This is a genomic window from Pseudomonas sp. R3-41, from assembly GCF_054161485.1.
Genome location: NZ_CP096421.1, coordinates 4,998,044 through 5,055,714 on the forward strand (window position 1 = coordinate 4,998,044; position 57,671 = coordinate 5,055,714).

48 protein-coding genes (2 of these 48 running past the window's edge) are annotated in these 57,671 nt (G+C 55.1%); 9 read left to right on the forward strand and 39 right to left on the reverse strand.

The window, feature by feature from the left end; translation table 11 throughout:
• The 5 genes from M1D99_RS21425 to kdpF all read right to left on the reverse strand — a co-directional run.
• Positions 1–377 carry the beginning of a DUF4118 domain-containing protein gene (locus tag M1D99_RS21425; RefSeq protein ID WP_458130743.1) on the reverse strand. The gene continues 2,275 nt to the left of window position 1, outside the view, so 377 of the gene's 2,652 nt are visible here — the first part of the coding sequence; its start codon is at positions 375–377; its stop codon lies beyond the left edge, outside the window.
• 192 nt (positions 378–569) lie between these two features.
• A complete protein-coding gene (gene kdpC, locus M1D99_RS21430; RefSeq protein WP_186704741.1) occupies positions 570–1,115 on the reverse strand; it encodes a potassium-transporting ATPase subunit KdpC in 546 nt (181 codons plus the stop codon).
• 216 nt (positions 1,116–1,331) lie between these two features.
• Positions 1,332–3,386, reverse strand: coding sequence for a potassium-transporting ATPase subunit KdpB (gene kdpB / locus M1D99_RS21435; protein WP_458132156.1), 2,055 nt, complete (start codon positions 3,384–3,386; stop codon positions 1,332–1,334).
• Between the two features lie 10 nt (positions 3,387–3,396).
• Positions 3,397–5,091: a potassium-transporting ATPase subunit KdpA gene (gene kdpA / locus M1D99_RS21440; RefSeq protein WP_458130744.1), complete on the reverse strand. Its 1,695-nt coding sequence runs from the start codon at positions 5,089–5,091 to the stop codon at positions 3,397–3,399.
• Positions 5,092–5,099: 8 nt separating this feature from the next.
• Positions 5,100–5,189 (reverse strand): K(+)-transporting ATPase subunit F, encoded by a 90-nt coding sequence (kdpF, locus tag M1D99_RS21445; RefSeq protein ID WP_003218754.1) that lies wholly within the window; start codon positions 5,187–5,189, stop codon positions 5,100–5,102.
• Between the two features lie 416 nt (positions 5,190–5,605).
• Between kdpF and eat the strand changes: the two genes are divergently transcribed.
• Positions 5,606–6,970 carry an ethanolamine permease gene (gene eat / locus M1D99_RS21450; protein ID WP_186704738.1) on the forward strand — a complete coding sequence of 455 codons (1,365 nt, stop codon included), beginning with the start codon at positions 5,606–5,608 and terminating at the stop codon, positions 6,968–6,970.
• Positions 6,971–7,090: 120 nt separating this feature from the next.
• Complete coding sequence (locus M1D99_RS21455) at positions 7,091–7,258, forward strand: DUF2897 family protein (protein WP_003183831.1); 168 nt, start codon at positions 7,091–7,093, stop codon at positions 7,256–7,258.
• Between the two features lie 183 nt (positions 7,259–7,441).
• Here M1D99_RS21455 and M1D99_RS21460 read toward each other — a convergent pair whose 3' ends face one another.
• A complete protein-coding gene (locus M1D99_RS21460) occupies positions 7,442–8,293 on the reverse strand; it encodes an urea carboxylase-associated family protein (RefSeq protein ID WP_458130745.1) in 852 nt (283 codons plus the stop codon).
• A gap of 564 nt (positions 8,294–8,857) precedes the next feature.
• On the opposite strand from M1D99_RS21460, the gene M1D99_RS21465 reads away from it, so the two are divergent.
• A complete protein-coding gene (locus M1D99_RS21465) occupies positions 8,858–9,193 on the forward strand; it encodes an acyltransferase family protein (protein ID WP_458130746.1) in 336 nt (111 codons plus the stop codon).
• Here M1D99_RS21465 and tnpC read toward each other — a convergent pair.
• Positions 9,145–10,689, reverse strand: coding sequence for an IS66 family transposase (gene tnpC / locus M1D99_RS21470; protein WP_458130747.1), 1,545 nt, complete (start codon positions 10,687–10,689; stop codon positions 9,145–9,147). The genes M1D99_RS21465 and tnpC overlap by 49 nt on opposite strands.
• A gap of 18 nt (positions 10,690–10,707) precedes the next feature.
• The gene (gene tnpB / locus M1D99_RS21475; protein ID WP_244651899.1) at positions 10,708–11,067 is read right to left on the reverse strand and encodes an IS66 family insertion sequence element accessory protein TnpB; all 360 of its coding nucleotides are present in this window, start codon (positions 11,065–11,067) and stop codon (positions 10,708–10,710) included.
• Positions 11,068–11,129: 62 nt separating this feature from the next.
• Between tnpB and M1D99_RS21480 the strand changes: the two genes are divergently transcribed.
• On the forward strand, positions 11,130–12,878 hold the full coding sequence (locus tag M1D99_RS21480; RefSeq protein WP_458130748.1) for an acyltransferase family protein: 1,749 nt from the start codon (positions 11,130–11,132) through the stop codon (positions 12,876–12,878).
• 348 nt (positions 12,879–13,226) lie between these two features.
• On the opposite strand, the gene M1D99_RS21485 is transcribed toward M1D99_RS21480, so the two are convergent.
• The 25 genes from M1D99_RS21485 to mtnA all read right to left on the reverse strand — a co-directional run bounded on the left by M1D99_RS21485 (position 13,227) and on the right by mtnA (position 44,819).
• Positions 13,227–15,134, reverse strand: coding sequence for an acyltransferase family protein (locus M1D99_RS21485; RefSeq protein ID WP_458130749.1), 1,908 nt, complete (start codon positions 15,132–15,134; stop codon positions 13,227–13,229).
• A gap of 566 nt (positions 15,135–15,700) precedes the next feature.
• Complete coding sequence (locus M1D99_RS21490) at positions 15,701–16,036, reverse strand: ComEA family DNA-binding protein (protein WP_458130750.1); 336 nt, start codon at positions 16,034–16,036, stop codon at positions 15,701–15,703.
• 115 nt (positions 16,037–16,151) lie between these two features.
• Positions 16,152–18,146 carry a polysaccharide biosynthesis protein gene (locus M1D99_RS21495; protein WP_458130751.1) on the reverse strand — a complete coding sequence of 665 codons (1,995 nt, stop codon included), beginning with the start codon at positions 18,144–18,146 and terminating at the stop codon, positions 16,152–16,154.
• Positions 18,147–18,256: 110 nt separating this feature from the next.
• The gene (locus tag M1D99_RS21500) at positions 18,257–19,276 is read right to left on the reverse strand and encodes an MraY family glycosyltransferase (protein ID WP_458132157.1); all 1,020 of its coding nucleotides are present in this window, start codon (positions 19,274–19,276) and stop codon (positions 18,257–18,259) included.
• Between the two features lie 437 nt (positions 19,277–19,713).
• The gene (locus tag M1D99_RS21505) at positions 19,714–20,889 is read right to left on the reverse strand and encodes a DegT/DnrJ/EryC1/StrS family aminotransferase (RefSeq protein ID WP_458132158.1); all 1,176 of its coding nucleotides are present in this window, start codon (positions 20,887–20,889) and stop codon (positions 19,714–19,716) included.
• A gap of 63 nt (positions 20,890–20,952) precedes the next feature.
• Complete coding sequence (locus M1D99_RS21510) at positions 20,953–21,576, reverse strand: acetyltransferase (protein ID WP_458130752.1); 624 nt, start codon at positions 21,574–21,576, stop codon at positions 20,953–20,955.
• Positions 21,576–22,166, reverse strand: coding sequence for a sugar transferase (locus tag M1D99_RS21515; RefSeq protein WP_458130753.1), 591 nt, complete (start codon positions 22,164–22,166; stop codon positions 21,576–21,578). Before M1D99_RS21515 ends, M1D99_RS21510 begins: the two co-directional genes overlap by 1 nt.
• A gap of 11 nt (positions 22,167–22,177) precedes the next feature.
• The gene (locus M1D99_RS21520) at positions 22,178–23,380 is read right to left on the reverse strand and encodes a glycosyltransferase family 4 protein (protein WP_458130754.1); all 1,203 of its coding nucleotides are present in this window, start codon (positions 23,378–23,380) and stop codon (positions 22,178–22,180) included.
• A gap of 6 nt (positions 23,381–23,386) precedes the next feature.
• Positions 23,387–24,346, reverse strand: coding sequence for a glycosyltransferase family 4 protein (locus tag M1D99_RS21525; RefSeq protein WP_458130755.1), 960 nt, complete (start codon positions 24,344–24,346; stop codon positions 23,387–23,389).
• Positions 24,343–25,605 (reverse strand): hypothetical protein, encoded by a 1,263-nt coding sequence (locus tag M1D99_RS21530; RefSeq protein ID WP_458130756.1) that lies wholly within the window; start codon positions 25,603–25,605, stop codon positions 24,343–24,345. Before M1D99_RS21530 ends, M1D99_RS21525 begins: the two co-directional genes overlap by 4 nt.
• Positions 25,593–26,741 carry a hypothetical protein gene (locus tag M1D99_RS21535; RefSeq protein ID WP_458130757.1) on the reverse strand — a complete coding sequence of 383 codons (1,149 nt, stop codon included), beginning with the start codon at positions 26,739–26,741 and terminating at the stop codon, positions 25,593–25,595. The genes M1D99_RS21530 and M1D99_RS21535 overlap by 13 nt, the downstream gene beginning before the upstream one ends.
• 10 nt (positions 26,742–26,751) lie before the next feature.
• Positions 26,752–27,783: an NAD-dependent epimerase/dehydratase family protein gene (locus M1D99_RS21540; RefSeq protein ID WP_458130758.1), complete on the reverse strand. Its 1,032-nt coding sequence runs from the start codon at positions 27,781–27,783 to the stop codon at positions 26,752–26,754.
• Positions 27,784–27,881: 98 nt separating this feature from the next.
• A complete protein-coding gene (gene tviB / locus M1D99_RS21545; protein WP_458130759.1) occupies positions 27,882–29,159 on the reverse strand; it encodes a Vi polysaccharide biosynthesis UDP-N-acetylglucosamine C-6 dehydrogenase TviB in 1,278 nt (425 codons plus the stop codon).
• A 652-nt stretch (positions 29,160–29,811) separates the two neighbouring features.
• Positions 29,812–30,882 (reverse strand): LPS O-antigen chain length determinant protein WzzB, encoded by a 1,071-nt coding sequence (locus M1D99_RS21550; protein WP_458130760.1) that lies wholly within the window; start codon positions 30,880–30,882, stop codon positions 29,812–29,814.
• 180 nt (positions 30,883–31,062) lie between these two features.
• Positions 31,063–31,287 (reverse strand): LapA family protein, encoded by a 225-nt coding sequence (locus M1D99_RS21555; protein WP_458130761.1) that lies wholly within the window; start codon positions 31,285–31,287, stop codon positions 31,063–31,065.
• A 26-nt stretch (positions 31,288–31,313) separates the two neighbouring features.
• Positions 31,314–31,610 carry an integration host factor subunit beta gene (gene ihfB, locus M1D99_RS21560; RefSeq protein ID WP_003199243.1) on the reverse strand — a complete coding sequence of 99 codons (297 nt, stop codon included), beginning with the start codon at positions 31,608–31,610 and terminating at the stop codon, positions 31,314–31,316.
• A gap of 143 nt (positions 31,611–31,753) precedes the next feature.
• Positions 31,754–32,032 (reverse strand): hypothetical protein, encoded by a 279-nt coding sequence (locus tag M1D99_RS21565; protein ID WP_207964640.1) that lies wholly within the window; start codon positions 32,030–32,032, stop codon positions 31,754–31,756.
• Between the two features lie 264 nt (positions 32,033–32,296).
• Positions 32,297–33,985, reverse strand: a complete 1,689-nt coding sequence (gene rpsA, locus M1D99_RS21570; protein WP_186704721.1) for a 30S ribosomal protein S1 — start codon at positions 33,983–33,985, stop codon at positions 32,297–32,299.
• 119 nt (positions 33,986–34,104) lie between these two features.
• Entirely contained in the window at positions 34,105–34,794 is a 690-nt protein-coding gene (gene cmk / locus M1D99_RS21575; protein ID WP_003183882.1) for a (d)CMP kinase, read from the reverse strand.
• A complete protein-coding gene (locus M1D99_RS21580; protein WP_186704720.1) occupies positions 34,791–36,998 on the reverse strand; it encodes a bifunctional prephenate dehydrogenase/3-phosphoshikimate 1-carboxyvinyltransferase in 2,208 nt (735 codons plus the stop codon). Before M1D99_RS21580 ends, cmk begins: the two co-directional genes overlap by 4 nt.
• Positions 36,999–37,026: 28 nt before the next feature.
• Positions 37,027–38,139, reverse strand: coding sequence for a histidinol-phosphate transaminase (gene hisC / locus M1D99_RS21585; RefSeq protein ID WP_186704719.1), 1,113 nt, complete (start codon positions 38,137–38,139; stop codon positions 37,027–37,029).
• A 13-nt stretch (positions 38,140–38,152) separates the two neighbouring features.
• On the reverse strand, positions 38,153–39,247 hold the full coding sequence (gene pheA / locus M1D99_RS21590) for a prephenate dehydratase (protein WP_003199233.1): 1,095 nt from the start codon (positions 39,245–39,247) through the stop codon (positions 38,153–38,155).
• Entirely contained in the window at positions 39,247–40,332 is a 1,086-nt protein-coding gene (serC, locus tag M1D99_RS21595; RefSeq protein WP_186704718.1) for a 3-phosphoserine/phosphohydroxythreonine transaminase, read from the reverse strand. Before serC ends, pheA begins: the two co-directional genes overlap by 1 nt.
• Before the next feature lie 302 nt (positions 40,333–40,634).
• Positions 40,635–43,298: a DNA gyrase subunit A gene (gene gyrA, locus M1D99_RS21600; RefSeq protein WP_434571609.1), complete on the reverse strand. Its 2,664-nt coding sequence runs from the start codon at positions 43,296–43,298 to the stop codon at positions 40,635–40,637.
• A gap of 444 nt (positions 43,299–43,742) precedes the next feature.
• Entirely contained in the window at positions 43,743–44,819 is a 1,077-nt protein-coding gene (mtnA, locus tag M1D99_RS21605; protein WP_458130762.1) for an S-methyl-5-thioribose-1-phosphate isomerase, read from the reverse strand.
• A gap of 106 nt (positions 44,820–44,925) precedes the next feature.
• Here mtnA and M1D99_RS21610 point away from each other — a divergent pair, with 106 nt between their 5' ends.
• The 5 genes from M1D99_RS21610 to M1D99_RS21630 all read left to right on the forward strand — a co-directional run bounded on the left by M1D99_RS21610 (position 44,926) and on the right by M1D99_RS21630 (position 49,926).
• A complete protein-coding gene (locus M1D99_RS21610) occupies positions 44,926–46,257 on the forward strand; it encodes a TRZ/ATZ family hydrolase (RefSeq protein ID WP_458130763.1) in 1,332 nt (443 codons plus the stop codon).
• A gap of 61 nt (positions 46,258–46,318) precedes the next feature.
• Entirely contained in the window at positions 46,319–47,017 is a 699-nt protein-coding gene (ubiG, locus tag M1D99_RS21615; RefSeq protein ID WP_063322361.1) for a bifunctional 2-polyprenyl-6-hydroxyphenol methylase/3-demethylubiquinol 3-O-methyltransferase UbiG, read from the forward strand.
• A gap of 4 nt (positions 47,018–47,021) precedes the next feature.
• Complete coding sequence (mupP, locus tag M1D99_RS21620; RefSeq protein WP_186704714.1) at positions 47,022–47,693, forward strand: N-acetylmuramic acid 6-phosphate phosphatase MupP; 672 nt, start codon at positions 47,022–47,024, stop codon at positions 47,691–47,693.
• A 212-nt stretch (positions 47,694–47,905) separates the two neighbouring features.
• Positions 47,906–48,646 carry a YciK family oxidoreductase gene (locus tag M1D99_RS21625; RefSeq protein ID WP_186704713.1) on the forward strand — a complete coding sequence of 247 codons (741 nt, stop codon included), beginning with the start codon at positions 47,906–47,908 and terminating at the stop codon, positions 48,644–48,646.
• A gap of 353 nt (positions 48,647–48,999) precedes the next feature.
• The gene (locus tag M1D99_RS21630; RefSeq protein ID WP_186704712.1) at positions 49,000–49,926 is read left to right on the forward strand and encodes a GGDEF domain-containing protein; all 927 of its coding nucleotides are present in this window, start codon (positions 49,000–49,002) and stop codon (positions 49,924–49,926) included.
• A gap of 408 nt (positions 49,927–50,334) precedes the next feature.
• Here the strand turns inward: M1D99_RS21630 and M1D99_RS21635 are convergent, their stop codons facing one another.
• The 6 genes from M1D99_RS21635 to M1D99_RS21660 all read right to left on the reverse strand — a co-directional run.
• Positions 50,335–51,105 carry a TenA family transcriptional regulator gene (locus M1D99_RS21635; protein ID WP_434571618.1) on the reverse strand — a complete coding sequence of 257 codons (771 nt, stop codon included), beginning with the start codon at positions 51,103–51,105 and terminating at the stop codon, positions 50,335–50,337.
• 78 nt (positions 51,106–51,183) lie between these two features.
• Entirely contained in the window at positions 51,184–53,643 is a 2,460-nt protein-coding gene (locus M1D99_RS21640) for an EAL domain-containing protein (RefSeq protein ID WP_186704710.1), read from the reverse strand.
• A 191-nt stretch (positions 53,644–53,834) separates the two neighbouring features.
• A complete protein-coding gene (locus tag M1D99_RS21645) occupies positions 53,835–55,661 on the reverse strand; it encodes an ATP-binding cassette domain-containing protein (RefSeq protein WP_186704709.1) in 1,827 nt (608 codons plus the stop codon).
• Positions 55,654–56,256, reverse strand: a complete 603-nt coding sequence (locus M1D99_RS21650) for a DsbA family protein (protein WP_186704752.1) — start codon at positions 56,254–56,256, stop codon at positions 55,654–55,656. Before M1D99_RS21650 ends, M1D99_RS21645 begins: the two co-directional genes overlap by 8 nt.
• 36 nt (positions 56,257–56,292) lie before the next feature.
• A complete protein-coding gene (trhO, locus tag M1D99_RS21655) occupies positions 56,293–57,234 on the reverse strand; it encodes an oxygen-dependent tRNA uridine(34) hydroxylase TrhO (protein ID WP_186704708.1) in 942 nt (313 codons plus the stop codon).
• 285 nt (positions 57,235–57,519) lie between these two features.
• Positions 57,520–57,671, reverse strand: the 3' portion of a protein-coding gene (locus M1D99_RS21660; protein ID WP_014337210.1) for a BolA family protein. Its footprint extends 148 nt past the window's final position; only the last 152 of its 300 coding nucleotides appear in the window; its start codon lies beyond the right edge, outside the window; its stop codon occupies positions 57,520–57,522.

Below are 57,671 nucleotides of genomic sequence, written 5' to 3' on the forward strand. Positions count from 1 at the left end.
TGGATGTCCTGCCAGCGTTTGGCATGGCGGCTGCCGGGGGCGTTGCTGTGGGCCAGTTCGTCCACCAGGACCAAGGTTGGCCGGGCGGCGAGCAGACCGTCGAGGTCCATTTCCTCGAGCATCACACCGCGATATTCCGAGCGCAGCAACGGCTGCTGCACCAGGCCGCCGAGCAGCGCTTCGGTTTCACTGCGACCGTGGGTCTCCACCACCCCGGCGATGACTTTCACGCCTTGGCGCAATTGGCTGTGAGCCGCTTGCAGCATGGCGTAGGTCTTGCCCACACCCGGGGCCGCGCCCAGGAAGACCTTGAGTCGACCACGGTCGTTGCGGGGCAGATTGGCTAACAGTGCGTCGGCGCGGCCGGAGTCGCTCATGGCGTGGAAATCTCTTTCAAATATTGATCAAACACCCTGTGGGGAGCCGGACCTGTGGGAGCAAAGCTAATGGGAACTGGACCTGTGGGAGCAAAGCTTGCTCGCGATCAAGGCGACACAGTTCAACGGATGGACCGCGTTATCGTTCATCGCGAGCAAGCTTTGCTCCCACAGGCTTTGCTCCCACAGGTTTTACAGTTTTTCCAGGGCCAGGTTCAGCGCCAGCACATTCACCACAGGCGGGCCCACCAAGGGTTGCTGGATGTTGACGTCGAGCAGTTGCTGCAACGTCGAGATCGGCAGGTTGCGCGCCGCGGCGACACGCGCCAGTTGATAGGCAATCGCCGCCGGAGGCAAGTGCGGATCCAGCCCGCTGGCGGAGGTGGTCAACAGCGCCAGCGGCACCGGGCCCTGACCGGGCACCTGGAGCTTGCCGGCGGCATCGATCACCCGTGTGGCCAGGGCCGGATTGCTCGGGGAAAAGTTGCTGGCGCCGCTAGCGACCGTGGCGAAGGCACCGGCCGATGGCCGTGGATGAAACCAGGCATCACCGGTGAAATCCTGGGCGATCAGCGTAGAGCCTCGGACCTTGCCGGCGGCGTCGACGATCAGGCTGCCGTTGGCCTGGGCGGGGAACGCGACTTGCGCCACGCCGGTGACCACCAGCGGGTAAGCGACACCGGTGATCAGGCTCATCAGTAATAACAGGCTCAAGGCCGGGCGAATCAGAGTGGACATCTCAAAACCCTCGAATAAGAAAATAGCTGATTTGCAGGCATACCTGTTTGTGGCGAGGGAGCTTGCTCCCGCTGGGCTGCGCAGCAGCCCCGAAGACCTGCGACGCGGTGTGGCAGATAGATTGCGTTCAGCTTCTTTGGGGCTGCTTCGCAGCCCAGCGGGAGCAAGCTCCCTCGCCACAAAAGCTTCTCCTGTCACAACAACCAAGCATCAGGCTCAAACCAGCCCCAACGCCGTCAGCAACATATCGATCGCCTTGATCCCCACGAACGGCACCACGATCCCGCCCAGGCCATAGATCAACAGATTGCGCCGCAACAACGCCGCCGCGCTTGCCGCTTGCACGCGCACGCCGCGCAGGGCCAGGGGGATGAGCACGACGATGATCAAGGCGTTGAAGACAATCGCCGACAAAATCGCGCTCTGCGGGCTGCTCAGGTGCATCACGTTCAACACGCCGAGCTGTGGATAAATCGAGGCGAACAGTGCCGGCAAAATGGCAAAGTATTTGGCGATGTCATTGGCGATGGAAAAAGTGGTCAGCGCCCCACGGGTCACCAGCAACTCCTTGCCGATCTGCACCACGTCCAGCAGTTTGGTCGGGTCGCTGTCGAGATCGACCATGTTGGCCGCCTCCCGCGCGGCCTGGGTGCCGTCGTTCATCGCCATGCCGACATCGGCCTGGGCCAGCGCCGGGGCGTCGTTGGCGCCGTCGCCACACATGGCCACCAGCCGACCGTCATTTTGCTCGTGACGGATACGCGCCAATTTCTTCTCCGGCGTGGCCTCCGCCAACACATCATCGACACCCGCCTCGGCGGCAATCGCCGCGGCAGTCAGCGGATTATCGCCGGTGACCATCACCGTGCGGATCCCCAGCTTGCGCAACTCGGCGAAACGCTCGCGGATGCCCGGTTTGACCACGTCTTTGAGGTGGATGGCACCCAGCAACCGGCCGTCCACACACACCAGCAGCGGCGTGCCGCCACTCTGGGCGATCTTGTCGACCTCCCGCGCCAGTGCCGACGGCAACTCATTGCGTGCAAGGCCGATGAAATCCAGCAAGGAATCCACGGCGCCCTTGCGGTAGATGCGGCCTTGATAGTCGACCCCGGACAAACGGGTTTCAGCACTGAACGGCACAGCCGTCAGCGCTTCGATGCCAGGCTCGGGCTGTGGTTGCAAACCGCGCAGGTACTCGACGATGGACTTGCCCTCGGCCGTGTCATCGGCCAACGAGGCGAACAGCGCGCCTTCGGCCAGTTCCTTGGCGCTCACACCGGGGGCGGCATAGACCGCCGTGCAGCGACGATTGCCAAAGGTGATGGTGCCGGTCTTGTCCAGCATCAACACATGCACGTCCCCCGCCGCCTCGACCGCGCGGCCGGATTTGGCGATCACGTTCAGGCGCACCAAGCGGTCCATCCCGGCGATGCCGATGGCCGACAGCAACCCCCCGATGGTGGTGGGAATCAAGGTGACCAGCAGGGCCACCAGAAACACCAGCGGCAGGCTGGCGTTGGCGAAATGGGCGAACGGCTGCAGCGTCACCACCACTAGCAGGAAGATCAGCGTCAGGCCGATCAACAGGATGTCCAGCGCCACCTCGTTCGGCGTTTTCTGGCGCTTGGCACCTTCCACCAAAGCGATCATGCGGTCCAGGGTGGACTCACCAGGATTGCTGGTGATGCGTATTAGCAGCCAGTCGGAGACCAGTCGCGTATTGCCGGTGACGGCCGAGCGATCGCCGCCGGATTCGCGGATGACCGGCGCCGATTCGCCAGTGATCGCCGCCTCATTGACCGCGGCGATGCCTTCGATCACTTCACCGTCGCCGGGGATCATGTCGCCGGCCTCGACGCGCACCACATCGCCTTTGCGCAGACGGGTGGCGGGGATGATTTCAAAACCGCTGGCGGTCTGGCGACGGGCATTGAGGCCTTCGCTGCCGGCCTTCAAGCTGTCGGCCCGGGCCTTGCCCCGCCCTTCGGCCAAGGCTTCGGCGAAGTTGGCGAACAGCACCGTGAACCACAACCACAGCGCAATTTGCGCGGCGACGAAGGTCGGCACGGCGCTGTCAGGAATGAAGCACAACACGGTGGTGAGGATCGCGGTCAGCTCCACCACCAGCATCACCGGTGCACGGTGCAACTGGCGAGGATCGAGCTTGACGAAGGCTTGCAACAACGCCGGGCGCCAGAGGGCCGACAGGTGAGTCTTGGGTTGCTCCGGCGCCTTGGCGGCGATGGTTTTGCTCATTGGCATATTCATCATCAAGTCCTCAGAAGCCCATGCTCAGGTGCTCGGCAATCGGCCCCAGCGCCAGGGTCGGCAGGAAGGTCAAGCCGCCGACCAGCAGGATGGTCACGGTCAACAGGGTCACGAACAGCGGGCCGTGGGTGGGAAAGCTGTTCTGGCCAATCGGCGCGGTCTTCTTCAAGGCCAGGCTGCCGGCCAACGCCAGCACCGGCAGGATGTAGCCGAACCGACCGATCAGCATGCCCAGGCCCAGCATCAGGTTGTGGAAGGGTGTATTGGCACCGAACCCGGCGAATGCCGAACCGTTGTTCGCCCCCGCCGAGGTGTAGGCGTACAACAACTGGCTGAAACCATGGGCGCCAGGGTTGCTTACCGCCGCGGCCGGCCCGGGCAGGCTGGCGGCGACAGCACCCAGCACCAGCACGCTGACGGGCATCACCAGCAGCGTTGCGACCAACAGTTGCACCTCTCGGGCGCCCAGCTTCTTGCCCAGGTATTCCGGGGTGCGACCGATCATCAAGCCGGCCAGGAACACCGCGATCAGCACGTTCAACAGCATCCCGTAGAGCCCGGCCCCGACGCCGCCGAAGATCACCTCGCCGACCATCATGTTCACCAGCGACACCATGCCACTGATCGGGTTGAGGCTGTCGTGCATGCCATTGACCGAGCCGTTGGACGCAGCCGTGGTGGTCACCGACCACAGCACGGTGGCGGTGGTGCCGAAGCGGGTTTCCTTGCCTTCCAGCGGTGCGGTTTGTTCGACGGCCGGGTTGTCCAGGGCCGGGTTGGGCTGGTATTCGGCCCACAGTGACGTGGCGCCGCCGATCAGGAACAGCGCCAACATGCAGGCGATGATCGCGCGGCTCTGGCGCAAGTCCTTGACGTAATGACCGAAGGTGAACACCAGCGCGGCGGGAATCAGGATGATCGAAGCGACTTCGAACAGGTTGCTCCAGGCCGTCGGGTTTTCGAAGGGGTGCGCCGAGTTGACGCCGAAGAAACCGCCGCCGTTGGTACCCAGTTGCTTGATGGCGATCTGGCTGGCGGCCGGCCCTAGCGGGATGACCTGGTCGGCACCCTGCAGCGTGAGCCCATGCACATAGTGGGCGAAGGTCTGCGGCACGCCCTGCCAGACCAGGAATAACGCCAGCAGCAGGCACAGCGGCAACAGCCCGTAGAGGGTGGCGCGGGTCATGTCGACCCAGAAGTTACCCAGCGTCGTGGCGGACTTGCGCCCGATGCCGCGACACAGCGCCACCAGCACAGCCAAGCCGGTGGCCGCGCTGACAAAGTTCTGCACGGTCAGGCCGACCATCTGGCTCAAGTAGCTCAGGGACGCTTCACCGCTGTAGGACTGCCAGTTGGTGTTGGTCATGAAGCTCACGGCCGTGTTGAAGGCCTGGGTCCACTCCATGCCGGGCAGTTGCTCGGTATTGAGGGGCAAATACCCCTGCAGCAGCAGAATCGCAAGCAGCAAGACAAAACCCGCCAGGTTGAACGCGAGCAAGGCCAGGGTGTATTTCTGCCAGCTCTGCTCAACGGTGGCGTCGACACCGGCCAGGCGATAGCAACCGCGCTCCACCGGGCTGAGAATCGGCGAAAGCCACGTGCGCTGGCCTTCCATCACCCGGTAGTAAAAACGCCCCAGAAACGGTGCCGGAACCAGCACCAGGGCGAAAAAGGGGAGGATCAGCCCGAAGTCATAACCGTGCATAACCGCTCCTAGTTCCGATCGGCGCGCAACAGCGCAACCAGCAGATAAATGAACAGCGCCACTGCCAGCAGCAGCGACACCCCGTCCAGAACACTCATGGGATTTCTCCGTGGTACGGCGTCGTGCCGTGTGGGGAGTGATTGTCTGCAGGGAGGCTGTAAAGGAGCGAGATCGAGAGCGGGATTGGGGGATAAAGAATCTGTAAAGAATGTATTTATCGCGTTGTTATGGCGGTGATCGGGAGGGCCTCTTCGCGAGCAAGCCCGCTCCCACAAGGATTTGTGGTGTGCATGAAGTCGACTGTTCACCGCAAGTCCAGTGTGGGAGCGGGCTTGCTCGCGAAGGCGGCATCATCAGCGCCAACGCCCTCAACTGGCGCACAACAGGGGCACATAAAGCAGCGAACATCCCCGATACGACACGATTCCACCCGTTACGACCGCCCCCGCCAGCCTGGCACGCCCGCTGCACAGTCCTCCCTAGCGCTTTTGCTATGGATCGAGGGGAGCCACCGATGAACACACAACTCAAACCCACCCTGGGCACCCTGCATTTATGGGGCATTGCCGTCGGCCTGGTGATTTCCGGCGAGTATTTCGGCTGGAGCTACGGCTGGGGCGTGGCCGGGACACTGGGCTTTTTGGTGACGTCCTTCATGGTGGCGGCCATGTACACCTGCTTCATTTTCAGTTTCACCGAACTGACCACCGCCATTCCCCATGCCGGCGGGCCGTTTGCCTACAGCCGTCGCGCCTTCGGCGAGAAAGGCGGATTGATTGCCGGGCTGGCAACACTGATCGAATTCGTCTTCGCCCCGCCGGCGATTGCCCTGGCCATCGGCGCCTACCTGAACGTGCAATTCCCAGCGCTGGACCCTAAACACGCAGCGGTCGGCGCTTATATCGTGTTCATGGGCCTGAACATCCTCGGGGTCAAACTGGCCGCGACGTTCGAGTTGGTTGTCTGCGTACTGGCGGTGGCCGAACTGCTGGTGTTCATGGGCGTCGTGGCCCCGGCGTTCAGTTTCAGCAGCTTCGCCCTCAACGGCTGGGCCGGCTCCGATGTGTTCGGCGCACCGGCCATCGCTGGCATGTTCGCCGCGATTCCTTTCGCCATCTGGTTCTTCCTGGCCATCGAAGGCGCGGCCATGGCCGCCGAAGAAGCCAAGGACCCGAAACGCACGATTCCCAAGGCTTATATCAGCGGCATCCTGACCCTGGTGTTCCTGGCCATGGGCGTCATGTTCATGGCCGGCGGCGTCGGCGATTGGCGTACCCTGTCGAACATCAACGATCCCCTGCCCCAAGCCATGAAAACCGTGGTCGGCGAAAGCTCCGGCTGGCTGCACATGCTGGTGTGGATCGGCCTGTTCGGGCTGGTGGCGAGTTTCCACGGCATCATCCTCGGCTACTCACGGCAGTTCTTCGCCCTGGCCCGCGCCGGCTACCTGCCCGCCTCCCTGGCCAAACTGTCACGTTTTCAGACCCCGCACCGGGCCATCATCGCCGGCGGACTGATCGGCATTGCCGCAATCTACAGCGACGGCCTGATCAACCTCGGCGGCATGACCCTCACCGCCGCGATGATCACCATGGCCGTGTTCGGTGCCATCGTCATGTACATCATGAGCATGCTCAGCCTGTTCAAGCTGCGCAAAACCGAACCCAACCTGGAACGTACTTTCCGCGCACCGGGTTACCCGATCGTGCCGGGGATCGCCTTGGTGCTGGCGGTGGTGTGCCTGGTGGCGATGGCCTGGTTCAACGCGTTGATCGGGTTGATCTTCCTTGGCTTCATGGCGGTGGGCTTTGTCTACTTCGTCCTCACCGCACAACTGCGTGCGGATGCTCCCGCCGATGCGATGCTGACCGGGCTGTGAGGTGAAGCCGGCCGAACGGGCGTAGTATTGAACCACTGCGAACAACATACGCTCATAAGTGGTAAGTGCGATGGATTGGCGAAACGTTCGTCTGTCCATCGCGCCCTCAAGGAGAGCCCTATGCCCTGGTATGCCTGGTTGATTCTGATTGTCGCAATCGGCTCGATCGTGGGAGGCCTGATGATGCTGCGCGACACGGCCAACAAAGTCGAACTCACGGACGAACAGCGCAAGCGTGTTGCCGAGCGCAATGCGGAAATGGATGCGAAAGAAGCCAAGGACCGTTGAGCTATTACCTGTCCCGGCTACATAGTGCTTTTGTGGCGAGGGAGCTTGCTCCCGCTGGGGCGCGAAGCGGCCCTAAACCTGCTGGCGCGGAGTGTCAGGCTGATCAGGTTTCAGCCGTTGGGGCTGCTGCGCAGCCCAGCGGGAGCAAGCTCCCTCGCCACAAAAAAGCCTGCGCCCGCTACATCACTTTTCCCAATCCGCCTTGGCAATATGCAAGCCATGCAGCCCCTTGTACGCGGCCCGCTCAGGCTGGCTCCAGCCCTCCAGCAATGAATCCTCCAACCGATAGATCTCCACACCCAGCGGGCGGCAGACGCTGAGAGGATCCTGCGCCTCCGGCCCCCACATCGCCAGCGACAGGTCTCCACCCGGGCAGGTGGACAGGGCGCACAACAGATCAATCTCGGCAAAAAACTCCAGGTAATCACCCTTCTGCGCCGGACAGGCCTTCATGAAGTACATGTCGTCATGATTGAGCCCTGTGCACTGGAAAATATTCAGCACATCATGCACGTCGAACTCAGTCAGGCCGTGGGGCAACACCGCACGGGTCAGGTTCGAATGGCAGTGATGATGGAAGTCCTCCCCGGTCAGCATCTTGTTCACATACGGATCACAGCGCGTACCCAGCAGATCATGCAATCGTCCACCATGCTCATCGATGCCGTAGCCGGCCAGGCTGTCGTCGGTGATGGTCACCAACGGCCGCAGGAATGGCAGGTTCGACCACAACCGATCATGGGTGCTGACATGAGCGCCCTGAAGCTGACGGGTGCGCGCCGCCCAGAGGCGCTCCCGCGGGTCATGGGCGTTCCAGACGTTGAAGTCCCCCACTTGCGGCCCTACTGGGGTGGTGACGCGGAACACGTGACCGGCGGGTACGTGCCAGGCGCGGCCAGTGCGGATGGGCACTTCGAACTGCTCGATCAGGCTGCGTTTGTCCTGCTGGGTGCGGATACGGTCGTAGAAGGGTTTGTCCACCTGCAGGGCTGAACCTTTGCTGACCTGGTAGGCGGCTGGGTAGTCTTTGTGCATGGCGCGGATCCTTGATCAGTGGTGATGGGTGGGAGTCAGCAGTTGCAGAAGCAGTTGCTCGGAATCATCGAGGTAAAGGCTCATGGCTTCGTGAGCTGTGCGCTTGTCGTCATAGCCCAGCCAGTGATGAATTTGCGGATCGCGAGGAGACTAGGCGCTGGAAACGCGGCTCATCGGGCATAAGCCATAGGCTTCTCCTCGTTCGGCCCTTCCGTCACAAAAATACCACCACCACCGCTAACGTCTAACTACGACTTGCAACGTCGCCCTCTCAGGCAGATTACGAGATACACCAGGAAGAACGTAATCCTTCTCCGTACGACCGCCTGATCAAAGCTGGCTGACTTTTGACCACCAATGCTTCGCGATTTATGGCCCGCTCACCCTAACGGCCTCGTCTTGTATCCGGATCTTGATCATGGACGCACGATTGCGATTCACGCTCCTAACCAAATCGCGTCACCATCATACGCTGCCCATATGTCAGGCCTGACACGTACAGCATTCACTTGTAGAATCTTACCCTAATCAAATTGCCCCGGCGAAGCCACAGAAAGGGAATTAATGCACAGCAAAAACACAAATTACCGACCTGACATAGACGGCCTTCGCGCGGTAGCTATCATCCTAGTGTTGTTGTTTCATTTAGATCTTGGCGTACCCGGGGGATTTAGCGGGGTGGATGTTTTTTTTGTGATATCCGGCTTCTTGATAACCGCCGTAATCAGAACATCGGTAGCTTCTAATCGATTTTCACTTACAGATTTCTACGCACGTCGCCTACTTCGATTGCACCCAGCACTAATGTATGCGATCCATAAACCCCACCTACCCAACAGTGGGTTAACGGTTTACCGTGGCATTTCTGGCGAGCAGTTCCACGGCAGTAAAGCTTCATAATCTTCAAGCGACGAAGCCTGAGGCAGCCGCTCCAGTACGTGGCGCAGCCACGTATAGGGCTCTTGGCCGTTGACCTTGGCGGTCTCGACCAGGCTGTAGATCTTTGCGCTGGCAGTGGCGCCGTTGACGGTATCGCTGAACAGCCAGGCCTTGCGTCCAATGACAAACGGCTTGATCGCTCTTTCGGCCGGGTTGTTGTCGATGGGCAGATAACCCGCTTCGACATAGCGCTCCAGTCGGCTCCAGTTATTCGCCAGATAATGCACCGCCTTGCCTAATGCACTTTGCGGCGTCACCTGGGATTGGGTTTTATCAAGCCAGACTTTCAGCTGCCCCAAGATCGGCAGGCTCTTTTCCTGGCGGGCGATAAACCTCTGTTCATCACTGGCTACCTTGAGTTCACGCTCGATTCCATACAGTTTGTTAATCATCGTCAGCGCGATATCCGCACGTCCCGTCTTGCCCTTGGGTTGCACTTTTTGCGCGTCCACGAACTTACGTCGTGCATGGGCCATGCACGCCAAGCGTTCCACGCCCAGCTGCAACGCCAAAGCGTTATAGCCAGCGTAATCATCGGTCATGACGTAGCCACGATAACTTTCCAGCAAACGCAACGGCACCTCCTGCGCACGGCTGGACGTGTAATCGAATAGCACGACTTTTCGATCCGGCGGACCACTGGTTTGCACCCACATCCAGGATTGACTGGTCGGGTCTCGATCCGGCTCTTTCAACACCTGGACGCGGGTTTCATCGCAATGGATCACCGGACTTTCCAGTAATCGGTCGCGCATCAAATTCAACAGTGGCTGAAAGTGCTCGCTGCACTGGATGATCCAGCGCGCGAGAGTCTGGCGCGGAATATCAATGCCATGTCGGCTTAGCACCGTTTCAAACCGGTGCAACGGCAAGCCATCAACATATTTGGTGGTCAGCAGCATCGCCAACACGCTGGGGCTGGCCATGCTTTTTTCGATCAACTGGGCCGGTTTGTCGACGGTGACCGGTGCAGTTTCGCAGCCTCGGCAAGCGTAGATCTTGCGGATATGTTTGATGACGCGGATCTGCATCGGCACGATATCCAGCTGCTCGCTGGTTTCCTCGCCAATGGCATGTTTGCGGCAACCACAGGCACAGGTCAGCTCGTGTTCGGGCAGTTCATGGATAACTTCGATACGCGGCAGCTCAGCCGACAACGGCTTGCGTTTGCCACGGCGAGGTGTCGGTGCAACGACTTCTTCATCAGCGTCGCCAACTAGCGGCATGGGTTCGCTTTCAGGCTCGTTGAACAAGGCCAATTGCGGCGTGTTGGGCTCAACAGTTTGCTCGGACTTGCGCCCAAATAGACGGTCGCGCAACAGCTTGATCTGTTCTTTCAGGTCGACAATGTGGGTCTGATAAGCTTGCGCCGATTCTTCCTGGCGGCTGAGTGCCTCAAGCAGCAATTGCTTGAGCAAAACAGGATCATCAGGAAGGTCGTCGGGTAGAGAAATCATGGCCCGGATTATACCGAGTCACGCCACGTAGCGCGGCGTCAAAACTTGATGAGGACGGTTGCGCCAGAGATCAAAACCGTCGAGCAGCCAGTTCAGCTCCTGGACGCTGAGGATAATCGCCTCGTCCGTAGCATCGGGCGACGTTTTGAAGCGCTCGGATTCCAAGCGCTTGAGCCAAAGACAGAAGCCGTTGCGCTCCCAGTACAAGATCTTCACGCGGTTGCGGGACTTGTTGAGAAAGACGAAAAGCACCGGATCGAACACGGCCACTTTTATATCCAGTTCGACCAATGCGGCTAGGCCATCGATGGATTTTCGAAAGTCCACTGGCTTGGGGTAGAGGTACACTTTTTCGACTTTGGCGTCGGGTCGCATCATGGCGGGGCTGGCTCCAGAAAGAGATCGGGAGCGAAGCATCGGGGATCAAATGCGGGCTTGGAATGTGGGGATCATGGATCACTTACGCACTAATCATCACCGTCGCCCTGTCCTTGGTAGCAGGATTTATTTTGATGGATCCAGGATCGTTGAGTCGCCTGGCCAGATCAGCTCAATACTCACTACTGTCGATCTCAAATTTTTATTTTTGGTTGAACCAGGGATACTTCGATGCCGACGCTAAAACACAACCATTGCTTCACACTTGGTCATTGGCAATGGAATGGCAGTTTTATCTGATCTGGCCTGCCATAATTTGGGGACTTCTCAAATGTAAAAAAAACACACTCACTTTGACCTTGTCGATCATTACGCTGACCTCCCTTACCGCATCACAAATAATGATAGGAATTGATTCCTCAGCAGCCTACTATATGATGCCGTTTCGAATTTTCGAGCTGTCACTCGGTGCCATTCTAGTAATCACACCGCGAATCCGAGAAAATGCGACTTTGGCTGAAGCCGTCTTTCTATCCGGAATCCTTCTTACCCTCGCTTCTGCCTTCTTCCTTAATAGCCAGTCCCCTTTTCCGGGACTTTTAGGACTAATTCCTTGCATTGGCGCGGCGGCATGTATTTATGCAGGAGAGCAAAGTAAATTAGCAGCAATATTGCGGACAAAGCCTATGGTCGCGATGGGGTTGATCTCATACTCAGTTTATCTCGTGCACTGGCCGATGATCGTTTTCTTCAAGTATTACGTTTTTCGGGAAATTACTACGCTCGAGAAACTCACCCTCTTCATCTCATCTATTGCTGCAGGCATTGCCCTATATAAATTTATTGAAAAGCCATTCATGACAAAAAAAAGGACGTCGAGGCTTGGGGGATATATATTTATATCAACATCACTAGCTTTGATCAGCGCAACAAACACCTATACGATGTCATCTAGCGGAGTACCATCAAGAATCCCAGAGAGCCTTATGCACCCTTATAACAACCCCGCAGAGTTCCATATATTAAATTATGGTGGACATGGAATAAAAACATTATCTAGACTTGGCGACACTGGTGGTGAGTTAATAGGAGTGCTAGCTGGTGATAGCTTTGCCCACCAATATGCCGGAGGTCTTAGGGAGATACTAAAATCAGAGAACCGCTCGATTTATGGTATTTTCAGGCACGGCTGTTTGTTATCTGATGAATACACAGTCAAAAGAAACAACGAGCCGCGCGCCGAATGCGGTGTATCCTACAGAGGCGCCATAAAACTACTAAAGGGAAACAATCTTGCATTTATTGTAGCTTATGACTGGAACCGCTATAAAAATATTATTTCTCGTAACGACGGCAGCTTCGTGGATACGGAAAACTTCATCTCCTACCTTAAAGTTATTGAAGACATACTAACCAAGACCAGAAAAGATATCGGAAATCGCAAGTTTATAATTATTGGAACGCACCCACATCCGGACCGACAGTTCAACCCCGTTTCCTGCATGATGCGACCAACGTACTTTGATCAGCCTTGCGAAGAAAAGCTAAACTACAGACTCGCCGACACCAGCTCAGTGAAAATTAATTCGCTATTAAAGGAATTTGCTCAGTCGCATCCCAATACCTACTATGTAGATATAGAAAAATCTCTTTGCAATAAAGGCGTCTGCAAAACGAAAGAGAATGGGAAACTCCTACTGTCTGACTCAACGCACCTATCGTTGGATGGTTCTAGACAGGTAGCAAGCCGTTTACTACATGACATCCATGTCATTCTTGAATCCATAAATGGCGCAGCTTATGATAGATAGCTATCCGAAACTATACATCCAACGATACGCGCCTAATAGCTACTCCTCTCTTCGCCGCGCACCACGATGGTTCGACTTCAGACCGATGGCTGCACAGTCCTCACCTCGCCAGGTGAGCTTGTAGTCGCCGCGCAGATCCATCTTAACAAGGTGCAGATTGCGAAAAAAAAATTTTGTCGGCTAAACTTCACCCAACTTCGTCGTATAACGCGCGCACGAGAATGAGGAGTACTTCTCGGTTCCGGATATATTCTTTCACCGGACAAAAAAAATCCCGGCTTTCGACCTTACAATGATAAGTACAAACTTAATTGTACAGATATTAAGTTCATCCTAGTTACTGTCTATTCAAAACCCGTCAAATCCTTTAAGCAGACCAGGATTATCTCTAACGATTGATGCGCCGATAAAATTCGATCCATTAACATTAAGATGGTTTCGATCGCGATAGAGTAGATGACCATTCCTAGCCATCCCGCACTTGTCATCCCTGCACACATATTGGCTAAGAGAAATGTATTTGACTCGCGGGTCGCGCCTAGAAACATTTAGAAGCTGTTCCCTGTAAACATTTAGCTCTCTATTTGCATCGCTTGTGGAAATGGTGCAACCGCTTTTCAGATATTCGGCATCGGTTACACATTTTCTCGGATCAAATGGAAACCTTGGAATATCATCAACTATGTATACTTCTTTTCCACTTGCCAACAGCGATTCGGAGGAAGCAAAAACCTCGTGCTCCACGGTGGAATCGTGTGGAACCTGCCTAAGGCGCTTGATCCAATGCATAGTAATTAGGACTTTTTTTGTTGAGTGGCTACCAATAATAAAATTATAGATTTCCGTGAACTCTGAATTACTAACAAAAGGAGGACTCCCCTTTATATAGTATGCAACATTTAAATTCGGTAGAGCCCTTGCCAACCCATTAAATAGGTGCTCAGCATGACTATCACCGATAATCGCTATATCAATATTAGAACTAGGCTTTGACTGCATACACCTTATATGCCCCTTATGAACAAGAGCATTATCCCTGACCGTCTTTTCTGTACACGTATAGTAATTATTGCTCAGATAATCAAAATATTTTTCATGCCCCAAATCCCCAGACACTTGCTTAGGCCCCCTGACATCCTTTGCTCCGCCTTTATATATATAAAAACCACCAATACCCACGGAAGACATTAGAAAGAGCAAAACCAGAACCGCGCCGGCGCGTGAAGATGTTCGTACGGGCGTTTCAACAAATTTATATGTAAGCCATGCCAGCACCAAGGAGGTGACAACGGCCAATGCTCGATATTTACTACCTGGAATCTCACCCTGAGTCACGCTAGCTAGCGATAACAGAGGCCAGTGCCAGAGGTAGAGCGGGAAGCTGATGAGACCAACCCAAACGGAAAATTTGTTGGCCAGCACGATGCGACTTGCTTTCGAGCCGCCACCCGGCCCGATCAGCAATAATGCTGCTAGCACAGGTATCAACGCCCAAGCTCCAGGAAAATTTTTACTTTTATCGATTAGTAAAAATCCCAATCCCAGCAGCACAAAAGCAACTAAAGCGCATATCTCTGGAATCCAGCCTGAGCGAATGTTTGAACCAATCCCTTTCTTTACACTAAAATAAGCCAGCCCCCCCCCAACGGCCAACTCCCAAAATCTCGTTAATGGCGAATAAAACGCTCCCACCGGATCAACATGAACCATCGTTACGCTAAAATAAAATGATATAACCAATAATACAGGAACGAGCGCTAAAGATGCTCTCCTGAACTGCCAAGCTAACCATAAAACAAAAGGCCACACCAAATAGAACTGCTCTTCAATCCCGAGACTCCAAAGGTGCAAAAGCGGCTTCATTTCGGCAGCGGAGTCAAAATAACCTGATTCACTCCACAGCACCAGATTTGCAACAAATCCAGCTCCAGACGCCGCATGCTTTCCTAACTGCTGAAACTCGGAGTCTATAAGAAAAAACCAGCCAAAAAGCAAACACGAAAAAAGGACAAGGAACAGGGCCGGAAATATCCTTCGGATACGTCTTACATAGAAATCAAGAATACTGAATGAATCTCTAGAGAGGCTTTTGATTAGAATGCCAGTAATTAAATACCCTGATATGACAAAAAAAACATCTACACCAATAAACCCGCCCGGAAAATTTCTCGGAAATGCGTGATACAGCACAACCGCCAAAACAGCTACGGCACGTAGACCATCAATGTCTGGCCTATATTTTAGGTAAGTACTCATGTTTGCCTACGCCTGGCTATCAGAAAATCATTGCTGATCTCCGATGAGATTGCAAAGTCGTCAAGTTTAGCGTTATGTAAAGTAGTCAGCAATCGCTTACCGCGCTTTTGCACATCGCTACGCCATTGGAAAACCATCGGCAGCGCCGCATCAAGCTTTGGTCAGTACAGGCTTACTTTGTCATGTCAAGAGGAAGTGGAAATAGCCAAAAAGGCCAGATGACAATGAAATAGGTACGCTGACATATTATCTGAAGGAAACCATGCTGAGGATATAGCGTACCATCTCGATGAACACTTTACGGAAGCGTTCACATCCCCGTTACCACCGAAGAGGCCTTACGAGCTGCCTTAGGAGCCAGACCTCAGCACTATTGATACTCGCTATGCAATCACCTGAATGCTGTGGTCAATCAATCTGGCACCAGCCCCTGATCAGTGAGGTGCTAGAGTAGGAACCAAAGGACATCTCCCAATACGTTCTCTCGGCCTTTGACATCGCCTGGCTTTCCCCGCCTGACGCAAAAAGGCCAGTCATACCAGACCGGCCTCTTTCACTCTCACACCTTAGTTCACCTCCAGCTTGTCACGATTCCTGTCGAGAATCGCCTTGCCAATCCCCTTGACCTCCAGCAGCTCTTCCACCGATGAGAAGGAGCCATTACTCTGACGATACGCAACAATCGCCTCAGCCTTGGCCCTGCCTATCCCCGCCAACTCGCGTTGCAGCGTAGCGGCATCCGCCCCGTTAAGATCCACCTTGGCGCTTTGCGGTGTAGCCGAAATTTCCAATGCCTGCGGGGTAGCCGTTGTCTCGGGCTTGACCGCAGGCGCAGCGATAACAGCTATAGAAGCGCTGGTCAGAAGGGCAAAAACCAGAGAGTAGAAATAGCCTGTACGCATAAATGACGCTCCATGACATCGTTAAGAGAGAAGCAGCTTTTCCGAAGCTGCCTCTCCAACTTAGGCGACGATAGGGGACTGTTCAAAAGTCTGTACGTTACAGGGTGTGTAACAATCAGGGTTCGAGGCGACGCTGCTGGTAGATCCAGTCGACGATCTCACCGTCCGGGGCGTAGCCACTGACGGTATCGCGCAGCAACTGACGGACTCTGGCGTAGTCATCGTGTTCGATGGCAGCCAGCAGCTCCGCCAGTCGGGCCTTGAGCACATCCCAGGGCAGGTGATCTTCGTTGGCACTCATGATCATCGGATGCCGGGTCGCGACAACGTTATCGCCAATCAGCAACTCCTCGTAAAGCTTCTCGCCAGGACGCAGGCCTGTGAACTCGACTGAAATGTCGCCATGAGGGTTCTTTTCCGAACGAACACTCAAGCCAGACAGGTGAATCATCTTCTCCGCCAGCTCGACAATCTTCACCGGCTCACCCATGTCCAGTACAAACACATCGCCTCCCAAACCCATGGAGCCGGCCTGAATCACCAACTGAGCGGCCTCGGGAATGGTCATGAAATAACGCGTGATCTTGGGATGCGTAACGGTTAACGGGCCGCCGGATTTGATCTGTTTATGGAACAGCGGAATAACCGACCCTGACGAGCCCAGTACATTGCCAAACCGGACCATGGTGAAGCGGGTTTTATTAACGCGCGAGACATTGGACTTATCGCCAAACAGCACAGGCGCCAGTTCGCGGCTCAGGGCCTGCAAGGTCAGTTCTGCAAGGCGCTTGGTGCTGCCCATCACGTTGGTGGGGCGTACGGCTTTGTCGGTGGAAATCAATACAAAATTCGATACGCCCGCCTGCAGCGCGGCTTGTGCGGTGTTCAACGTCCCGATCACGTTGTTCAAGACACCTTCAGCAATATTGTGCTCAACCATGGGTACATGCTTATAAGCGGCGGCGTGATAGACCGTGTCAACATTCCAGGTCTTCATCACGTCAAGCAACTTGTCCTGATCCCGTACCGACCCTAGGATGGGTAACATACGAACTGATAAGGATTCTCGGGCGATTCGCGGTTCGAGCTCTGACAGAATGCTGTATAGATTGAACTCACTATGCTCAAGCAGTATCAATATTTTTGGCTTGAGCGCCAGGATTTGCCGACAAAGCTCTGAGCCGATCGATCCCCCAGCCCCGGTCACTAGAACCGACTGCCCCGAAATGCAATGCTCAAGCAGCTCCGCCTGAGCAGGCACCGGGTCGCGCCCAAGGAGGTCAGCGACATCCACTTCCTGGATATCATCAACTTTGACTCGGCCGCTAGCCAAATCCATAAAACCCGGAACACTACGTACATGCAGTGGAAAACCTTCAAGCAGCGTTAATATCTCCCGTCGACGGCCTCGAGACGAAGATGGAACAGCTAGCAGAATTTCCTGCGCCCCCGTGGTCTCGATCATCTTTTGGATATGTTTGGGCTCATAGACCTGCAACCCGGCAATGACACGGTCTGCGATACTGCTATCATCGTCGATGAAAGCAACCGGGCGCATCACTCGCCCCATGCGCAACGCTGCCACAAGTTGATTACCAGCGGCTCCCGCCCCATAAATGGCAACTTTTGGCAGCCCGTCATCACGGCTGGTAAACGGCACATGCTGGGCAGCGGTGAACCAATCCCCCAGGAAATACTGACGCATCATCAACCGCAAGCCACCGATCATTATCAAGCTCAACCACCAATAGTTAAAGATAATGGAGCGGGGAACCATGGTTTTATGGTTGCTGTACCAATAAACAAGCAACGCGAGGAGCAAGGCAGAGAGGCTAACCGCCTTGCAAATAGTGATTAATGCGTCATTGCCAAAATAGCGCATAACAGCACGATACATGCCAAAGCGGATGAAAATCGGAATGGCGATGATAGGGGCGGATGCAAAAAGCCAAAGATGCGTTTTGATAGGGCTGACCAATTCCTCGATACCCAGCCGAACGATGAAAGCCAGCCATAAGGCTATCCAGACCAACACGATATCCGTAGCCGCCTGGATCGCGCGCTTATGGCGTCTCGGCAACCCAAGCATGGCGGCCCTTAATTTGTCCATAACCCTTTCTTGCACCTTGGCCAGCTCCTAAAAAGCATTTCTACGTAGGGCAACCATGTGCCCACGCACTTGAAACCACTACATACAAAAAAATGAACATTACTCCAAAATCAGGTTTTTTCAAGGTCCCCTGCATGAAATTTGACTGCTAAAAGCAAAAGTGGCGTGTAGGCCAATAATAAAACCGAGGCCCCATCCCAATTCCACAGTGCAACAGATAGCGCCAAAGGTAATAACCAGAATAAATTAATCGCAGCAACCGCAAAGGTCACAGGGGGATGTGTACCATAATGGCGAGAAGCAAATTGATAAGCATGAGTGCGATGCCCTTCATATACCTTATCACCTCGTAATAGACGGCGTAACAGAGTGAATGATGCGTCAACAATAAAGACACCAAGTAGAATCAGCCAGGCCCACAATAGCTGGGAGGAAGCCCACGCTGCCTGGACTGAAAACAGGCCCATCATAATGCCAAGGAATCCGCTACCCGCGTCTCCCATAAAAATTTTTGCGTAAGGGAAATTCCAGTAGATGAAGCCTGCCACTGCCATTGCGAGCAGCAACGGCGGCGCGATGAGCGTATCGAAGCCACACACCCAATACAAAAAACTAGCGCCAAGACAAGTACAGATGGCTTCAACGCATGCAATACCATCTATACCGTCCATAAAATTATAAAGATTGAGCATCCAAACCAAGTAAAAAACCGCAAGAACGTTTCCTAGCCAGCTCAAATCGATCACAAGATAAAACATTGTAATTGCTGGTAACCCACCTAACCAATAAAGCGCCCAAACTGACGCCCCGAAATGCCCAAACAATCGCCAACGGATGGAGATGTCCCTGTGATCATCAAGAAAACCAAGTATGGCCACCGCTGCCCCCGCACCCAACATCGCCCACGCAGTTTTCCAAGGCAGTAAATCAGCGACTGCCAAGAGCGGTAGTGCAAATATAAAGCTAAAGACGAATGCTATCCCGCCCCCACGAGGTGTTGGAGTCTCGTGCGAACTACGAGCATTTGGACTATCGATGAAGCTCCGCGGCAGTGCGTAACGCCCTAATAACCAAGTTAGCACCGCCGAAAAACCACAGACAATCAAGGAAAAAAAAATATACACGTCCAGTACCGAGCCTCGTCTAAAGCTGGATTCAAGCTGTCAGGTCTCTCTTCCTTAAGCATTTACACACCCTGCACATACCTACCCAAGATCCAGTACGTTTCACTGATTTCCATCTAGCAAGTACAATCCTAATCGAACAACATTATCAATTGGAGCTTCAACGCGTCATACGGCCTATTTGAAATTACCAATTCGAAACAATTCAAAGTAGTAAACTGGGCGGCATACGCTACTGACTTATGAAAAATACCGCGCGATCACTCATCACTTTTTAAATGACTCCTCCGCGATCGCCATATCCATCAACGTTTCGTCTCTGATTACCCCAATCCGCTCCCCTATAGAAAAGAGCGGAAAGCAGAAGGCAGCAACGAAATCTATAAAATTTTGAGCATGTGCATTAAGCTGAAAACACTTAATACAAGATAGCTGCCAGCCAATTAATTCGTTGCTTCATTCATTACAGACTCTAAGACATCACAGGTTTTAGAGATTTCTGATTCAGTCAATGTAGGATGCACCATAAACATAAGGCTAGTTTCACCTAACTCTTTAGCCACTTCCAATCGTTGGGCAGGACGCCAAAATGTGTTATCGAATGCTTTTTCTAGGTAAACCTCGGAGCATGATCCCGAAAAACAGGGCACTCCACGACTGGAAATTTCAGCCAGGATTCGATCACGATTCCAGTCAGCTTTAAGCTTCTCAGGTCGCACAAAAACATAACATTTGTATGCCGCATGGACAACATTGTTCGAAACGACTGGTACCCTTAAACCATCGCATCCCTGTGCACGTTCCCAGATTTTTTGAGCGTTATACAATCTCCTTGAATGCCAGCTCTCCATCCGACTTAGCTGGATTCGGCCAATCGTCGCTTGCACTTCAAGCATCCGCCAGTTGGTTCCAAAGCTGTCGTGGAGCCACCGAAAGCCGGGCTGATGTTCTCGCTCGTATACCGCCTCCCAGCTCTTCCCATGATCTTTAAACGACCACATCCGAGACCATAGCTCACGATCATTGGTGGTTACCATCCCTCCCTCACCACCAGTTGTCATGATTTTATCTTGGCAAAAAGACCAAGCACCAATATCTCCAATAGAACCTACCGGCTTTCCTTTGTATGTAGCACCATGAGCCTGCGCGCAATCCTCGACTACCTTAATAGCAAACTCATTAGCCAAAGACATTATTGGATCCATATCGCAAGGCCAACCCGCTAGATGGACACAAATGATTGCTCGGGTCCGAGAGGTCACCACCGCTCGAATGGAGTCAGCTGTAAGATTCTGCGTATCTCGGTCAACATCAGCAAAAATAGGAGTCGCACCGCAGTTAACTATACTTGACACAGAAGCGAGAAACGTACGAGATGTAACAATAACCTCGTCTCCACTGCCAATATCTAACGCTTTTAAGGCCAGATCCAAAGCCACTGTGCCGTTGGCAACAGCGACAGAGTAATTGACACAAGCCCAAGCAGCAAATTCTTTTTCAAACTCACGACACTGCTGTCCGGTCCAATAATTTACTTTATTAGACAATATGACTGCTCGTACCGCATCTGCTTCTTCATCGGTGAAAGAAGGCCAAGGGGAAAATGGAGTATTAAGCACAACCTTACCTATATAGATAGTCAGCGACACAAAACAAGTGCCACCTAGCAAAAATTATATAATTCAACTAATCAAGGGTACAGCCGGAACACCTACTACAGTATGACCTGCCTCTACATGATGTACCACCGCAGCTCCAGCACCAACAATAGCTTTGCTGCCTATATTTATTTTCTGCTTCACACTAGCACCAATCCCTACCCAAGATAGATCCCCCACCGTCACGGATCCAGCAAGTCGCGCTCCAGGACTAATATGAACAACCTCACCTAAAATACAATCATGATCAACACTGCATGCGGTGTTTAGAATAGCACCAAGTCCAACGTGAGTCCCTGCATTGACTATCGCACCCGCAAAAACTACAGAGCCGGGGCCGATAGTTGCATATTGGCTCACAGTAGCAGAGGGATGCACAAGCGTGACGAGCTTGGCATTAAGCTCGATCAGTTCTTTCATTTTTTCCTGTCGAGTTTGATTATCGCCAATGGCGACGATGACGCCCGAAAACATATCAAGTGTTTCCATCAAGGTATCAGTATTCCCTCGAACAGGCCAAACACCATTATGCTGCAATATCGGCCAGGCATCATCGAAAAAAATCACCGCCCCCCAACCCAAAGACTCGGCTGTATCCGCTACCACCTTACCATGTCCGCTAGCACCCAATATTGCCAACTGGTTCACTATTGTTCTCCCTTAAATTTAGACATGGTTACTTCTCCCTCAGCCGCAATACCCTCTCTGAGCACCACCTTCCTTAGAGTAAGAAATATTATTTTTACGTCCAACCAAATGGTATGATTATCGACATACCAGATATCGAGAGCAAATTTATCTTCCCATTTTATTGAGTTACGACCATTGATCTGCGCCCACCCCGTGATACCGGGTCTAACTTCATGTCGACGCAATTGTTCAGGGCTATAAAGCGGTAAATACTCTAGAAGCAAAGGGCGGGGACCCACAAGACTCATGTCGCCCAAAAGTACATTCCAGAGCTCCGGCAGCTCATCTAAACTGGTAGAGCGCAGGAAGCTTCCAAAAGATGTAAGGCGCAATGCATCAGGAAGAGGTTGACCGGAAGCGTCGTTTAACTCTCGCATAGTCCGAAACTTAATCATTTTAAAGGGTTTTCCATTCAAACCTGGTCTAAGCTGATGAAAAAATACCGGGCCGCCAAGTTTGAAGCGAATCAAAATAGCACAAACCAAAATTATCGGTAATAGACCCAAAAGCCCGAACATCGAAAAAAACACATCAAATATACGCTTCATTTTAAGCCCTGCTAGCCCACACTATTTAATAATAGATCATTTAGTTTTTTAGCCAATATATCCCTCGAGTATTTTTGTTCTGCTAGAACCCGTGCACGCTCACCTGTTATTTTTACCCGCTCTGGATCTGATAAAAATACAGACAACTGATTTACGGCAACCTGAATACTCCTAGATAAGCATAACCCTACAGCATGCTGCTGAATTTCACTGTATTGCCAACCTTTATAGTTAATAGCAATTGGTGTCCCTGAAGCTAGGGCATCGAAAAACTTATTTGCTGAATTATTCTCCAGCTCCGGAACATCGGCCACCAACGATACGATCAACGCTGCATCCCTAAATGCATACACCAGATCATTCTTGGGCATTTCCGAAAATATAAAGAAATTTTTCCCAAGCACCCCAACACTCAACGCATAGTCAAGTAACTTATTTTTTTCGGCCCCCTCCCCTACAACAACAAATTTTACATCACTGTTGTTTTCTCTACTGCTTTTTGCGATATCTATAAGATACGAAACATCGTTAACAACCCCCAACGTTCCAGGATAAAGTACAATTGGTCCTGTACCAATTTCAGGAAATCGTCCACGGAATACCCCTAACTCCAAACGAGCCGGATCGAACAATGAAAGATCTGAACTATTCGGAATCGTGCAGATTTTTTCACTTTTTAGACCTCGACTTACAAGAACACGTGCCATTCCGCTTGAAAGCGCAACAATTTTTGTTGCTTTGCTATATGCGAATGATTCCAACCACTTAGCAGAAAACTGTAGCAACGGATTATTTAAGTATCCTAAAGCGATGGGAATTTCTGGCCAAAGATCTCGCACTTCGAAAACCATTGGGCAACGTGAGAATTTTGAAGCGATATATCCAGGAATCACTATAGTCAGAGGGGTACTTGTAGCAAAAATAACGTCTGCCTTAAACGTAATAGCTTTTTTAGAAGACTGAAGCGAGAAAGAAACAAAAGCTTTGATCCTCTGCCAGAACTTCATTTTATTATCATAGGGCACGCATATTGAATGAACCTTGAACCCCTCTATCTCTCTCATCTGCCAACGAGATTTAGCGCCTTCATTTGACGAAGTTATTATATGAACTTCATGTCCGAACTGAGCTAAACGCTTGGCCATTTCATAGGAACGAGTTCCGCCAGCTTGATCAGGCGTCTTAAAGTATTGATGCAAATAGACAATAATCATCAGACATTATCCCGAATAGCACGCGGTTAACATTTTTTCATTAAGAAACTCCAGCGACATCCAAGACACCGCCAATCTTAAAGGTTCTTGATTGGACTCAAACGATATGATAGCCGCGCAAATACTCTGTGCATTCGGCTCGACAATTTTACAACTCGGATAACGCTCACTGATACTTCTCAGATCGCTGACATCCGTAGCGATGAAAGGGACGTTGCACAACAACGCCTCTTTGATGACGTTTGGCCACCCCTCATATTCGGAAGGAAGCAGTACCGCATCTACTGCATTATATAGCTCACACATATGAGAATGATCTACACCTGTGGCAGTGATAATTTTAATGTGTGCAGGAAGATACTTTTTTACTTCTTCAACTAGCTGCGGCCTCTTCACCGAGTTAAGAGCATTCATTACGGGAAAGAGAAAAATTTTATCTTCTTGGCACATATTCAAACGACTTCGACATACAGCTTTATCCAGAGGCTTGAATTTTTCACAATCAATAGGGCTCGGAATTACTACAATTTCGGAATTAGGAAATCTAGACCTCACGGATCTCCCCATAGATTCAGAAACAACAATGATCTTATCATATCTTTTAAGACTATATAACGTAAGCGCATTCTGAAAAACATTATGCAGTATGACTTTAAGCGCTCCTCGTTTTTTCCTATACCAGTCGGACCCCCTCAACGTGATAATTTTTTTCCCCCGTGCAAAACTAGAGATAAAACCACACATTGATCCATACTGCGCATGTATCAAATCATAATCTTTACTTAAAAAATACACCTTAAATATCGCACGAATTATATTTATGGGATTCCTTAAGTTTCCCAGATACAACATCTCGATTCTAAAATTTCTATTATAGTTATTCTGAATATGATTGAAGGCCTGGTGCATAAATACACCGGAATTTTTTATTTTCGGATCAAAATTGTGCAACCATAATACTTTCATTTTTTCACCCTAGTAAAAACCATCAAACATATAAATCCTAGAATAACATAAAGCGGCGCCACCTTCATAAAGTGAAGACTGTCAACTCTAAAACCAACCATCAACAAATAAAAACCATAAGTCTTATAGAAGACCTGACACACGTCGAAAGACAACCATCGCTGTCCGAAAAATATAAACACCTTCCACATTATTCCCCAATACAAACCAAGAATAAAAAAGTGTATAAAGGCAAAATAACCAAAGTTATTTATTGCTTCGGCCAAAGGTGAGTAACCAAGCCCTTGTCCCTCCACCCACGCAGGAATCATTTCAATGGCAAATGCATCAGATATTCCGGGAGGCCTCTCTGAGAAAATAAACTTTGGTAAAAACTGCTGTAAATTGTCTAGGTAAGTACCACCCAGCCTATATTCATCTGTATCAACGGAAACTGATATGGATACAAAAGGACCAGCTGGATCAATACGAGAAAACGAAAAGTTTTCATAACTCATATTTAGAGACTCGCCGATATCAAAGCCGGCACGCCAAAATGAAAAAGCAAAGATCAAGTTTAATATTAAATAAATTAAAGGAAGGCCTACAAGAGCATACAAACAAAAAACTTTAAGTTTAATCTTTCCGTTCAGAAAAATTATTCCCATCGAAATTAAAAATATAAGTATTGGATTCTTGTCACTAGTAATAAGCCCTGCGAATATAGGAACCGCCAAACAAAACCAACCGACCACCTGTTTGTTAGCGCTTACTAGCAACACCCCCATAACAGAAAAATTAAGAAGCAAAACATACTTTATTAATGAATAAAGCTGATTCGAGTAAGCAACTTGCGCAACCTGCTCGTATGCATTCAACGTCAACAATATTTGTGCGCGAAAAAAATATAAAAACAGTGCCGTTATAATCATCAACCTGAAGAAACTAAAACTCACACATTCCGGACCAAGCCGACGCACACTGAAAACTGGCAACTTAGTTATAAAGATTGCAATCGCAAAAAAAACAATACTCAGCAAATATTCAAACACTACAAAATTCGCAATATTAGAAACTTCCACAAAAAAACCATGCTTCACGTACCCTTCTGCACCATTTATTGTAAACTCTAAGGGTATGAGATAGAAGTAGACCATTGCACCGATTGAAAACACAAAAAAAGTAGAGAACAACCCTTCTTTTTTTGAAAAAAAACTGCTCCCCATCGCGAGAGTCAACAATATAAAACAGCTAACTACAAAGAAAATCAATCCGTCCATGACAAATTCCTAGACAACAAAAGCCCACCCAATAAGAGCATATTAACGGAAAGGCTAAATATCAAGCTCATGACCACATCGACCCCCGAGACCAATAATAGCGTCAAAATCAACAGGCCAACTGCATTTATATAAGACAATACAGGCTTATCAAATTTCGCATCAGCGTAACTTCTAAGCAAGACATACAATGAATTCAAGAGAACAGCAAAAGTTAGAGACTTCAGCACATCGCCAAATGAATCATTGTTGTAATAAAAATAATTAAAGACATCACAACAAAAATAGAACCCTATTGAGACGACAACAGATAGTACAATATAAATCATAAGCGACCTGACAAACTCTCGCTTATTTCCTCCCCCTGCACTTATTTTTACTAACAAAATGGTACTGATTGGTCTTAATGGAATTGCAAACGCGATCATTACAGCAATCGCCAATGATAGCTCTCCCGACGAATACTTTGTTCCATCTACGAAAACCACAGGCAGTACAAATATAAACTGGTTAAAAAAATCTCCAGGAACGCGAGCCAAACTCATAATAAAAAATAATTTGTTTCCTATCGTCGCCTTGTTACCTGGAAAAACAATTCGAGAAGGAGAAATTAAAAAATACCACCATACAAAAGAAAAAGCTGAAAGCAAAAAATATATAACAATAAAAAACTTCAAACTTGAAGTGGCAAAAAAAGATATTAGCGGCAAAACAATTAGAAAACAAACATTCGAAACCGCCCCCAATTTAAAGTCTTGCAAACCTCTATATATACAATATATAAAGCCCGTGATAACTATTGGCCCGGAAAATAACAAGGCATAAAAATACCTTTCATCAGTGAGATATGAAAAAAATGATAGTAGTATAAAGCACGATACCGAGGTCAATAAGGCGAAATTAACAGTACCACTATCGATTTTCTTAGCGGCTATGGCCTTAGGTAACATAACCCCATAACCGAGCATAAGCAAAGGTACGAGTGCTGCTTGGTATCTTCGAATAACTGCAAAATAATCAAGCCCCACTTGGGAGTAGGTAATCAACATTAGTTTATAAAGAACAAATGAAAATCCTGACACCGCGAGAGCAGTCCCTAATGTTAAGACGTATTCCTTTAAAAAAGATACTTTCATGATTTGCTCGTCAGTTTTTCGTTACTCTGGCAACATACCAATCTACTGTCCGCACCATCCCTTCTACAATATCAAAGGCAGGTTCATATTTTAGTTTATCTTTTATCTTACTGATATCAGCTTGCGAATGCTTAACATCGCCAACTCGAGTCTCTTGATAGCGCGGTTTTTTATCGTACACAACTCCCTTCGCACTTAATGCATTCGCAATCATTTCAACTAGTTGATTGAGAGATGTCCGTCCACCCACTGCGACGTTATAGACTTGGTTCAGCGCACAATTTTCCGTAGCAGCTGCCGCTAATATATTGGCCCTAATCGTATTATCTATATAACAAAAGTCGCGACTTGTTTCGCCATCGCCATTGATTACAACCTCCTGATTATTTATCATGGCTGCTACCCATTTTGGTATTACAGCTGCATAAGCGCCGTTGGGATCTTGTCTCGGTCCAAAAACGTTAAAGTAACGCAAGCCAATAGTGCGGAATCCAAAACTCCTAGCAAATGTTTCAGCATAAAGCTCATTAACATACTTTGTAACTGCATATGGGGAAAGCGGCTTTCCAATTTTATCCTCAACTTTTGGTAAACCTGGATGATCTCCATAGGTCGAACTGCTAGCCGCATAGGTAAAGCTCTTTACTTTAGCATCACGGGCAGCTACCAACATATTGAGAAAGCCATCAATATTAGTAGCATTCGTAGCTATCGGGTCAACAAGGGAACGAGGGACAGAACCTAACGCAGCTTGGTGGAGTACATAATCGATTCCGTTACATGCTAACTGGCAATCTCTGATATCGCGAACATCACCATAGACGAATGTAAATCGAGACCATTGCGCTCCAGTTACTAATTCTCGAACTTCATCAAGATTATGCTGGTGTCCAGTTGCAAAATTGTCCAAACCTACGACATTCTGGTTTGCCTTTAAAAGGACTTCCAACAGATTGGAGCCGATGAAGCCAGCAACGCCAGTAATAAGCCATGTCTTGGGATTGGAAACTAACGAATTTATCAAGAGCTCATACTGCCCCATATATCAACACCCTTTAAGTTTGCATATAACAAAGTTCGCCTTTTGACTTGTAACGCTATCTTTAAGTACAGAAACAACAAAAGGCGATTTTTTAATTATTACAACCGTATATCCGACTCATTGGAATTAAATATATACTTGAGATCATATATGACATGGTTTTCATTACCTAATTCCCGAATTTTTCTGGCCCCCATGTTACGAAACTCCTCATGGGCTACGGCCAATATTATCCCATCATACGTATTAGGTAAAAGCTCCTGAACAGGGGAAATATTGTACTCCTCTTGGGCCTCCTCACTATTGACCCATGGATCATATACATCAACAGCGATATTATATTCCGCAAGCTCTCGAACGATATCTACAATACGCGTGTTACGTAGATCAGGGCAGTTTTCCTTAAATGCCAAGCCCATGATCAAAACTTTCGCACCATCCACGTGAATCCTTCGCTTAAGCATGCCTTTCACTAATTGCGATACAACATAAGCGCCCATTCCGTCGTTAAGACGACGCCCAGCAAGAATTATTTCTGGGTGGTATCCAATAGCTTGAGCTTTATGGGTAAGATAATAAGGATCGACGCCTATGCAGTGACCACCCACTAACCCCGGCCGAAAAGGTAAAAAGTTCCACTTGGTACCTGCTGCCTGGAGCACGGCCTCAGTATCAATTTCCATCTTATTGAAAATGATAGCCAATTCATTAATTAGAGCAATGTTTAGATCGCGCTGAGTATTTTCAATTACTTTCGCGGCTTCGGCGACTCGTATAGAGCTAGCTTTATGCGTTCCTGCAATAATGATTTCGTTGTAAAGCGCATCAACCAAATCGGCAACTTCAGGAGTAGAGCCGGATGTCACTTTTTTAATGTTAGTAACACGGTGCTCTTTGTCTCCTGGGTTAATTCTCTCTGGGCTATAACCCGCATAGAAGTCGACATTAAATTTTAGCCCCGAAGCCATTTCAAGAACTGGTACGCAGTCCTCTTCCGTCGCGCCTGGGTACACCGTTGACTCATAGATAACCAAATCGCCCTTCTTCAAGACTTTACCAATACACTCTGATGCTTTAATTAATGGGGTCAGATCAGGCTTATTATATTGGTCAATGGGTGTTGGCACAGTGACAATAAAAGCATTACATTCAGAGAGGTCGCAGGGATCGGTAGAGAAACTCAAATAGGCAGCAGATTTAAGTTCTTTATCATCTACCTCAAGGGTGGAGTCTCGACCAGCCTTCAGTGCATTAATACGACTCTGGTTGATATCAAATCCAACCACAGAACGGCGCTTGGCAAACTCGACTGCGAGCGGTAAGCCAACATATCCGAGACCGATAATGGCAAGTTTTATATCTTTCAGCTGGCGCATAGTCAAACCCAATTAACGAATGAATTCAAAATTTATTGCTTCCATTAGGAGGCATTCCTTCATGCTACCGTACAGAATATCTTGTTTCCGAAAATCCTGTTAAACTCCGAACAATCTAAATTTATTCTCTTCAATTTAAGCAGCCCCTTGCGACAGATTCCTCATCGTTGCTAGCCATCAGCTCATTGAACATTTGTCATGCAGAACAACTATTCTGTCCCCGAGAGCGTAACTCCCACCCCGCCTCTAATTAAAGATTGAGCAACATCAATATTATTGTCGCCATCATCGCATTCAAATATTGGAGGATTCGCTTCCAAGGCTTGCCGCTGCCTGGATAATCTTGGGTGCTAGCTTTCTTATCCCTAAATAATTGATTAGTTTTTAGTTCGGTTTGTATGCTAATGATAGCCCTACTCCTCTCGCCTCCAACAACCCCAGCACAACCTAGAACTGATAAATCTGGTGGTATCAGTGCCGCATGGTAATCACAGGGACCGAAACACCCGGCATTATCGAACAGCGGCTATTTGTTGGTAAATTCACATCCGCTAGCGAATTTAACAAACACTAATAACAAAACAGCGGGGCATTAAGCCCCACCTAGTTACTTAAAAAATCAACTATCAATTCTTTACTTAAGCCACCTCATTTATTTAATTTTCACCCGATCACTTTTTGGATCGGGAAAAATATGATCGAAGCGCAATCGAATAAAAGCAATCAACCCACCAATAATTAACCCAAAAAATACTCCCACGACCACTATCAAAAATTTCCTAGGTTTAATGGGAGTTTCCGGGACCTCAAGGCTGCCATCCTGGCGATAAGTGGAAATAGTGTCCGGATCAATATTCAACTTACGATAAAAAAAATATCGCATCTGTAACGACCGTAAATCTGATATAAAAGCGTCATCAGAGGATCTTGATTCCAACGCCGCGACCTCTGCCGCCAAGGCTTTACTTCCCCGTTGGTAGTCCAGTTTATTACCTGTATCTACAGTAATATCCACTGCTGCGCCGGAATTTATTGTCGACGAAGTCAAGCCTATTGTCTCAGCAATTTTCAACGCTTCACGGAGTTGTTGAATTCGGTCCTCGCGAATCCGCTGCGCGGTCTCACGTAAACTGACGATCCGTTGCTCCAAATTGCGAGATCTAACTGACGCTTCGGATGTAACGTTTTTTATCAGCTCAGTCTTAGCGGCTTTACTGGCGCGTTGGACATATGTTGTTGCCCAGTTTGTTGCTTGGACCGGATCGTTACCTTTAACAACAACAGAGAAGCGGTCCGGAGTACTCTTGCTAGGCCCTTTGACAACTAACTCGCGGGAGAAACGCTCGTACAGACGATCAACCGAGCCTCTGCGTTGGGACTCATCAAGCGAGGGAAGATAGATTTCATTGAAAAAGACTTGTCGAAGTGATGCACTCTGCAAATTACGGGCAAACACCTCATAAACATATTCGATCGGGTAAGGGGACAGCTCTGTACTTTTCCCACGGCCATAATTCAACTCAGCAATATCATTCTGAGTAGGGGGCATGATAAAAAGCTTGGCTTCATAGACAGGTTTGCTAAGGAAGGCGTAAAGGCCAGCCCCAACAGTAACCAGAAGAGTAACACCCAGAATCAGCCATTTTTGAGCCCAGAGCCCCCGAACAAGCTCAACCAAATCAATCTCGTCAGAATCACGCGCATCAATACGATCATTCTGCATGGAAAGCCTCGCTTGGCATCGCGTTCGCGTGCACACCAAACGCATCAAAAGGCAAGACGGGCAAAGCCACGCCGGACACAGCGGCAAACTGAGCTAAATTAAATACGAACAAAACGCACCCAAAGTCAGAAAAAATTGTAGACAGTGATCCTTACCAAGACTGCTGGGCCACACATCCATTCATTTCAATCGCCTACGCGCTCCCATGAACCACGCGAGCAACGGGCCAACCATCATACCAGCGAGAAGTGACACTAGCACGCAAACTGAAACAGGAAGTTGCGGGGCCGGCCAGCCGAGGAACGACAGCGCGACAGGCTGCGTATTTTCAAGCATAAAGAGAACGACGGCTGCCACCACAAGCAGAGCCAGAGCGGCAATAACAAATCGTTTAGGACTGCGCATGAGCTTCCCCTTGGCTAGCCGAATCGTTACAGCTCATCCCCCTCCTCCTCATTCACCCGATCCCTAAGCTCTTTACCCGGCTTGAAATGAGGAACAAATTTTCCATCAAGGCTGACGGACTGGCCGGTCTTTGGATTGCGACCTACCCGCGGGGCGCGGTAATGCAGGGAAAAGCTGCCGAAACCACGGATTTCAATACGATCACCCGTAGCCAGGCACTGGGACATCTGTTCAAGCATGGTCTTGATGGCCAGCTCCACATCCTTGGATGAGAGTAGCCCTTGATGGGTGACAATTCGTTCGATCAACTCCGACTTCGTCATATTTTTCCCTTCTTTTTCAAGCAGCTAGGAAAATCGCTTGAAAAGGTTTTAGCATGACCGGAGGGATTTGAACAGCCCGAGTATTGACATTCTTCTTTGCTCCCCTGTTGCTTCTTTCCATGATGGCCGGGAGATTTCTCTCGCTATCGGCAGATGACCAGCATCGTGCGAGTCAAATAGCCAGCCGGATTAAAACCAAAGGGGTATTGATCGTTATCCTTCGCGTCGTCGGATCGGGTAATGACCTTGTAGCCAGCGCCCTTGCACTCTCTTGCGGCTCTCTTATGACACTTCTCCCAGCCAGAGCCCAACCCTGAGCAGTCGACCTCGATACCACTGACACCACGCACCGCGTGGGTTTTGGCGCTTGTGGTGCAACCTGCCAATGCCAGCATTGCGAATATCAGGATGAGTCTGTTCATTCATCTCCTTAAATATCCATCACTCGACTGGGTGGCGCCTGATCTGGCGCTATCGCGAGCAAGCTCGCTCCCACATTGTTCCGGGGGAGCCATGACATCTGTAATCCAGCCTTGATAGATGGCTGATACGCTTAAAGAAAGAGACAGCTGGGCTGTAACAGCGAGACCAGACAGCGCACCTCTAACGAACAAGGTCTGGCTTTCCCGAATTGCGGCCACAAAAAAGGGCGACCGAAGTCGCCCTTTTTCATGGTCTGACAGAACTTAGTTCTGTTTTTCCATCTGTGCACGCAGCAGGTCGCCCAGAGTGGTAGGACCAGGAGCATCAGTAGCTGGCTTCTCGCGCAGGCTCTGAATTGCTTCTTTCTCTTCAGCATCGTCTTTCGACTTGATGGAGAGCTGGATTACGCGGCTCTTGCGGTCAACGCTGATGATCTTGGCTTCTACTTCTTCGCCTTCTTTCAGAACGTTGCGCGCGTCTTCAACGCGGTCACGGCTGATTTCGGAGGCTTTCAGAGTCGCTTCGATATCGTCGGCCAGGGTGATGATGGCGCCTTTGGCGTCAACTTCTTTCACGATGCCCTTAACGATTGCGCCTTTGTCGTTCTCTTGAACGTACTCGGAGAACGGATCGCTTTCCAGTTGCTTGATACCCAGGGAGATACGCTCGCGCTCTGGGTCAACCGACAGGATAACGGTGTCCAGCTCGTCGCCCTTCTTGAAACGGCGTACGGCTTCTTCGCCCACTTCGTTCCAGGAGATGTCGGACAGGTGAACCAGGCCGTCGATACCGCCGTCCAGACCAATGAAGATACCGAAATCGGTGATCGACTTGATGGTGCCGGAGATTTTATCGCCCTTGTTGAACTGGCCAGAGAAGTCTTCCCATGGGTTGGACTTGCACTGCTTGATGCCGAGGGAGATACGACGACGCTCTTCGTCGATGTCCAGAACCATGACTTCCACTTCGTCGCCGACTTGTACGACTTTCGAAGGGTGGATGTTCTTGTTGGTCCAGTCCATTTCGGAAACGTGTACCAGGCCTTCAACGCCTTCTTCCAGCTCAGCGAAGCAGCCGTAGTCGGTGAGGTTGGTAACACGAGCGGTGACGCGAGTGCCTTCTGGGTAACGGGCTTTGATAGCGACCCATGGATCTTCACCCAGTTGCTTGAGGCCCAGGGAAACACGATTGCGTTCGCGATCGTATTTCAGAACCTTGACATCGATCTCGTCGCCAACGTTGACGATTTCCGAAGGATGCTTGATACGCTTCCAGGCCATGTCGGTGATGTGCAGCAGGCCATCGACGCCACCCAGATCGACGAATGCGCCGTAATCGGTGAGGTTCTTGACGATACCCTTGACCTGCTGGCCTTCCTGCAGCGATTCCAGCAGAGCTTCACGCTCGGCGGAGTTCTCGGCTTCCAGGACACTGCGACGGGAAACGACAACGTTGTTGCGCTTCTGGTCCAGCTTGATGACCTTGAATTCCAGCTCTTTGCCTTCCAGGTGCGTGGTGTCGCGCACTGGACGGACGTCAACCAGGGAACCTGGCAGGAACGCACGGATGCCGTTAACGTCGACAGTGAAGCCGCCTTTAACCTTACCGTTGATAACGCCCTTGACCACTTCCTCAGCTGCGAAGGCCGCTTCCAGAACGATCCAGCATTCAGCGCGCTTGGCTTTTTCACGGGACAGCTTGGTTTCACCAAAGCCATCTTCAACCGAGTCCAGCGCAACGTGAACTTCGTCACCGACGTTGATGTTCAGTTCGCCAGCGTCGTTGTAGAACTGCTCAAGCGGGATCAGCGCTTCAGACTTCAGACCAGCGTGAACGGTTACCCAGCGAGCTTGGTAATCGATATCAACGATAACGCCGGTGATGATGGAGCCTGCCTGAAGGTTCAGGGTTTTCAAGCTTTCTTCAAAGAGTTCCGCAAAGCTTTCGCTCATTTTAATTCCTGTTGATTAGGGCGAAGTAAACGCCCATCTCCACACCCCAGACAGTGTGGGTTAGTTTCATATAAAAGAAGCGCCGCAGGACTATGACTGGTCCCCTGCGGAGCTTCCTGTCACCCGGCGATATCGCGAAGCGCGATCTCGCTCATGATGCGTTGCAACACCTGATCAATGGACAACTCCGTGGAATCCAGCTGTATCGCATCGGCCGCCGGCTTTAGCGGGGCTACTGCGCGCTGGGTGTCACGCTCATCGCGTGCACGGATCTCATCTAGCAGACTCGACAGACTAACATCCTCGCCTTTGCCCTTCAACTGCAAATATCGGCGGCGCGCCCGTTCCTCGGCGCTGGCAGTCAGGAAAATCTTCAGCGGCGCGTCGGGGAACACCACCGTGCCCATGTCGCGGCCATCGGCCACCAGCCCTGGCGGCTCCTGGAATGCACGCTGGCGTTGCAGCAAGGCTTCGCGCACCGCCGGCAGCGCGGCGACCTGGGAGGCACCGGCGCCCACGCTTTCGGTACGGATGACGTCGCTGACTTCGTCGCCTTCCAGAATAATGCGCTGGAGCTGGCCGTCGGTCGCCGCGATGAATTGCACGTCCAGATGAGCGGCCAGCGCCTTGAGCAATTCCTCGTTGGTCAGGTCGACACCATGGTTGGCGGCGGCGAACGCCAACAGACGGTACAAGGCGCCCGAATCGAGCAGGTTCCAGCCCAACTGCCTGGCCAGGATCCCGGCGACGGTGCCCTTGCCCGAACCGCTTGGGCCATCGATGGTGATGACCGGTGCCTTGATGTTCACGACTGTGCCTCTTGTGCTACTCGGATACCGACCTGCGCGCACAGCGCCAGGAAGTTCGGGAACGACGTCGCGACGTTGGCGCAGTCATGGATGCGAATCGGCGCACTGGCGCGCAAAGACGCAACACTGAAGGCCATGGCGATGCGGTGGTCACCGTGACCATGGACTTCGCCGCCGCCAATCTGGCCGCCGTCGATAATGATGCCATCCGGGGTTGGCTGGCACTTGACGCCCAGGGCGAGCAAGCCGTCAGCCATCACCTGGATGCGATCCGATTCCTTGACCCGCAGCTCCTCGGCACCCGTCAATACGGTGCGCCCTTCTGCACAGGCGGCCGCCACGAACAACACCGGGAACTCATCGATGGCCAGCGGAACCAGCGCCTCCGGAATCTCGATACCCTTGAGTTTAGCCGCTCGTACGCGCAGGTCAGCTACCGGCTCGCCACCCACTTCACGCTGGTTTTCCAAGGTGATGTCGGCGCCCATCAGGCGCAGGATGTCGATCACGCCGGTACGGGTCGGGTTGATACCAACGTGCTCCAGAACCAGGTCGGAGCCTTCGGCGATCGAGGCGGCCACCAGGAAAAACGCCGACGACGAGATGTCGCCCGGCACTTCGATGTGGGTCGCGGTCAGCTTGCTGCCAGACTCGACGGACGCCGTGGCGCCATCGACCGTGACCGGGTAGCCGAAGCCGCGCAGCATGCGCTCGGTGTGGTCGCGGGTCGGGGCCGGTTCGGTGACAGTGGTCTTGCCTTCGGCGTAGAGACCCGCCAGCAGCAGGCAGGATTTCACCTGGGCGCTGGCCATTGGCATGGTGTAGGTCAAGCCCTTGAGCTTGTTGCCACCACGAATGATCATCGGCGGGCGACCCTCGGCGGCCGTCTCGATGACTGCGCCCATTTCCCGCAACGGGTTGGCCACCCGATTCATCGGACGCTTGGACAGCGAAGCATCACCGGTCAGGGTGCTGTCGAAGTCCTGGGCGGCCAGCAGGCCGGACAACAGGCGCATCGAGGTCCCGGAGTTGCCCAGGTAGATCGGCCCTGGAGCAGGCTTGAGGCCGTGCAGGCCGACACCATGGATGGTCACGCGACCGTGGTGCGGGCCTTCGATGACCACGCCCATGTCGCGAAACGCTTGCAGCGTCGCCAGGGCGTCTTCGCCCTCGAGGAAGCCTTCCACCTCGGTCACGCCTTCGGCCAGGGAGCCGAGCATGATCGAACGGTGGGAAATCGATTTATCGCCCGGTACACGAATACGCCCACTCAGGGAGCCACCAGGTTGTGCCAGGAAAATCAGATCGTTGGAGTTCATAGCGTCCACATAGGCCCGACGGGCCAGGATTTTACTGAAATGCTCGCGGGCCACCCTGGCGCGTGTGAAAACGCCCAGCAATTGGTGCCCGTCCCCTGCATCGACCGCGTCGCGCAAGGCGTCGAGGTCGCTGCGAAATGTATCGAGTGTGCGCAAGACAGCTTCGCGGTTGGCGAGGAAGATGTCGTGCCACATGACCGGGTCGCTTCCGGCGATTCTCGTGAAATCGCGGAAACCGCCGGCAGCGTAACGGAAGATCTCAAGATTTTCATTGCGTTTGGCCAATGAATCCACCAGGCCGAACGCCAACAGGTGCGGCAAATGGCTCGTGGCCGCCAACACTTCATCGTGACGCTCGACCTGCATGTGCTCGACATCGGCGCCCAATTCGCGCCACAAACGGTCCACTACGGCGAGCGCGGCAGGGTCCGTCTGATCCAGCGGCGTGAGGATCACTTTATGACGTCGAAACAGTTCGGCGTTGGAGGCTTCCACCCCGCTCTGCTCGGAACCGGCAATTGGATGACCGGGCACGAAACGCGCCGGCATCCCGCCAAAAGCCTCGGTGGCTGCATGCACCACGTTGCCCTTGGCACTGCCGACGTCGGTCAGGATCGCTTGCCCCAGGTTCATGGTTGCCAGGCGCGCCAGCAATTTTTCCATGGCCAGGATCGGCACCGCCAGCTGGATCACATCCGCGCCTTGGCATGCGATTGCCAAGTCATCTTCGCAGCGATCAACCACGCCCAGCTCCACGGCCAGCTTGCGCGACTGCGGATCCAGGTCGACACCGACCACTTCACGGCACAAGCCGCTTTCACGCAAGCCCTTGGCAAACGAGCCGCCGATCAACCCCAGGCCGACTACCACCAGGCGACCGATCATAGGGACAGCAGGTTGCAGTGAAGTGACATCAACCACGAACCAGGACCTTGCTCAACGCCTCGAGGAAACGGCTGTTTTCCGCCGGCAGGCCAATGGTGATGCGCAGATGGTTCGGCATGCCGTAATTGGCCACCGGACGCACGATCACACCTTCGCGCAACAGCCCCTGGTACACCGGCGCGGCGACGCGCCCCAGGTCGACACAGATGAAGTTGCCTTTCGAGGGAATCCAGCCCAAGCCCAGTTCACGCAGGCCTGCTTCCAACTGCTCCATGCCGGCCGCGTTCAGGCGACGGCTTTCAGCCAGGTAGGCTTCATCCTGCAACGCGGCACAGGCGGCGGCCAGGGCGAAGCTGTTGACGTTGAACGGCTGGCGCACGCGGTTCAGCACATCGGCCACCACCGCAGTGGACAGGCCGTAGCCGACCCGCAGCGAAGCCAAGCCGTAGGCTTTGGAGAACGTACGCGATACCAGCAGGTTCGGGTAGGCCGCGAGGAAATCCAGGCCATCGGGCAAATCGCTGCCTTCGGCGTATTCGATGTAGGCCTCGTCCAGCACCACCAGCACATGCGCGGGCACGTCCTGAAGGAAGTCATCCAGGGCCTGGGCATCGAACCAGGTGCCGGTCGGGTTGTTCGGGTTAGCGATGAAGACCACGCGGGTATTGGCGTCGATGGCCGCCAACATGGCCGGCAGGTCGTGCCCCCACTCCTTGGCCGGAACCACATGGGCATCCGCGCCGACGGCCTGGGTCGCGATCGGATAGACCGCGAACGCGTGCTCGCTGAATACAGCGTTGAGACCTGGCGCCAGATACGCCCGCGCCACCAATTCAAGAATGTCGTTGGAGCCGTTGCCCAGGGTCACCTGGTTCAGCTCGACACCGCAACGCTCGGCCAGCAGGCTTTTCAACGCAAAGCCATTGCCATCGGGATAGCGGGTCAGCTCGGCCAGTTCGTCGCGGATTGCCGCCAGCGCCTTGGGGCTCGCGCCCAGCGGGTTTTCGTTGCTCGCCAACTTGACGATGCTGGCCGGATCCAGGTCCAGCTCGCGGGCCAGTTCGTCCACGGGTTTGCCCGGAACGTAAGGCGAGAGTTGTTGCACGCCTGGCTGAGCCAGAGCGAGGAAGTTGCCACTCATTTGCTATCCGCCCTTAAAGAACTGCCTTGGGGTAGGAACCCAGCACCTTGAGTGCCACTGCTTCCTGACTGATTTTTTCCAGCACACCTTTTACCAGCGGATCGCGGTGATGGCCGACAAAATCGATGAAGAACACGTAGGTCCATTTACCGCTACGCGACGGACGGGTCTCGATCCGCGTCAGGTCGATACCGTTGTCGTGGAACGGCACCAGCAACTCATGGAGCGCGCCCGGCTTGTTGCTCATGGAGACGATGATCGATGTCTTGTCGTCGCCGGTCGGCGGCACTTCCTGGCTACCGATCATCAGGAACCGCGTGGAGTTGTCCGGGCGATCCTCGATTTTCTCGGCCAGGCGCGTCAGCCCGTAGAGGCCGGCCGCCATGTCGCCGGCAATCGCCGCCGAGTTCCACTCGCCCTTGACCCGCTTGGCCGCCTCGGCGTTGCTCGAGACCGCCACGCGCTCGACGTTCGGGTAATGAGCGTCCAGCCATTTGCGGCACTGGGCCAACGACTGAGCGTGGGAATAGATCCGGCTGATGCTGTCGGTCTTGGTGTTCTCGCCCACCAGCAGGTGATGGTGGATGCGCAGCTCGACTTCGCCGCAGATCACCATGTCGTGTTCGAGAAAGCTGTCCAGCGTGTGGTTGACCGCACCTTCGGTGGAGTTCTCCACCGGCACCACGCCAAAATTCACCGCGCCGGCGGCGACTTCACGGAACACTTCATCGATGGCCGCCATCGGCTTGCTGATCACCGCGTGACCGAAGTGCTTCATGGCCGCAGCCTGGGTGAACGTGCCTTCCGGCCCCAGGTAGGCGACTTTCAGCGGCTGCTCGAGGGCCAGGCACGAGGACATGATTTCGCGGAACAAGCGCGCCATCTCTTCGTTGCCCAGCGGCCCCTTGTTGCGCTCCATGACACGCTTGAGCACCTGGGCTTCACGCTCGGGGCGATAGAACACCGGCACTTCGCCTTCAGCCAGGGAGGCCATCTTCACCCGGGCGACTTCCTGGGCGCAGCGCGCGCGCTCGCTGATCAGCTCCAGGACCTTTTCGTCCAGGGCGTCGATGCGCAGGCGCAGCGCCTTGAGTTCTTGCTCAGACATCAGCCATGTTCCTTCTCGAACTCTGCCATGTAGGCGATCAGCGCATTGACGGCGTTGATGTCGACGGCGTTGTAGATGGAGGCGCGCATGCCACCGACCGAACGGTGGCCCTTGAGGTTCAGCAGGCCGCGCTCGTCGGCACCGGCCAGGAACGGCTTGTCGAGACGGTCGTCGGCCAGGCGGAACGGCACGTTCATCCATGAGCGATCGGTCTTGTTGATCGGGTTGCTGTAGAGGCCGCTGGCATCGATGAAGTCATACAGTGTGCGCTGCTTCACTTCGTTGAGCTTGCCAATGGCTTCGACACCACCCTGCTCTTTCAGCCATTCGAACACCAGGCCGGACAGGTACCAGGCCAGGGTCGGCGGGGTGTTGTACATCGAGCCGTTGTCGGCCGCGACCTTGTAGTTGAGCATGGTCGGGCACAGGGAACGGGCGCGCCCCAGCAGGTCTTCGCGAATAATGGCGACCAGGATGCCACTTGGGCCGATGTTCTTCTGGGCACCGGCGTAGATCATGCCGAAACGGGAGATATCCACAGGGCGCGAGAGAATATCCGAAGACATGTCGGCCACCAATGGCACGTCGCCGGTTTCCGGGATCCAGTTGAATTCCAGGCCGCCAATGGTTTCGTTCGGCGCGTAGTGAACATAGGCCGCGTCCTTGGACAGCTTCCACTCGTTCTGGCCGGGAATGGCGAAATAGTCGTAGGGCTTGGCGGTGGCCGCCACGTTGACGTGACCGTAGCGCGACGCTTCTTCGATGGCTTTCTGCGACCAGATGCCGGTGTCGATATAGTCGGCGCTGCCGTTTTCCGGCAACAGGTTCAACGGGATCTGGGCGAACTGCTGGCTGGCGCCGCCCTGCAGGAACAGCACCTTGTAGTTGGACGGGATGTTCAGCAGATCACGCAGGTCCTGCTCTGCCTTGGTGGCAATGGACACGAACTCATCGCTGCGATGGCTCATTTCCATGACCGACAGGCCCTTGCCGTGCCAGTCGAGGAGTTCACCCTGGGCACGTTTCAGGACCGCTTCAGGAAGCGCCGCCGGGCCGGCACAGAAGTTATAGGCTCTCTTGCTCACATCCAATCTCGCTCTGATCTGGTGGTCACTTAAATCTTTTGATCCGCACCGCTCCCACAGGGGTTACCGCTCATTCAAGGCATGGATGAATCCGTGGCGAGGGAGCTTGCTCCCGCTTGAGTGCGAAGCGCTCACAAAAGGAGGGGCCGCTGCGCGGCCCAGCGGGAGCAAGCTCCCTCGCCACAATGAATCAAACAAGCCTCAAGAGAGGGGCAGCATCCTTGGGACTGTGCAGTGTCGCAAATTTTCAAACAGAACAAACAACAAGGGGGCGAATCTTCATCCGCCCCCTGTGTGTCCGCTTAGTCCTGCGGTTCTTCTTCGTCTGCGGCAGCGTCGAGCGGTTGGTCGCCGACAGCATCGTCGACATCGGCGCCGAGGGTGCCGTCGAGCGCCACGCCGTCTTCGCCTTCCAGCTCCTCGCCTTCGACTTCCGACGGCTCCTGGACCCGCTCGAGCCCGACCAGCGTTTCGTCGCTGGCCAGCTTGATCAGCGTCACGCCCTGGGTGTTACGACCCAGGCTCGACACTTCGTCGACCCGCGTACGCACCAGCGTGCCCTGGTCGGAAATCAACATGATCTCCTCGCCGTCGAGCACCTGCACGGCGCCGACCAGGCGACCGTTACGCTCGTTGCTGACCATGGCGATCACGCCCTGGCCGCCACGCTTGTACTCGGGGAACTCGCTGATGGCCGTGCGCTTGCCATAACCACGGGCCGAAGCGGTGAGGATCTGGCTGCCTTCTTCAGGGATCAGCATGGAAATCAGCTTCTGCCCTTCCGGCAGGCGCATACCACGGACACCGCGAGCGGTACGGCCCATGGCGCGAACGTCGGATTCCTTGAAGCGGGTGACCTTGCCGCCGTCGGAGAACAGCATGACCTCACGCTCGCCGTCGGTGATGGCGGCGGAAATCAGCACGTCGCCTTCGTCCAGCTCCAGGGCGATCAGGCCGACGCTGCGCTGGCGACTGAAGGATTCCAGCGGGGTCTTCTTCACGGTGCCGTTGGCGGTGGCCATGAAGATGTAGTGACCTTCGGTGTATTCCTCCACCGGCAGCATGGTGGTGATGTATTCACCATCGTCCAGCGGCAACAGGTTGACCAGCGGACGGCCGCGGGCGGCACGGGATGCTTCCGGGATCTCGTAGGTCTTGAGCCAGTACACCTTGCCTTTGCTGGAGAACAGCAGCAGCGTGGTGTGGCTGTTGGCAACCAGCAGGTGAGCGATGTAGTCCTCGTCCTTGACGCCGGTCGCCGACTTGCCTTTGCCGCCGCGACGCTGGGCCTGGTAGGCGGCCAGCGGCTGGGTCTTGGCGTAGCCGCCGTGGGAGATGGTCACCACGCGGTCTTCTTCCGGGATCATGTCACCCAGGGTCAGGTCCAGGCGCGCATCGAGGATCTCGGTGCGGCGCACGTCGCCGTATTCGGCGCGGATCACTTCCAGTTCTTCGCGGATCACTTCCATCAGGCGCGTGGCGCTGTTGAGGATGCGGATCAGCTCGCCGATCTGGTTGAGGATCTCCTGGTACTCGGCCAGCAGCTTCTCGTGCTCCAGGCCGGTCAGGCGGTGCAGGCGCAGTTCCAGGATGGCTTGCGCCTGTTCCGGGGACAGGAAGTACTTGCCTTCGCGCAGGCCATATTGCGGATCGAGGTTTTCCGGACGGCAGGAATCGGCGCCGGCACGCTCGACCATGGCCACCACCGCGGAGGATTCCCAAGGCGTGCTGACCAGCGCTTCCTTGGCTTCCGATGGCGTTGGCGAGGCCTTGATCAAGGCGATCACCGGGTCGATGTTCGACAAGGCAACGGCTTGGCCTTCAAGAATGTGGCCACGCTCGCGCGCCTTGCGCAGCTCGAATACGGTACGGCGGGTAACCACTTCGCGGCGGTGACGGACGAAGGCTTCCAGCAGGTCCTTGAGGTTCAGGATCCGCGGACGGCCGTCGATCAGAGCAACGATGTTGATGCCGAACACGCTTTGCAGCTGGGTCTGCGCGTAGAGGTTGTTGAGGATCACCTCAGGCACTTCGCCACGGCGCAGCTCGATCACGACGCGCATGCCGTCCTTGTCGGACTCGTCACGCAGCTCGGTGATGCCTTCGAGCTTCTTCTCTTTCACCAGCTCGGCGATCTTCTCGATCAGGCGGGCCTTGTTCAGCTGGTATGGCAGTTCGGTGATGACGATCTGCTGGCGACCACCGACCTTGTCGATGTCCTCGACAGTCGAGCGGGCGCGCATGTAAATGCGGCCACGGCCGGTGCGGTAGGCTTCGATGATGCCGGCGCGACCGTTGATGATCGCGGCGGTCGGGAAGTCCGGACCAGGGATGTATTGCATCAGCTCATCGACGGTCAGCTCGGGATTGTCGATGAGGGCCAGGCAACCGTCGATGACTTCACCGAGGTTGTGCGGCGGGATGTTGGTCGCCATGCCCACGGCGATACCGCTGGAGCCGTTGACGAGCAGGTTCGGGATACGGGTCGGCATGACCGCCGGGATCATTTCGGTGCCATCGTAGTTCGGCACCCAGTCCACGGTTTCCTTGTGCAGGTCGGCCAGCAGCTCGTGGGCCAGCTTGGTCATGCGCACTTCGGTGTATCGCATGGCCGCGGCGTTATCGCCGTCCACGGAACCGAAGTTGCCCTGGCCGTCTACCAGCAGGTAGCGCAGGGAGAATGGCTGCGCCATACGAACGATGGTGTCATACACGGCAGTGTCGCCGTGGGGGTGATACTTACCGATCACGTCGCCGACGACACGGGCGGATTTCTTGTACGGCTTGTTGAAGTCGTTGCCCAGCTCGCTCATCGCGAACAGCACGCGTCGGTGCACGGGCTTCAAGCCATCGCGCGCATCCGGCAGCGCCCGCCCGACGATTACGCTCATCGCGTAGTCGAGGTAGGACTGTTTCAGCTCGTCTTCGATATTGACCGGGAGGATTTCTTTGGCCAGTTCGCCCATGAGAAGCCTGATTCCTTTTTCTGGTGAAACCTCGTCACATCCAGATGGGACGAACGAAGCTCGCCGCTGCAGAACAAGTGCCATGCAGCGACTTACGACAAATCAACGAGTTATGCCATGGATCTGCGCAGTAAAGACCACCTCGCGAGGCGGCCTTGGAAACCGCCGGATGTTATCACAAGAGCCGCCACGCACCTATCCCCCAGATGCGCATGGTGCGTAGTTAGTTGACCGGTGACAGGCTGATATGGGATCAGAGGGGCTTAGAAGCACTGCGGATGGAGAATCAGGGCACAAATGCAAGGAATTTGTTGCCTTAAAGGCCTATTCGCGAGCAAGCCCGCTCCCACAGGGGATTTTTGTACGCCTGATATGTCAGCTCAACACATTCCACTGTGGGAGCGGGCTTGCTCGCGAAGGCGATAGATCAGGCGCCCCAAATTTTCAGTGCAACCGCTTGCGGCACATCAACTGCGCCAGCTTCGCGGTGTCCGGACGCTCGATGACGCCCTTCTCGGTCACAATCACATCGATCAAATCCGCCGGCGTGACATCGAATACCGGGTTGAAGGCGTCGATATCCGCGCCGAGCCCCTTGCCACCGACTTCCAGCAGTTCGCGCCTGTCGCGCTCTTCCATCGGAATGTCGTCACCGCTGGCCAGGCTCAGGTCGACGATCGAACTCGGCGCCACCACCATGAAGCGCACGCCATGGTGCATGGCACAGACTGCCAACTGATAAGTGCCGATCTTGTTCGCCACGTCGCCATTGGCGGCGATGCACTCGGCACCGACGATCACCCAAGTCACCCCTTTGGTCTTCATGATGTGGGCAGCGGCCGAGTCGGCGTTGAGGGTCACCGGAATGCCCTCACGAGCCAATTCCCACGCCGTCAGGCGCGAACCTTGCAGCCACGGCCGGGTTTCGTCGGCATAGACGCGCTCCACCATGCCTTCGATATAGGCACCCCGGATGACCCCCAAGGCCGTGCCGAAACCGCCGGTGGCCAGGGCGCCGGTGTTGCAGTGGGTGAGGATGGCCTGGGCGTTGCCCTGGTGCTTGCGGATCAGGTCGACACCCAGCTGGGCCATGGTCAGGTTGGCTTCGCGATCACTCTCGTGGATGGCGATGGCTTCGGCCTCTAATACCGCCAGCGGCTCGGCATGCCCTTTCAAGCGCCCCAGCCGGTCACGCATCCGATCCAGCGCCCAGAACAGGTTCGCCGCCGTCGGCCGGGCCTCGGCCAGCAAGGCAAAATCGGCTTCCAGCGCCGCCTGCCAATCGCCGCCCTCGGCCATCCTGGCCCGCGCCGCCAGCACAACGCCATACGCCGCGCTGATGCCGATGACCGGCGCGCCGCGCACGACCATCGCGCCAATAGCCTCGGCCACGTAGGCGACACGGGTGCAGGCGATCCAGTTCTCCTCGAACGGCAGGCTACGCTGGTCCAGCAGGTACAGGACGCCATCACGCCAATCGATGGCCTTCACCTTCTCCGCAGCCAATAGTCGATCGCGCATCCTTCACCCCGTACTCATGAACAAAAGCCGCCGATTATAGCGATCCCTCCGCGAAGACGCTCGGGTATACTTCGCCATCCTTTATACCCCATGGAACCGTTCCACGATGCCCAAGCCTGCCGTTGCGCTCGACTTATTATTGCTGCCGACCTGGTTGGTGCCTGTCGAACCCGCCGGTGTAGTGCTCAAGGATCATGGCCTGGGCATCCGCGACGGCTGCATCGTGTTCATCGGCCCACGGGCAGAAGCCCTGAAATGTGACGCAACCGAAGTCCGTGAGCTACCCGGCATGCTGCTCAGCCCCGGTCTGGTCAACGCCCACGGCCACGCGGCCATGACCTTGTTCCGTGGCTTGGCCGACGACCTACCCTTGATGACTTGGCTGGAACAGCACATCTGGCCGGCCGAGGCCAAATGGGTCGATGAGGATTTCGTCCGCGACGGCACCGACCTGGCGATCGCCGAACAGATCAAGGGCGGCATCACCTGCTTCTCCGACATGTATTTCTACCCCAAGATCGCCAGCCAGTGCGTCCACGACAGCGGGATTCGCGCGCAAATCGCCATTCCGGTCCTCGATTTCCCGATCCCCGGTGCCGCCAGCGCTGACGACGCCATTCGTCAGGGCATCGAATTATTTGGCGACCTCAAGCACCACCCGCGGATCAAAGTCGCATTCGGCCCGCACGCCCCTTACACGGTGGGCGATGAGAACCTGGAGAAAATCCGCGTGATCGCCGAGGAACTGGACGCGGCCATTCATATGCACGTTCACGAAACCGCCTTCGAAGTGCAGCAGGCTGTGGATAACACCGCTGAGCGACCGATGGCTCGCCTCGGGCGCCTGGGCCTGCTGGGGCCACGCTTCCAAGCCGTGCACATGACTCAAATCAGCGACGAAGACCAGGCCTTGCTGGTAGAAAGCAATTGCAGCGTGATCCACTGCCCGGAGTCGAACCTGAAGCTGGCCAGCGGTTTCTGTCCGGTGGAACGCCTGTGGCAGGCCGGCGTCAATGTCGCCCTTGGCACCGATGGCGCGGCGAGCAACAACGACCTTGACCTGCTCGGCGAAACCCGCACCGCCGCCCTGCTGGCCAAGGCCGTCGCCGGTTCGGCCACGGCCCTGGATGCCCATCGGGCCCTGCGCATGGCCACGCTCAATGGCGCCCGGGCGCTGGGCATCGAAACGACCGTCGGCTCCCTGGAAGTCGGCAAGGCCGCCGACCTGGTGGCTTTCGATTTGTCGGGCCTGGCCCAGCAACCGATCTATGACCCGGTGTCGCAGTTGATCTATGCCACTGGTCGCGATTGCGTCAAACACCTGTGGGTAGGCGGCAAGCCGTTATTGGAGGATGGCCGGCTGACCCGCATGGACGAACCGACACTGATCGCCACGGCCCAGGCCTGGGGTCGCCGCATCAGCGGCCACAACGAATGACCACGCCCCTTGAGCCACGGCTCGGGGCACCTGATTTTTCAAGCTTTTCGAGGATCTGCACATGAGCAACGTCGACCACGCCGAAATCGCCAAATTCGAAGCCCTGGCCCATCGCTGGTGGGACCGTGAAAGCGAATTCAAACCGCTGCACGACATCAACCCGCTGCGGGTCAACTGGATTGACGAACGGGTCAACCTGGCCGGCAAGAAAGTCCTCGACGTCGGTTGCGGCGGCGGCATCCTCAGCGAAGCCATGGCCCAGCGCGGTGCAACGGTAATGGGCATCGACATGGGCGAAGCCCCGCTGGCGGTGGCGCAACTGCATCAGTTGGAATCCGGCGTCAGCGTGGAATACCGGCAGATCACCGCCGAAGCCCTGGCCGAAGAAATGCCCGGCCAATTCGACGTGGTCACCTGCCTGGAAATGCTCGAGCATGTGCCAGACCCTTCCTCGGTCATCCGCGCCTGCTTCCGCATGGTCAAGCCGGGCGGCCAAGTGTTCTTCTCCACCATCAACCGCAACCCGAAGGCCTACCTGTTCGCCATCATCGGTGCCGAATACATCATGAAGCTGTTGCCACGGGGCACCCACGACTTCAAGAAATTCATCCGCCCTTCCGAACTGGGCGCTTGGAGCCGCGCGGCCGGGCTGACGGTCAAGGACATCATCGGCCTGACCTACAACCCGCTGACCAAGCACTACAAGCTGGCCGCCGACGTTGACGTCAACTACATGATCCAGACCTTGCGCGAGGAATAAGTCGATGCGTCTCAAAGCGGTTCTCTTCGACATGGACGGCACGCTGCTCGACACCGCGCCAGACTTCATCGCCATCTGCCAGGCCATGCGCGCCGACCGTGGCTTGCCACCGATGAACACCCAGCACATACGCGACGAGATTTCCGGCGGCGCCCGGGCGATGGTCGCGGTGACCTTTTCCATGGACCCGGAATCACCGGGGTTCGAGGAACTGCGCCAGGAATTCCTCGACCGCTACCTCAAGGGGTGCGCGGTCCACAGCCACCTGTTCGACGGCATGGCCGAGGTGCTGGCCGATATCGAGGCGGCCAACCTGATCTGGGGCGTGGTCACCAACAAGCCGGTGCGTTTCGCCGAACCGATCATGCAGCAACTGGGCCTGGCCGAGCGCTCGAAAGTGTTGATCTGCCCTGACCACGTGAAAAACAGCAAGCCGGACCCGGAACCGCTGACCCTGGCGTGCAAAATGCTCGACCTGGACCCGGCCAGCGTGCTGTTCGTGGGCGATGACCTGCGGGACATCGAGTCCGGCCGCAGCGCCGGCACCAAGACCTGCGCGGTGACCTATGGCTACATTCACCCGGACGACAACCCCAAGCACTGGGGCGCGGATGTGGTGATCGATCACCCATTGGCCCTGCGTGAAGTGCTGGATAACGCATTGTGCAGTTGCTGAGCTGATGTCGCTTTTGTGGCGAGGGAGCTTGCTCCCGTCCGGCGGCGAAGCCGTCGCCTGGGGACCGCTTCGCGCTCCAGCGGGAGCAAGCTCCCTCGCCACAAAAGCTCACTAAGCTCACTAAGCTCACCAAGCTAAGCTCACCAAGCTCACTGGCCATGACTGCTCTGCACAAACGGTAACGTGCCGCTTTATTTTGTTGAGGTTCTTTTATGTTTGATTATTCCGCCCGTCCCGATCTGCTCAATGGCCGGGTGATCCTGGTCACCGGCGCCGGTCGCGGGATCGGTGCCGCTGCTGCGAAAGCCTACGCCGCCCACGGTGCCACCGTCCTGCTGCTGGGCAAGACCGAAGCCAACCTGACCCAGGTCTACGATGAAATCGAAGCGGCCGGTCATCCGCAGCCGGCGGTGATCCCGTTCAACCTCGAAACCGCCCTGCCGCATCAATACGATGAACTGGCGGCGATGATCGAAACCGAGTTCGGTCACCTGGACGGCCTGCTGCACAACGCCTCGATCATCGGCCCACGTACGCCACTGGAACAGTTGTCCGGTGAGAACTTCATGCGGGTGATGCACGTCAACGTCAACGCGATGTTCATGCTCACCAGCACCCTGCTGCCCCTGCTCAAGCTGTCCAAGGACGCGTCGGTGGTGTTCACCTCCAGCAGCGTCGGCCGCAAGGGCCGGGCCTACTGGGGCGCCTATGGTGTATCCAAGTTCGCCACCGAGGGGCTGATGCAGACCCTGGCCGACGAAGTCGATACCGTCGCCCCGGTGCGCGCCAACAGCATCAACCCCGGTGCCACCCGCACCAGCATGCGTGCCCAGGCCTATCCGGGAGAAAACCCGCTCAACAATCCAACGCCCGAAGCGATCATGCCGGTCTACCTGTACCTCATGGGCCCGGACAGCACCGGCGTCAACGGCCAGGCGTTCAACGCGCAATAACGACCCGAGCCGGCGGCGCGACGATTTACCGTCGCGACACCGGCCCTGATCCATGCCAAACCAGGCGAACCGCCAAGCCCACGTCGCCGAAGCTTATCGCGAGCTGTTTTCAATCCATTGATTCCTCATCGGTTTTTACTGAAATGAACCGAATGGCACGACTTTCGCTCTAACCTCTTCAAACATGCCATGTTCGGCAGGTAATGGACGTTGAGACGAGACTTATGCCTGCCATGGAAAGCGGACTAAACTCAAATCAGTTGTCCTACGGGACTGATGGACCAGTACGACGCGCAGCCCAAAGTCGCCACACCCAACCTGCGGGACAGATTTAGCTTAGGGGCTAACGCCATATGAAAACGCCCACCCAGATCAACGCGATCGACTTCGACAGCGCCAAATTGCAGCGCCTGGGCCTGGCCCAGCCATCGCCGCTTGCGGCACGCTCTGTCAGTCTGTCGCAATTGCGCCAACAACTGAGCCAGCAACTGCAGACCAGCCTGGAGCCACAGCGCATCCTGGGCCTGTTTTTCCGCGAAATTCAGCGACTGGTTCCCCTGGATGCGTTGGCCTATCAGCATAAAGCCAGTGACCTGCGCCTGGAGTTCGGGCAACGAGGGCATCACACCCTCAGCTACAACCTCAGCCATGAAGGCGAACAGCTGGGGGAACTGGTATTCCGCCGCAACCAGCGTTTCATCGAGGCGGAACAGAGCGATCTCGAATCCATCATGTCGACGCTGCTGTATCCGCTGCGCAACGCGCTGCTCTACCGCGCCGCCACCCGTAGCGCCCTGCGAGATCCACTGACCGCTACCGGCAACCGCATCGCCATGGACCAGACCCTGATGCGGGAAATCGACATGGCCAAGCGTCATTCGCAGCCCTTGTCAGTGCTGATGCTCGATATCGATCATTTCAAGCGCATCAACGACAACCATGGTCACGGCGTCGGTGACGAAGTGCTCAAGGCCGTGGCCGAGTCGATCAAGGGCCAACTGCGCAACGTGGACATGGTGTTCAGGTTCGGCGGTGAAGAATTTCTGATCCTGCTGGCCAATACCAGCCGGGATGCGGCGGCCATGGTCGGCGAACGGCTGCGTTATGCCGCCCAGGCCCAGGATTACTTCGCCGCTGGCACCCGGATCGAGCTGACCGTCAGCCTGGGCTGCGCCACCCTGCTACCAGGGGAATCTTCGGAAAGCCTGCTACGCAGGGTCGACAGCGCGCTGTACGTGGCCAAGCGCGAGGGTCGCAATCGACTGGCGATGGCTGGCTGACAAGTATCGGCAGCAAAGAATATTGAAATATCTGTGGGAGCGGGCTTGCTCGCGAAAGCGGTGGGTCAGCCTACGACTATGTTGCATGTGCCAGAGTCTTCGCGAGCAAGCCCGCTCCCACAAGGTTTAAGGCGATTCAAGACAGCGCTCATCCAAAACAACTGTGGGAGCGAGCCTGCTCGCGAAAGCGGCCTAGCAGTCAACCTCCCCGTCGACTGGCAGACCGCTTCGCGAGCAGGCTCGCTCCCACAAGGTCTTGCGGCGATCACAGGCCAGCACTCACCCAAACAACTGTGGGAGCGAGCCTGCTCGCGATAGCGTCCTTGCAGTCAACCTCCCCGTCGACTGGCAGACCGCTTCGCGAGCAGGCTCGCTCCCACAGGTTGTGGCTATCTGTAGTGGTAGTAATCAGCTCCCGGCCAATGCCAGGCGCTCGCGGGGGGATGACGACTTACTCACCGTCTCCGACTGTTCCAGTTGCATGCAACGCTCCAGGAACAGATACATGTAGTCATAGCTCTTGCAAACGGCCTGGCGCAGCTCCGTCTGCAGGGCTTTGCTCGGGTTCATCCCCGCCAGCGTACAGATGATTTCCAAGGCTTCCCAAGGATGGGCATCGTCGTACTGGGCATGCATCTTCAGCCATTTCATGGCCCGCTTGCGGTCTTCCTCGGCGAAGGCGGCCGCATAGACACCGTTGGAACACACCAGCGCCGACCACTCTCCCGTGGCACCCTCGATGGCATAGTTGGTCGCGGCGATGGCCACGATCAACGCGTCCGAGGAACTGGTGTGCCAGCACCAGTGGCTCAAGGCATGAAGCTCAGGCGGTACCTGCTGGGCCTGCAGGTCTTCCAGGGTCACGCCGTGGGCGGCGCTCCAGTTGACCCAATAATCGGCATGGTTGAGTTCGACACGAATGTTGCGCATCAGCCAGCGACGCGCCATGTCCTCGCCAGGATGGCGGGCAAAGCGGGTCTTGGTGAGGTTCTGTGCCATGTATAAAGCGAACTGTTCGACGACCGGCCAACCACCAATGAGGTAGTGGCGCATGGTCTTGGCGCTGAGCTTGTTGTCGCGCATGCGCTGATACAGTTCGTGTTCGACAACCCGGCGCTTGCTCTCGCTGCAATCGGTAATGAGCTGCTGTGCCCATTTCGGATAGCTTGTGGCGTCCATGAGCGGGCCTGTTCGGTTGAATGTGTCGATCACTGTCGGGCTCCTTTTGATTGTGATTTTCTCGGATCAACAAGCGTTTCAGCGGAACGTGCCGGGGGCCTTGAATAACAACGGCTGGGGCCGGGCCGGCCGACATTGCAACGTGTCGCAGGTAAACAATTGCGGGCGTTCGATCACATACCCCTGAGCGTAGTCCACCCCTATCTCCAGCAATGCCTGCTCGATCTGGGCGGTTTCTACAAACTCGGCAATCGTGCGCTTACCCATGACGTGACCGATGTGATTGATCACTTCGACCATTGCACGGTTAATCGGGTCGTCCAGCATATCCTTTACGAAACTCCCGTCGATCTTCAAGAAGTCTACAGGTAAATGTTTCAGGTAAGCGAATGAAGACATTCCGGCGCAAAAGTCGTCCAGCGAGAAATAACATCCCAAGCTCTTGAGTTCATTGATAAAACGGATCGCACTGCCGAGATTCGAAATAGCGCTGGTTTCTGTAATTTCAAAACAAATCATTTCCGGCGGAATCGAGTAGGCGGCGAACTGTTTACGCAGGAAGTCGAGGAACGCCTGATCTCCGATAGTTGTGCCTGACAGATTAATCGCACACATCGCCATGGGCCCCTGTCGCGATTCATTCAGGCACTGGCGGATAATCTTGAAGACGTTTTCCACTACCCAACGATCCAGGGATGTCATCAGCCCGTAGCGTTCCGCCGCGGGAATGAAGCTGTCCGGCAGGATCATCCGCCCGGCTTCGTCATGCAGGCGCAGCAGGATTTCTATGTGCCCGCCACCATGATCGCCCGGGCCCAGCGCGGCGATTTCCTGGGCGTACAGGCAAAAGCGGTTTTCCTCCAAAGCCATGTGCAGGCGCTGGACCCAGGCCATCTCGCCAAAACGCAGGGACAACTCCGAGTCGTCGGCATGATAGACCTGAACCCGATTGCGCCCCTTTTCCTTGGCCATATAACAGGCCATGTCGGCGGCCCGCAGGGATGCCTCCAGGGTCGTCGGGGTCTGGGCGATGTGCACCAGGCCAATGCTCACGGTGGTCACGAACGGCCGGCCCTTCCAGACAAAATGCAGGTTCTGCACGGTCTGGCGCAGCCCTTCGGCAATCTTTTCCGCAGCCTCCGGCGAACAGTTCTCCAGCAGGATCCCGAACTCATCGCCGCCCAACCGGGCCAGGGTGTCGTTTTCCCGCAGCCCTGATTGCAACAAGGCACAGATATGCCGCAACAACTCGTCTCCCGCCGCGTGGCCGCAGGTGTCGTTAACCAGCTTGAACTGGTCCAGGTCGAGGAACATCAAGGCATGCCGGCCGACCTGGCGAGTGAGGTTGTGCAAGGCCTGCTCGAGGCGATACTCGAATTCCCGGCGGTTGGCCAGGCCGGTCAGGGCGTCGTGGGTGGCCTGCCACGACAGGTTGGCGATGTATTGCCGCTCCTGGGTCATGTCATGCAGCACCAGCACGGCGCCGCTGACCTTGCCAGCATGGCGGATCGGCGCGCCCACCAGGGTGACCGAGACCGTGCTGCCATCCAGGCGCTGGATCAGTTTCGAATGTTCGCTGGCGCCACTGAGTCGACCGCTGAGGATGTGCTCGATCAAGGTCAGCCCTTCGGTCTGGGCATTGTCATCGAGCAAATTGAACAGCGCGGCCAAGGGCAAGCCCGTGGCGTGTTCGGCCTTCCAATGGGTCATCGCTTCGGCGGCGGGGTTCATGTAGGCGATGGCCCCTTCCACGTCGGTGGTGATCACCCCATCGCCAATGGATTGCAGGGTGATCTGCGCTCGTTCTTTCTCCATCTGCAGCGCATTGGCGAACACCTGCCGCTGGGCCAGCAACTTATGGGTACGCAACAGCGCCAGGACGATCAGCCCCAGGGCGGTGGCGAAATTGGTCACCAGCAGAAGCCGCAGGATGAAACGCGAGCCCTCTCCCAGTGCGTCGCTGAACGCCTTGGCAGCCGGGGTCACGGAATCATTGATCGCAAAGATCTGGGCCTTCCAGCCGCGGATGTCCACCTCCGAGGCCTGGCCCGCGGCGATGCTGCCGTGCATCTGCCGGGCGACGTTATTCAATTCGATCAGGTAGCCGTCGCCCACCGTCCAGAGATCGATGGCTTCTTCCAAGTAACTGAAGTGACGGAAATTCAAATAAAGCCAGATCAGGCTGGACACATCGTCCGGGTGATTGCCGCCCTTGAGGATGCCGGCCCGTGCGGCCTCCAGGTCCGGCGGCTCACGGTCCAGCGCCACCCGCAATTCGTGGCCGCCCTCGGGCACGGCGATGGCCTGCTGAAATTTTCGGAAAATCGCCTCATCGCGGCTGTCGGCGTAGAGGTTGAGGTAATAGATGGCGTCTTTCTGCCCCTTGGACCAGAGACTCTCCCCCGCCACATAGCCGCGAACCGCAGACAATACGTATAGGCTGACGCCGCCGAGCAATGCCTGAAATAGCACAACGGCGATAAAGGGCCAGACGATACCCAGCAGCCGTGGTGTTCCGAGAGTCTGCTTTTGCTTCATGAGGTCCCTTGCACACAGGTATTGCGGACGAACACCCGCCAGAATTCCACTCCTGACTCAATAGCCTAGGCTAGTTTTCGACCCATCGAATGAATGGATGAACAGATCGACAGACTTTGCGTGGAATTTGGGAAAAACAGCGGGTTTGCCTGCTTTTTTTCCGATACTAAGCGCAGAAAACCGCCGGAAACTCAAGGCTGCTGTATTTGTTGCAAATGACCGTAGAGCCGAGCGTACAGGCCCCCTTCGGCAATCAGTTGCAAATGGTCGCCGTCTTCGGCGATTCGCCCACCGTCGAACACCAATACCCGATCAGCCTGCTTCACCGCCGAGAGCCGGTGGGCGATGATCAGGGTGGTACGCGCGCTCAAAAAACGCGCCAGGGCCTGGTGCAGGTTGTACTCTGTGGCCGCGTCCAGGGCCGAGGTGGCTTCGTCGAGAATCACCACCCGAGGATTGGCCAATACCATGCGGGCAATGGCCAGCCGTTGGCGCTGCCCGCCGGACAACCGTACCCCGGAACGCCCAACGATGCTTTCCAGGCCCAGGGGCAGCGCCCGTACCGTGGCGTCGAGTTGGGCGATTTCCAGCGCCTGCCAGCAGGCCTCGTCGCTGCGTTCACGGCCCATGGTCAAGTTAGCCCGCACCGTGTCGTTGAACAACGCCGGATGCTGAAGCACCACAGCGACGTTCTCGCGAATGGTTTCCAGGCCAACCTCCTGCTGCGTGGCGCCGCCGAAACGAATGCTGCCCGACTGCGGCGTGTACAGCCCGAGCAGCAACTGCACCAGAGTGCTCTTGCCGCCGCCACTGGCCCCGACGATGGCGACTTTTTCCCCCGCAGAGATGGACAGGTTCAATTGGTCGAGCACCAACTCCTCGCCGTAACCGAAACTCAACCCTTGGATCTCGATGCCCACGGTGTCACGGCCCTTGAACGGATCGACGACGCCGGTGTACTGCGGCTCGTCGGCCCGGGCCAGCAGTTCATTGATGCGGTTCAAGGCGCCGCCGGCGGCGTAAAAGGCGTACTGCAAATTCAACAACTGCTCGACCGGACCGATCATGAACCAGAGGTAGCTGAACACCGCCAGCATCTGGCCGATGGACAGGTCGGAAAACACCACGGTGAGCATGGCCGCCGCGCGAAAAATATCGATGCCGAACTGGAACAGCAAACCACTGGCGCGGTTCGAGGCGTCGGTTTTCCACTGCGAGTTCACGGCATAATCGCGGACTTCCTTGGCGCGCATTCCCAAGCGCCCAAGGAAATGGCCCTGGCGGTTGCCGGCGCGCACTTCCTGGATGGCGTCCAGGGTTTCGGTCAAGGCCTGGGTAAAGCGCGAGGTGCTGTCGTTCTCCAGTTTCTTGAGGTGCTTGACCCGCTTGCCCAACTGTACCGTGGCGTAGATCACCAGCGGGTTGAACAGCAGGATCAGCAGCGCCAGTTTCCAGTGCATCCACACCAGGATCCCGGCGGTGCCCACCAAGGTCAGCATCGCCACCAGGAAACGGCTGAGGGTTTCGCCGATGAATTTGTCGAGGGTGTCCAGGTCGGTGACCAGGTGGGCCGCCACCGTGCCGCTGCCCAGGCTTTCGTACTCGCCCAGGGAGATTCGCTTGAGACGTTCGATCAGGCGGATGCGAATGCGGTAGACGAGATCCTTGGCCAGCCTGGCGAACAAGCGCGCCTGCAGCACGTTGAACAGCAAGGCGCCGCAGCGCAGGGCCAGGGTCGCCAGCAACATCAGCCCGATATAGCCAGCAGCGCTCTGCCACGCCGTTGGCAATGCATGGTTCATGACGTTCAAGGCCGCATCGCCGTGGCCCAGCAGGACTTCGTCCACCAACAGCGGCAACAGCAACGGGATCGGAACGCTGCACAGCGTCGCCAGCACGGCCACGCCGTTGGCGATCCACAGGGCTTTTTTATGGGTGAGGGCCAGGCGACGGATTTCCGCCCAGCTCAACCGATCGATGCGCCGCGAGGCCGATGGGTCTGGCGGCCGCTCAGGCACAGGTCGCGCGCTCCAGCCATCGGCCCAGCAACGGCGACAACTGGCCCAGGGGCTGATAACCGTTGGTCAGCAAGGCCAGTTGGCCGTCGCGCTCAGCCAACAGCGTGGGGAACCCGGCGATGCCCAGGTCCTGTACCCAGGTGAAATCCGCCGCGGTGGCCGCGTGTTGGTCGGCGCGGTCAAAAGCGGCAGCGAATTCGATGCGTGGCAACCCGGCCTGTTCGGCCAGCTCCACCAGGACGCTGGCGTGGGTGACGTCGCGGCCTTGCACATAAAAGGCCTGCTGGATCAGCTTCACCAGCTTCCAGGCCAAGTCCGGGGCGAGGCTGCGAGCCGTCACCAATGCCCGGCAGGCTGGTTCGGTGTCGTAGACGAAACCGTCCGGCAATGCGCCTTCAAGCTTGAAGGGCTGGCCGGTGGCCTGGGTCACCGCCTGCCAATGTTCAAGAATGTAGCGCCGGGTGGTCGGCTCCAGCGCCGAACCACTGCCGGTGCGCAAACCGCCCACCACCAGGTGCAATTCCACACCCGCGGCCTGCGCCTGCTCGACCAATGCCTCGGCCACCGGTGCAAAGCCCCAGCACCAGGAGCACATCGGGTCCATCACGTAGAGCAGGCGCGACGCCATGGTTCAAGCCTCGGAAGATGTTTGCTTATAGTTGTAGCCGATCGGGTGCGGCATGTTCCGCGCCTTGGCCAACTCGATCTGCTTCTGCCGGTCGATGGCGCTGCGACGGGTTTTCTCGCTCAGCTTATCCCAGCAATGCGGGCAGCTGATGCCAGGCACATAATGCTCCGAAGCGCGGTCTTCTACGCTCACCGGGGTACGACAAGCATGACATTGATCGTAGTCCCCTTCGCTGAGGTCGTGGCGAACGGTCACGCGGTTATCGAACACGAAGCAGTCGCCGCGCCACTTGGTTTCCTCCTGAGGCACCTCTTCGAGGTATTTCAGGATGCCGCCCTTGAGGTGATAGACCTCGTCGAAGCCTTGGCCCAGCATGTAGCTGGAAGCCTTTTCACAACGAATGCCGCCGGTGCAGAACATCGCGACTTTCTTGTGCCTGGCCGGGTCGAAGTTGGCCTTGATGTACTCGGGGAACTCGCGAAAGCTGGTGGTCTTGGGGTCGATGGCGCCTTCGAAGGTGCCGATGGACACTTCGTAATCGTTGCGGGTGTCGATCAACAGCACTTGCGGATCGCTGATCAACGCGTTCCAGTCTTGTGGCTCGACGTACGTGCCGACCTGCTTGTTCGGGTCCACGCCTTCGACGCCGAGGGTGACGATTTCTTTCTTGAGCTTGACCTTGGTGCGGTAGAACGGCTGCTCGTCGCAGTACGACTCTTTATGGTCGATGTCGTCCATGCGCGGATCGTTCTTGAGCCAGGCCATCAACCCGTCGATGCCTTCACGGGTGCCGGAGACCGTGCCGTTGATGCCTTCCTCGGCGATCAGCAGCGTGCCTTTGATGCCGTTATCAAGCATGGCCTTGAGCAGGGGCTCACGCAGCTCGACGTAATCTTCAAGGGTGACGAACTTATACAGTGCCGCCACGACAATGGGTTGTGTCATGGGTGTTTCTCCAGGTGGCTACCCTCGTAAAGGGTGAACCGGATGCGAAAAAAAACGCGCCGGGTGAGCGGCGCGTTGCGGATTCTAACAAAAACAATGTGGTTTTAGGAGCGAGAGCCTTTGTGGCGAGGGGAGCTTGCTCCCGCTGGGTTGCGCAGCAGCCCCAAAAAACTGATTGGGATCAGCCTGACACGACGCGTGTGATTGGCTTGGGGGCCGCTTCGCAGCCCAGCGGGAGCAAGCTCCCTCGCCACAAAAGCTTCCTGGCCATAACAGGTTGCCCGCTCAGTGCTTGCTGCCACCGGCACACGTCGGCGAAGCCGGGGCCGCGTCGATCTGCGCCCACTCCTCAGGCGTGTAGGTGTGCAGCGCCAACGCATGGAACTCACCCATCAGCTCGCCCAGCGTGCCGTAGACCTTCTGGTGACGCTTGACGC

Coding starts and splice junctions, on each gene's coding strand:
- pheA (WP_003199233.1), bottom strand. CDS start 39,247: ATGTCTGAGCAAGAACTCAAGGCGCTGCGCCTGCGCATCGACGCCCTG.
- M1D99_RS21460 (WP_458130745.1), bottom strand. CDS start 8,293: ATGCACAAAGACTACCCAGCCGCCTACCAGGTCAGCAAAGGTTCAGCC.
- M1D99_RS21495 (WP_458130751.1), bottom strand. CDS start 18,146: ATGGACAAATTAAGGGCCGCCATGCTTGGGTTGCCGAGACGCCATAAG.
- M1D99_RS21540 (WP_458130758.1), bottom strand. CDS start 27,783: ATGGGGCAGTATGAGCTCTTGATAAATTCGTTAGTTTCCAATCCCAAG.
- mtnA (WP_458130762.1), bottom strand. CDS start 44,819: ATGCGCGATCGACTATTGGCTGCGGAGAAGGTGAAGGCCATCGATTGG.
- M1D99_RS21485 (WP_458130749.1), bottom strand. CDS start 15,134: ATGAGTACTTACCTAAAATATAGGCCAGACATTGATGGTCTACGTGCC.
- tnpB (WP_244651899.1), bottom strand. CDS start 11,067: ATGATGCGACCCGACGCCAAAGTCGAAAAAGTGTACCTCTACCCCAAG.
- kdpF (WP_003218754.1), bottom strand. CDS start 5,189: ATGAGTGTTCTGGACGGGGTGTCGCTGCTGCTGGCAGTGGCGCTGTTC.
- M1D99_RS21490 (WP_458130750.1), bottom strand. CDS start 16,036: ATGCGTACAGGCTATTTCTACTCTCTGGTTTTTGCCCTTCTGACCAGC.
- kdpA (WP_458130744.1), bottom strand. CDS start 5,091: ATGCACGGTTATGACTTCGGGCTGATCCTCCCCTTTTTCGCCCTGGTG.
- M1D99_RS21525 (WP_458130755.1), bottom strand. CDS start 24,346: ATGAAAGTATTATGGTTGCACAATTTTGATCCGAAAATAAAAAATTCC.
- M1D99_RS21535 (WP_458130757.1), bottom strand. CDS start 26,741: ATGAAAGTATCTTTTTTAAAGGAATACGTCTTAACATTAGGGACTGCT.
- ihfB (WP_003199243.1), bottom strand. CDS start 31,610: ATGACGAAGTCGGAGTTGATCGAACGAATTGTCACCCATCAAGGGCTA.
- M1D99_RS21610 (WP_458130763.1), top strand. CDS start 44,926: ATGCCCAAGCCTGCCGTTGCGCTCGACTTATTATTGCTGCCGACCTGG.
- M1D99_RS21640 (WP_186704710.1), bottom strand. CDS start 53,643: ATGAAGCAAAAGCAGACTCTCGGAACACCACGGCTGCTGGGTATCGTC.
- tnpC (WP_458130747.1), bottom strand. CDS start 10,689: ATGATTTCTCTACCCGACGACCTTCCTGATGATCCTGTTTTGCTCAAG.
- kdpB (WP_458132156.1), bottom strand. CDS start 3,386: ATGAATATGCCAATGAGCAAAACCATCGCCGCCAAGGCGCCGGAGCAA.
- tviB (WP_458130759.1), bottom strand. CDS start 29,159: ATGCGCCAGCTGAAAGATATAAAACTTGCCATTATCGGTCTCGGATAT.
- hisC (WP_186704719.1), bottom strand. CDS start 38,139: ATGAGTGGCAACTTCCTCGCTCTGGCTCAGCCAGGCGTGCAACAACTC.
- M1D99_RS21650 (WP_186704752.1), bottom strand. CDS start 56,256: ATGTGCTCCTGGTGCTGGGGCTTTGCACCGGTGGCCGAGGCATTGGTC.
- trhO (WP_186704708.1), bottom strand. CDS start 57,234: ATGACACAACCCATTGTCGTGGCGGCACTGTATAAGTTCGTCACCCTT.
- M1D99_RS21625 (WP_186704713.1), top strand. CDS start 47,906: ATGTTTGATTATTCCGCCCGTCCCGATCTGCTCAATGGCCGGGTGATC.
- M1D99_RS21580 (WP_186704720.1), bottom strand. CDS start 36,998: ATGATCGGTCGCCTGGTGGTAGTCGGCCTGGGGTTGATCGGCGGCTCG.
- M1D99_RS21635 (WP_434571618.1), bottom strand. CDS start 51,105: ATGGACGCCACAAGCTATCCGAAATGGGCACAGCAGCTCATTACCGAT.
- M1D99_RS21520 (WP_458130754.1), bottom strand. CDS start 23,380: ATGATTATTGTCTATTTGCATCAATACTTTAAGACGCCTGATCAAGCT.
- M1D99_RS21455 (WP_003183831.1), top strand. CDS start 7,091: ATGCCCTGGTATGCCTGGTTGATTCTGATTGTCGCAATCGGCTCGATC.
- kdpC (WP_186704741.1), bottom strand. CDS start 1,115: ATGTCCACTCTGATTCGCCCGGCCTTGAGCCTGTTATTACTGATGAGC.
- M1D99_RS21565 (WP_207964640.1), bottom strand. CDS start 32,032: ATGAACAGACTCATCCTGATATTCGCAATGCTGGCATTGGCAGGTTGC.
- M1D99_RS21630 (WP_186704712.1), top strand. CDS start 49,000: ATGAAAACGCCCACCCAGATCAACGCGATCGACTTCGACAGCGCCAAA.
- eat (WP_186704738.1), top strand. CDS start 5,606: ATGAACACACAACTCAAACCCACCCTGGGCACCCTGCATTTATGGGGC.
- mupP (WP_186704714.1), top strand. CDS start 47,022: ATGCGTCTCAAAGCGGTTCTCTTCGACATGGACGGCACGCTGCTCGAC.
- M1D99_RS21550 (WP_458130760.1), bottom strand. CDS start 30,882: ATGCAGAATGATCGTATTGATGCGCGTGATTCTGACGAGATTGATTTG.
- ubiG (WP_063322361.1), top strand. CDS start 46,319: ATGAGCAACGTCGACCACGCCGAAATCGCCAAATTCGAAGCCCTGGCC.
- rpsA (WP_186704721.1), bottom strand. CDS start 33,985: ATGAGCGAAAGCTTTGCGGAACTCTTTGAAGAAAGCTTGAAAACCCTG.
- M1D99_RS21465 (WP_458130746.1), top strand. CDS start 8,858: ATGCACAGCAAAAACACAAATTACCGACCTGACATAGACGGCCTTCGC.
- M1D99_RS21515 (WP_458130753.1), bottom strand. CDS start 22,166: ATGAAGCGTATATTTGATGTGTTTTTTTCGATGTTCGGGCTTTTGGGT.
- gyrA (WP_434571609.1), bottom strand. CDS start 43,298: ATGGGCGAACTGGCCAAAGAAATCCTCCCGGTCAATATCGAAGACGAG.
- M1D99_RS21555 (WP_458130761.1), bottom strand. CDS start 31,287: ATGCGCAGTCCTAAACGATTTGTTATTGCCGCTCTGGCTCTGCTTGTG.
- M1D99_RS21530 (WP_458130756.1), bottom strand. CDS start 25,605: ATGGACGGATTGATTTTCTTTGTAGTTAGCTGTTTTATATTGTTGACT.
- M1D99_RS21480 (WP_458130748.1), top strand. CDS start 11,130: ATGTGGGGATCATGGATCACTTACGCACTAATCATCACCGTCGCCCTG.